45 protein-coding genes, 1 tRNA gene and 1 pseudogene (1 of these 47 only partly in view) are annotated in these 57,257 nt (G+C 68.4%); 24 read left to right on the top strand and 23 right to left on the bottom strand.

Annotated elements, in window-relative coordinates; translation table 11 throughout:
* A protein-coding gene (locus AC5JJ2_RS18290) for an APC family permease (protein WP_495859461.1) crosses the window boundary here: on the top strand, positions 1–1,350 show its 3' portion. 633 nt of this gene lie to the left of the window's left edge; the window shows 1,350 of its 1,983 coding nt (coding positions 634–1,983); its start codon lies beyond the left edge, outside the window; its stop codon occupies positions 1,348–1,350.
* Here the strand turns inward: AC5JJ2_RS18290 and AC5JJ2_RS18285 are convergent.
* A complete protein-coding gene (locus AC5JJ2_RS18285) occupies positions 1,334–2,491 on the bottom strand; it encodes a sulfatase-like hydrolase/transferase (RefSeq protein ID WP_495859460.1) in 1,158 nt (385 codons plus the stop codon). The two genes, AC5JJ2_RS18290 and AC5JJ2_RS18285, sit on opposite strands and share 17 nt — an antisense overlap.
* 131 nt (positions 2,492–2,622) lie before the next feature.
* Here AC5JJ2_RS18285 and AC5JJ2_RS18280 point away from each other — a divergent pair, with 131 nt between their 5' ends.
* The gene (locus AC5JJ2_RS18280; RefSeq protein WP_495859459.1) at positions 2,623–4,464 is read left to right on the top strand and encodes an ABC transporter permease; all 1,842 of its coding nucleotides are present in this window, start codon (positions 2,623–2,625) and stop codon (positions 4,462–4,464) included.
* A gap of 2 nt (positions 4,465–4,466) precedes the next feature.
* Entirely contained in the window at positions 4,467–5,603 is a 1,137-nt protein-coding gene (locus AC5JJ2_RS18275) for a C45 family autoproteolytic acyltransferase/hydrolase (RefSeq protein WP_495859458.1), read from the top strand.
* 119 nt (positions 5,604–5,722) lie between these two features.
* On the opposite strand, the gene AC5JJ2_RS18270 is transcribed toward AC5JJ2_RS18275, so the two are convergent.
* From AC5JJ2_RS18270 to AC5JJ2_RS18260, 3 genes are read right to left on the bottom strand one after another with little or no spacing between them, the layout of a single operon-like run.
* Positions 5,723–7,267: an acyl-CoA carboxylase subunit beta gene (locus AC5JJ2_RS18270; RefSeq protein WP_495859457.1), complete on the bottom strand. Its 1,545-nt coding sequence runs from the start codon at positions 7,265–7,267 to the stop codon at positions 5,723–5,725.
* Positions 7,268–7,274: 7 nt separating this feature from the next.
* A complete protein-coding gene (gene purU / locus AC5JJ2_RS18265) occupies positions 7,275–8,129 on the bottom strand; it encodes a formyltetrahydrofolate deformylase (protein WP_495859456.1) in 855 nt (284 codons plus the stop codon).
* Entirely contained in the window at positions 8,126–8,740 is a 615-nt protein-coding gene (locus AC5JJ2_RS18260) for a 5-formyltetrahydrofolate cyclo-ligase (RefSeq protein WP_495859455.1), read from the bottom strand. Before AC5JJ2_RS18260 ends, purU begins: the two co-directional genes overlap by 4 nt.
* A gap of 158 nt (positions 8,741–8,898) precedes the next feature.
* Between AC5JJ2_RS18260 and AC5JJ2_RS18255 the strand changes: the two genes are divergently transcribed.
* From AC5JJ2_RS18255 to AC5JJ2_RS18240, 4 genes are all read left to right on the top strand, one after another.
* Positions 8,899–9,213, top strand: a complete 315-nt coding sequence (locus AC5JJ2_RS18255) for a hypothetical protein (protein ID WP_495859454.1) — start codon at positions 8,899–8,901, stop codon at positions 9,211–9,213.
* 149 nt (positions 9,214–9,362) lie between these two features.
* Positions 9,363–10,376, top strand: a complete 1,014-nt coding sequence (locus AC5JJ2_RS18250) for a hypothetical protein (protein ID WP_495859453.1) — start codon at positions 9,363–9,365, stop codon at positions 10,374–10,376.
* Positions 10,377–10,397: 21 nt separating this feature from the next.
* On the top strand, positions 10,398–11,276 hold the full coding sequence (locus AC5JJ2_RS18245; RefSeq protein ID WP_495859452.1) for a DUF4261 domain-containing protein: 879 nt from the start codon (positions 10,398–10,400) through the stop codon (positions 11,274–11,276).
* The gene (locus tag AC5JJ2_RS18240; protein ID WP_495859451.1) at positions 11,273–12,484 is read left to right on the top strand and encodes a tetratricopeptide repeat protein; all 1,212 of its coding nucleotides are present in this window, start codon (positions 11,273–11,275) and stop codon (positions 12,482–12,484) included. Before AC5JJ2_RS18245 ends, AC5JJ2_RS18240 begins: the two co-directional genes overlap by 4 nt.
* 180 nt (positions 12,485–12,664) lie before the next feature.
* Here AC5JJ2_RS18240 and AC5JJ2_RS18235 read toward each other — a convergent pair whose 3' ends face one another.
* Together AC5JJ2_RS18235 and AC5JJ2_RS18230 are read right to left on the bottom strand one after the other, a co-directional pair.
* The gene (locus AC5JJ2_RS18235) at positions 12,665–16,501 is read right to left on the bottom strand and encodes a PDZ domain-containing protein (protein WP_495859450.1); all 3,837 of its coding nucleotides are present in this window, start codon (positions 16,499–16,501) and stop codon (positions 12,665–12,667) included.
* 196 nt (positions 16,502–16,697) lie between these two features.
* Positions 16,698–17,186, bottom strand: coding sequence for a hypothetical protein (locus AC5JJ2_RS18230; protein ID WP_495859449.1), 489 nt, complete (start codon positions 17,184–17,186; stop codon positions 16,698–16,700).
* 141 nt (positions 17,187–17,327) lie between these two features.
* Here AC5JJ2_RS18230 and AC5JJ2_RS18225 point away from each other — a divergent pair, with 141 nt between their 5' ends.
* From AC5JJ2_RS18225 to AC5JJ2_RS18215, 3 genes are read left to right on the top strand one after another with little or no spacing between them, the layout of a single operon-like run.
* Positions 17,328–17,741, top strand: coding sequence for a hypothetical protein (locus AC5JJ2_RS18225; protein WP_495859448.1), 414 nt, complete (start codon positions 17,328–17,330; stop codon positions 17,739–17,741).
* A gap of 6 nt (positions 17,742–17,747) precedes the next feature.
* Complete coding sequence (locus tag AC5JJ2_RS18220) at positions 17,748–18,236, top strand: NYN domain-containing protein (RefSeq protein ID WP_495859447.1); 489 nt, start codon at positions 17,748–17,750, stop codon at positions 18,234–18,236.
* Complete coding sequence (locus AC5JJ2_RS18215) at positions 18,233–18,955, top strand: hypothetical protein (protein WP_495859446.1); 723 nt, start codon at positions 18,233–18,235, stop codon at positions 18,953–18,955. The genes AC5JJ2_RS18220 and AC5JJ2_RS18215 overlap by 4 nt, the downstream gene beginning before the upstream one ends.
* Positions 18,956–18,974: 19 nt before the next feature.
* Here the strand turns inward: AC5JJ2_RS18215 and AC5JJ2_RS18210 are convergent, their stop codons facing one another.
* Entirely contained in the window at positions 18,975–19,157 is a 183-nt protein-coding gene (locus tag AC5JJ2_RS18210; protein ID WP_495859445.1) for a hypothetical protein, read from the bottom strand.
* A 127-nt stretch (positions 19,158–19,284) separates the two neighbouring features.
* Between AC5JJ2_RS18210 and AC5JJ2_RS18205 the strand changes: the two genes are divergently transcribed.
* Positions 19,285–19,812 carry a general stress protein gene (locus AC5JJ2_RS18205; protein ID WP_495859444.1) on the top strand — a complete coding sequence of 176 codons (528 nt, stop codon included), beginning with the start codon at positions 19,285–19,287 and terminating at the stop codon, positions 19,810–19,812.
* A gap of 3 nt (positions 19,813–19,815) precedes the next feature.
* Here the strand turns inward: AC5JJ2_RS18205 and AC5JJ2_RS18200 are convergent, their stop codons facing one another.
* Positions 19,816–20,661, bottom strand: coding sequence for an RluA family pseudouridine synthase (locus tag AC5JJ2_RS18200; protein ID WP_495859443.1), 846 nt, complete (start codon positions 20,659–20,661; stop codon positions 19,816–19,818).
* Positions 20,654–22,450: an ABC-F family ATP-binding cassette domain-containing protein gene (locus tag AC5JJ2_RS18195; protein ID WP_495859442.1), complete on the bottom strand. Its 1,797-nt coding sequence runs from the start codon at positions 22,448–22,450 to the stop codon at positions 20,654–20,656. Before AC5JJ2_RS18195 ends, AC5JJ2_RS18200 begins: the two co-directional genes overlap by 8 nt.
* A gap of 158 nt (positions 22,451–22,608) precedes the next feature.
* Here AC5JJ2_RS18195 and AC5JJ2_RS18190 point away from each other — a divergent pair, with 158 nt between their 5' ends.
* Positions 22,609–22,851, top strand: a complete 243-nt coding sequence (locus tag AC5JJ2_RS18190) for a hypothetical protein (RefSeq protein WP_495859441.1) — start codon at positions 22,609–22,611, stop codon at positions 22,849–22,851.
* 113 nt (positions 22,852–22,964) lie between these two features.
* Here the strand turns inward: AC5JJ2_RS18190 and AC5JJ2_RS18185 are convergent, their stop codons facing one another.
* The 7 genes and pseudogenes from AC5JJ2_RS18185 to AC5JJ2_RS18155 all read right to left on the bottom strand — a co-directional run bounded on the left by AC5JJ2_RS18185 (position 22,965) and on the right by AC5JJ2_RS18155 (position 32,239).
* Positions 22,965–24,020 carry a serine/threonine-protein kinase gene (locus tag AC5JJ2_RS18185; protein WP_495859664.1) on the bottom strand — a complete coding sequence of 352 codons (1,056 nt, stop codon included), beginning with the start codon at positions 24,018–24,020 and terminating at the stop codon, positions 22,965–22,967.
* Positions 23,997–24,554: pseudogene (locus AC5JJ2_RS18180) on the bottom strand (GAF domain-containing protein); the annotation flags it as partial. The pseudogene AC5JJ2_RS18180 and the gene AC5JJ2_RS18185, both read right to left, overlap by 24 nt.
* Positions 24,555–24,716: 162 nt before the next feature.
* Complete coding sequence (locus tag AC5JJ2_RS18175; protein ID WP_495859440.1) at positions 24,717–25,193, bottom strand: hypothetical protein; 477 nt, start codon at positions 25,191–25,193, stop codon at positions 24,717–24,719.
* 253 nt (positions 25,194–25,446) lie between these two features.
* Positions 25,447–26,829 carry a DUF1501 domain-containing protein gene (locus AC5JJ2_RS18170; protein ID WP_495859439.1) on the bottom strand — a complete coding sequence of 461 codons (1,383 nt, stop codon included), beginning with the start codon at positions 26,827–26,829 and terminating at the stop codon, positions 25,447–25,449.
* Positions 26,830–26,881: 52 nt separating this feature from the next.
* Entirely contained in the window at positions 26,882–28,591 is a 1,710-nt protein-coding gene (locus AC5JJ2_RS18165) for a DUF1559 domain-containing protein (protein ID WP_495859438.1), read from the bottom strand.
* Positions 28,592–28,739: 148 nt separating this feature from the next.
* A complete protein-coding gene (locus AC5JJ2_RS18160) occupies positions 28,740–30,458 on the bottom strand; it encodes a DUF1559 family PulG-like putative transporter (RefSeq protein WP_495859437.1) in 1,719 nt (572 codons plus the stop codon).
* 74 nt (positions 30,459–30,532) lie between these two features.
* Positions 30,533–32,239 carry a DUF1559 family PulG-like putative transporter gene (locus AC5JJ2_RS18155; RefSeq protein WP_495859436.1) on the bottom strand — a complete coding sequence of 569 codons (1,707 nt, stop codon included), beginning with the start codon at positions 32,237–32,239 and terminating at the stop codon, positions 30,533–30,535.
* Between the two features lie 274 nt (positions 32,240–32,513).
* Between AC5JJ2_RS18155 and AC5JJ2_RS18150 the strand changes: the two genes are divergently transcribed.
* Together AC5JJ2_RS18150 and AC5JJ2_RS18145 are read left to right on the top strand one after the other, a co-directional pair.
* The gene (locus AC5JJ2_RS18150; protein ID WP_495859435.1) at positions 32,514–32,936 is read left to right on the top strand and encodes a YciI family protein; all 423 of its coding nucleotides are present in this window, start codon (positions 32,514–32,516) and stop codon (positions 32,934–32,936) included.
* Between the two features lie 83 nt (positions 32,937–33,019).
* Complete coding sequence (locus AC5JJ2_RS18145) at positions 33,020–33,517, top strand: ATP-dependent Clp protease adaptor ClpS (protein WP_495859434.1); 498 nt, start codon at positions 33,020–33,022, stop codon at positions 33,515–33,517.
* Between the two features lie 11 nt (positions 33,518–33,528).
* On the opposite strand, the gene AC5JJ2_RS18140 is transcribed toward AC5JJ2_RS18145, so the two are convergent.
* Positions 33,529–33,615 (bottom strand) — tRNA-Ser (locus tag AC5JJ2_RS18140).
* A gap of 251 nt (positions 33,616–33,866) precedes the next feature.
* On the opposite strand from AC5JJ2_RS18140, the gene rpsO reads away from it, so the two are divergent.
* From rpsO to AC5JJ2_RS18110, 6 genes are all read left to right on the top strand, one after another.
* Positions 33,867–34,136, top strand: coding sequence for a 30S ribosomal protein S15 (gene rpsO / locus AC5JJ2_RS18135; protein ID WP_495859433.1), 270 nt, complete (start codon positions 33,867–33,869; stop codon positions 34,134–34,136).
* Positions 34,137–34,258: 122 nt separating this feature from the next.
* Entirely contained in the window at positions 34,259–36,520 is a 2,262-nt protein-coding gene (gene pnp, locus AC5JJ2_RS18130; protein ID WP_495859432.1) for a polyribonucleotide nucleotidyltransferase, read from the top strand.
* A gap of 225 nt (positions 36,521–36,745) precedes the next feature.
* On the top strand, positions 36,746–37,819 hold the full coding sequence (locus AC5JJ2_RS18125; protein ID WP_495859431.1) for a zinc ribbon domain-containing protein: 1,074 nt from the start codon (positions 36,746–36,748) through the stop codon (positions 37,817–37,819).
* Positions 37,820–37,828: 9 nt separating this feature from the next.
* Positions 37,829–38,713, top strand: a complete 885-nt coding sequence (locus AC5JJ2_RS18120; RefSeq protein ID WP_495859430.1) for a DUF1559 family PulG-like putative transporter — start codon at positions 37,829–37,831, stop codon at positions 38,711–38,713.
* Positions 38,714–38,879: 166 nt separating this feature from the next.
* Complete coding sequence (locus AC5JJ2_RS18115) at positions 38,880–39,470, top strand: peroxiredoxin (protein WP_495859429.1); 591 nt, start codon at positions 38,880–38,882, stop codon at positions 39,468–39,470.
* Positions 39,471–39,699: 229 nt separating this feature from the next.
* On the top strand, positions 39,700–42,906 hold the full coding sequence (locus tag AC5JJ2_RS18110) for a WD40/YVTN/BNR-like repeat-containing protein (RefSeq protein WP_495859428.1): 3,207 nt from the start codon (positions 39,700–39,702) through the stop codon (positions 42,904–42,906).
* Between the two features lie 90 nt (positions 42,907–42,996).
* Here the strand turns inward: AC5JJ2_RS18110 and AC5JJ2_RS18105 are convergent, their stop codons facing one another.
* Positions 42,997–44,664, bottom strand: a complete 1,668-nt coding sequence (locus tag AC5JJ2_RS18105) for a TIGR02996 domain-containing protein (RefSeq protein WP_495859427.1) — start codon at positions 44,662–44,664, stop codon at positions 42,997–42,999.
* Positions 44,664–45,932, bottom strand: a complete 1,269-nt coding sequence (locus AC5JJ2_RS18100) for an efflux RND transporter periplasmic adaptor subunit (protein ID WP_495859426.1) — start codon at positions 45,930–45,932, stop codon at positions 44,664–44,666. The genes AC5JJ2_RS18105 and AC5JJ2_RS18100 overlap by 1 nt, the downstream gene beginning before the upstream one ends.
* Positions 45,933–46,014: 82 nt before the next feature.
* On the opposite strand from AC5JJ2_RS18100, the gene AC5JJ2_RS18095 reads away from it, so the two are divergent.
* Positions 46,015–46,635 (top strand): transposase, encoded by a 621-nt coding sequence (locus tag AC5JJ2_RS18095; RefSeq protein ID WP_495859425.1) that lies wholly within the window; start codon positions 46,015–46,017, stop codon positions 46,633–46,635.
* Positions 46,636–46,658: 23 nt separating this feature from the next.
* Here AC5JJ2_RS18095 and topA read toward each other — a convergent pair whose 3' ends face one another.
* Complete coding sequence (gene topA, locus AC5JJ2_RS18090) at positions 46,659–49,571, bottom strand: type I DNA topoisomerase (protein WP_495859424.1); 2,913 nt, start codon at positions 49,569–49,571, stop codon at positions 46,659–46,661.
* 166 nt (positions 49,572–49,737) lie between these two features.
* Here topA and AC5JJ2_RS18085 point away from each other — a divergent pair, with 166 nt between their 5' ends.
* Positions 49,738–52,461, top strand: a complete 2,724-nt coding sequence (locus AC5JJ2_RS18085; RefSeq protein WP_495859423.1) for a hypothetical protein — start codon at positions 49,738–49,740, stop codon at positions 52,459–52,461.
* Between the two features lie 94 nt (positions 52,462–52,555).
* Here the strand turns inward: AC5JJ2_RS18085 and AC5JJ2_RS18080 are convergent, their stop codons facing one another.
* Entirely contained in the window at positions 52,556–53,113 is a 558-nt protein-coding gene (locus AC5JJ2_RS18080) for a sugar O-acetyltransferase (protein ID WP_495859422.1), read from the bottom strand.
* A gap of 210 nt (positions 53,114–53,323) precedes the next feature.
* Between AC5JJ2_RS18080 and AC5JJ2_RS18075 the strand changes: the two genes are divergently transcribed.
* A complete protein-coding gene (locus AC5JJ2_RS18075; RefSeq protein WP_495859421.1) occupies positions 53,324–54,172 on the top strand; it encodes a DUF429 domain-containing protein in 849 nt (282 codons plus the stop codon).
* 106 nt (positions 54,173–54,278) lie between these two features.
* Here the strand turns inward: AC5JJ2_RS18075 and AC5JJ2_RS18070 are convergent, their stop codons facing one another.
* Positions 54,279–54,896: a sulfite oxidase-like oxidoreductase gene (locus AC5JJ2_RS18070; RefSeq protein ID WP_495859420.1), complete on the bottom strand. Its 618-nt coding sequence runs from the start codon at positions 54,894–54,896 to the stop codon at positions 54,279–54,281.
* 202 nt (positions 54,897–55,098) lie between these two features.
* Here AC5JJ2_RS18070 and AC5JJ2_RS18065 point away from each other — a divergent pair, with 202 nt between their 5' ends.
* A complete protein-coding gene (locus AC5JJ2_RS18065) occupies positions 55,099–55,827 on the top strand; it encodes a lipoate--protein ligase family protein (RefSeq protein WP_495859419.1) in 729 nt (242 codons plus the stop codon).
* A 3-nt stretch (positions 55,828–55,830) separates the two neighbouring features.
* On the opposite strand, the gene AC5JJ2_RS18060 is transcribed toward AC5JJ2_RS18065, so the two are convergent.
* A complete protein-coding gene (locus AC5JJ2_RS18060) occupies positions 55,831–57,087 on the bottom strand; it encodes a hypothetical protein (RefSeq protein ID WP_495859418.1) in 1,257 nt (418 codons plus the stop codon).
* Positions 57,088–57,257: the final 170 nt, after the last annotated feature.

Raw genomic sequence — 57,257 nt, 5'->3', positions numbered from 1 at the left:
CTGCTCCTGTTCCCGAAGTTGGCCCTCGGCCTGTCCGGGTTCGAGACCGGCGTGGCGGTCATGGCGAACGTCCGCGGCCGCCCCGACGACGACAAGAAGCACCCGCTCGGCCGGATCGCGAACACGAAGAAGCTGCTGCTCACCGCGGCCGCGATCATGTCCGTGATGCTGCTCGCGTCGTCGGTCGTGGTCAGCACGCTCATCCCGCCGGACCAGATCACGCCGGTGTCCGCGGCCGGCGAACTGCCGACGGACGCGAAGGGGAACCCGATCCACCACGTCGAGGACTGGCCGAAGAAGCCGGCCGCCGGCCGGGCGCTGGCGTACATCGCGCACGGCGAGGTGCCGAACGCGAAAGAAATCTGCCCGTTCTTCGGCCCGGCGTTCGGCACCGTCTACGACATCAGCACCATCGTGATCCTCTGGTTCGCCGGGGCGAGCGCGATGGTCGGGCTGCTGAACCTCGTGCCGCAGTACCTGCCGAAGTACGGCATGGCCCCGGACTGGGCGCGGGCCGTCCGGCCGCTCGTGCTGTTGTTCACGGCCATCAACCTGATCGTGACGCTGTTGTTCAAGGCGAACGTGGACGCCCAGGGCGGGGCCTACGCGACCGGCGTGTTGATGCTCATGACGAGCGCGTGCGTGGCGGCCGTCATCGACGTGTACCGCCACCGCGACGGGCCGTGGTACCGGCGGCTGTCGTGGCCGTTCGCCGTCATCACGGCCGTGTTCGTTTACACGACCGTCGCGAACGAGGTCGAGAAGGGCTTCCGCGGGCTGAAGATCGCGACGTTCTTCATCGTGACGATCGTCGTCACGTCGCTCGTTTCGCGGATCGCCCGCAGCCGGGAACTGCGGTTCACCCGGTTCGAAATGGCGGACATGCAATCCCGCCTGCTCTGGGACACGATCCGTGAGTTGGAGCTGACCGTCCTCGTGCCGCACCGCCCCGGCCGCCGGAGTCTGGCGGAGAAGGAGGCGTCGATCCGCCGCGAGCACCGCATCCCGCGGGACCTGATGATCGTGTTCATCGAGGTGGAGCTGAGCGACGCGAGCGACTTCGCCCCCGAGCCGGTGATGAAGATTCAGCAGGAAGAGGGCCGGTACGTCATCGACATCACCGGGGCGGCGTCGATCTCGCACACGCTGGCGGCCGTGACGTTGGAAATGGCGAAGGTCGGCCGGCCGCCGGAAATCCACTTCGGATGGACGGACGAAAGCCCGGTGAGCGGGATGCTCGGGTTCCTGCTGTTCGGCGAGGGGAACGTGCCGTGGATGGTGCGGGACCTGATCCGCCGGGCCGAGCCGGACCCGAAGAAGCACCCGCGGATCATCATCGCGGGGCAGTGAGCCGCCGCTCGAACTCGGCGACGATGTCCGGCTCGCGGGCGGCGAGGTCGTTGACCTCCCAGTGGTCGTCCGGCTTCACGTACAACTTCGCCGCCCGCGGGTCGTCGGCGTCGTCCGGGTGCTGGGCCGTGGGAATCAGGCACGCCCAGGCGTCCGTGCGGATCGCCGCCTCGGCCGCGCCATCGAGGGTGAGCGCCGTGACGGCCTGTTCCCGGTGAGTTTCCAGCTTCGACACGTCCCGCCCGTCGATCGCGTCGGGGGTCGGTAGCCCGAACAGGGACAGCACCGTCGGCATCAGGTCGGCGGGTTGCGTGAACCCGCCCACCCGATGCCCGGCGTTCGCCCCGCCCGGCAGTCGCAGGATCAGCGGCAGGTGGACCAACTCCTCGTGCAGCCACGGCCGGTGCGGGCCGACGACGCCGTGCTCGCCGAGCGGAAACCCGCCGTCGGACGTGACGATGATCGCCGCGTCGAGCGGCCGGAGCAGGTCGAACACCTTCCCCAGGTCCGCGTCCAGGCCGGTGACGACGGCCGCGAAGCTGTGCCGCAGCAGTTCCCAAGACGCGAAATCCTCCGCGTCGAACCACCCGACTTCCGGGGTCGCCCACGGCGTCACCGGCTCGTCGGCCGGTTCTTCCTCATCCCGCAGGTCGTCCAGGTAAGCGTCGAATACCCCCGGCGGCACGACCCACGGCGGCAGCAGCGTGTCGATCTCGATTTGAAGGAACCAGTCGTCGCGTCCGGCCAACTCCGTGAGGATCGTCGGCAACCGCTCGACCAATTCAAGGGTTTGCTCTCCGGGCAACGGGCGGGCGTCGAACACTTTGCCCCACGCGGCGTAGTAGTCCGGATGGGCGTCGTTCGACTCGCGGTTCGCCCGGACGACGGCGGTTAAAATCCCGGACTCGCGGAGCTGTTGCAAGAGGTCCGGGGCGGCCATCGCGTGGGTTCGGAACGCGTCCCGGCCGGTCCGCCATGCGGTTCGGGCGGCGGCCGCGGCCGGGCAATCCGAGTAGTGCCGGTCGAAGACGACGCCCTCGGCCGCGAGCCGGTCGAGGTCCGGCGTGACGACCCACTCGTTGCCGTAGCACCCGAGCGAGCCGGCGGAACACCCGCGCAAGACGAGAACGACTATCTTCATGGGGTATGGGGTATGGGGTTTGGGGTCTGGCAGAACAGACCCCCACCCCACGATTTGGTTCACGAACGGCCGGCAGACCTTCCCCACCAGACCCCATACCCTATACCTCATACCCCTTTGGAGGTGATTGCGTGCTCGGGCCGATCTTCATGCGGGAGCTGGTGACCGTCCCCCGGCGGAAGGGTCACTTCCCGTCCCGGGCCGCCCTCCTCGGCCTCCTCGCGATCCTCGGCGTCACCCTCTGGCAGGCGACCATCGGGTTCACGAAGACCGCCACCCTCGGCGAGACGGCCCGCTTCGGCCTGCTGCTGTTCCAGATCGTCGTCTACGTCGAACTGCTGCTGCTCCTGTTCTTCGCCGCGCTGTCGGCCGCGAGCACGGTGTCGCAGGAAAAGGACCGCCGCACGTTCATCCTGCTCTTGCTCACCGACATGCGGGACTACGAGATCGTGCTGGGGAAGCTGCTCGGCAGCCTGCTCCCGCTCACGGCGATGCTGCTCACGTCCGTCCCCGTCCTCGCGATGCTACTGCTCCTCGGCGGGATCGACCCGTCGCAGGTGATCCAGGCGGCGCTCGTCCTCGCGACGGCGGCGTATGCCGCCGGGTCGCTCGGCGGCCTCGTCGCGCTTTGGCGGGAGCGGACGTACCAGGCCCTCGCGCTGTCCGTGCTCTGCCTCGTGCTGTACATCTGCTTCGCGCTCGCCATCGGGCAGGTCGGGCCGCTCATTTCCCCGGACGTGAACTGGCTCGTCGTGCAGGCGTGGTTCGACCCGTTCATCGTGATGCAATCCGTCCTCGAACCCCCGGCCGCGGGGTGGAACTTCCTTCCGCCGGCCTACGGGTTCTCGCTCGTCATGACCGGCTTCTTCGTCGTGCTGAACCTGATCGGCGTCTGGAAGCTGCGGAAGTGGAACCCGTCCGGCGAGCCGATCATGCAGCGGGAAGGCCCCGGCGTGGACCCGGAGGCGGACCTGTCGCCGGACGAGCTGAAGCAGTTCCGGGCGAAGGCCCACGCCGCCCCCGGCACGGTCCGGCAGGTCGGCGAGAACCCGATCCTATGGCGCGAAACGAAGACGCTCGCCTACGGCCGCCGGCCACTGCTGGTGAAACTCGCGTTCGGCATCGTGTTGGCGCTCATCGCCTACTTCGCCTACGGCGAGCTGACGCAGCCCGGCGGCCGGTCGGCCTACGCCGCCGCCTACGGCCTCGTGCCGGTCACGGTGCTGAGCATGTTGCTGATCGCCGCTCAGGCGGTCACGTCGATCACGTCCGAGCGGGACGGCGGGGCGCTCGACATCCTGCTCGTGACGGACATCTCGCCCTACGAGTTCGTGTTCGGCAAGTTGTTCGGCGTGGTGAAGAACACGTGGCAGTTCATCGTCCCGCCGGTGCTGATGGCGTTCTACTACGCCTTCGAGGGGGTGTTGACGAAGACGCCGACCACGCTCGGCATCGCGGAGCGGTTCGTCTACAACCTCGCGCCGATGGTCGCGACGGTCGGGGCGATCCTGGTGCTGTTCGCGTTCGCCATCGTGCTAGGCCTGCACGTCGCGCTGCGGTTGACGAACAGCCGGCTGGCCATCGTGAACACGCTCGGCACGGTCTTCTTCCTCTGCGTCGGCACGCTAATCTGCATCTACACGATCGTCATCAACGGCGGCAGTTTCGCGAACCAGTGGCTGAGCTTCATCGCGTTCCTCGTCCTCGGCATCGGCGGCCTCGTCTGGGTGCTGAGCGCCGACCGGCCCTCGACGGCCTTGACAATCGGCAGCGTGGCGTGTCCACTGGCGATGTTCTACTGCGTGACGAACATCCTGATCGCGAAGCCCGGCACGGACGAGTCGGCCGACCCGCTCGTGCCGTTCCTGACGCTCGCCGGGGCGTTCTGCTGGACGATCGCGGCGATGCTCGTGCCGCTGCTCAGCGAGTTCGACGTGGCCCTCGGCCGCACCACGACCGCGAACGAGGAATGAACATGACGCGACTGCTCTCCTTGCTCGTCACGCTCTTGGTCGCCGGCTGGGCCGGGGCACAGGCCCCGACGACGTTCCCGGACGTGAAGCACGGCCACGGCGAGATGCGGCACGTCGCCGGCATCCCGGTGCTGACCGTCCGCGGCACGCCGCAGCAAATAGGCGAGCAGTACGGCGTCCTCGCCGTCAAGAACTCGCCGGACCTCGGCGGGTTGCTCGAAGCGTTCCTCAAGGACACGAAGAAGGAAGACGCCTTCGACGGCATCAAGCTGCTGTCCCGGACGCTGAAGAAGAACTTCCCGAAGGACCACCTCGCCGAGATGGACGCGGCCGCAAAGTTCGGCGACCGCGAGACGGACCTGCTGTACTTCGCGAACACCGTCTACGACCTGTCGAGCGGCATGGGGTGCGCCACCGTCGTCGTCGAGAACGGCCGCAGCGCGACCGGCGGCCCGGTGTTCGGCCGCAACTTCGACTGGATGCCGTCGAAGGGAATCGATCAGCACACGTTTCTCGCGGTTTATCACCCGACCGGTAAGAAGGCGTTCGCGGCCGTGATGATCGCGCCGATCACCGGCTGCATCTCCGGCATGAACGAGGACGGGCTGGCGCTGACGATCAACGAGATTCACCTCGACCAGTCGAAGGACAAGCCGAAGTTCAACTGGAAGGGGACGCCGACGCTGTCGCTGTTCCGCCGCGTGCTGGAGGAGTGCGCGACCGTCAGCGAGGCGGAGGCGCTGTTGAAGAAGACCGAGCGCACGACGACCTCCTGCATGACGGTTTGCGATCCGGCGGGCGGGGTGGTGTTCGAGATCACGCCGAAGGCGGTCGTGACCCGCAAGGCGGTCAACGACGTGTGCTGCTGCACGAACCACTTCTTCTCGGACGACCTCGGCATCGGGCAGAAGTGCAAGCGGCTAGCGAAGCTGCTCCCCCTTCAAAGCCAGGACAAGAAGCTCGGCGTGGCCGACGTGTTCGCGGCCCTCGACGGCGTGAACCAGGGGAAGTACACGCTGCAAGCGATGGTGTTCGAGCCGAAGGCCCGGACGCTGCACCTGAAGCTCGGCGACACGAAAGCGTCCGCGACGAAGAGTGAGACCGTCACGTTCGAGTTGGGGAAAATGTTCAAGAATTAAGCAATGGCCCGCAGATGACGCGGACTTCGACGCAGATAAAGAGGATCAAAACCAAAACATGATTTCTTGATTTATCCTCTTCATCTGCGCTCTTATCGGCGTCATCTGCGGGCCATTCTTCAGACCTGGAACACGCCCGTCTTGAACTCGCGGCCGTCGTCGTGCCGCGTCGCGACGGCCAGCGCTTCGAGTAGCGCCGACCGCGTCGATTCCGGCGGGACGATCGCGTCCACCCACAGCCGGGCGGCGGCGTAACGGATGTCCGTCTGCTGCTCGTAGGCCGCCTTCACCTGGTCGCGGAGGGCGGCCAGTTCCGCCGCGTCCGGCTCCTTCCCGGCCCGCTTGAGCGCCTGCACCTGCACGTCGAGGAGCGTGTTCGCCGCCTGATCGCCGCCCATGACGGCGTACCGCGCCGACGGCCACGCGAAGATGAACCGCGGGTCGAACGCCTTGCCGCACAGGGCGTAGTTCCCGGCCCCGAACGACCCGCCGGTGATGAGCGTGACCTTCGGCACGACGCTGTTGCTGATCGCGTTCACCAGCTTCGCCCCGGCCTTGATGATCCCGCCCTGCTCGGAGTCGCGGCCGACCATGAACCCGTTGACGTTCTGCACGAACAGGATCGGCACGCGGACCTGGTTGCAGTCCATGACGAACCGCGCGGCCTTCTCGGCGGAATCGGCGTAGATGACGCCGCCGAACTGGAGGCCGCCGGTGGCGGTCTTGACCCGCCGCTTCTGGTTCGCGACGACGCCGACCGGCCGCCCGCCGAGCCGCCCGTACCCGCAGACGAGGGTTTCGCCGTACTCGGCCTTGTACTCGTCGAACGGGGCGTCGTCGAGCAGGAGCTTGAACAGGTCGCGCACGTCGTACTCTTGCTGGTTCTCGAAGGGCGAAAGCCCAGGCACGGCCGTGCCTGGGCTTTCGCCCACAATATCTTCCTGCAACATCGAAATCAGTCGCCGCAACCGCTCCAGACACGCCTCATCATCCTTCTCGCGGAAGTCGATTGTGCCGCTGACCGCGGCGTGCATCTTCGCGCCGCCGAGTTCCTCGTGATCGACCTGCTGGCCGATGGCCGCCTTCACGAGCGCGGGGCCGGCGAGGTACAGCCCGCTCCCCTCGGTCATGAGCAACTTGTCGCAGAGGACCGGCAGGTAGCCGCCGCCGGCGACGCAGTTGCCCATGATGGCCGCGAACTGCGGGATGCCGGCCGCGGAGATGACGGCGTTGTTGCGGAAGATGCGGCCGAAGTCGTCCTCGTCCGGGAACACCTCGTCCTGTAACGGCAGGAACACGCCGGCGGAATCGACGAGGTAGACGAGCGGCAGCCGGTTCTCGGTGGCGATCCGCTGCGCCCGTAGCACCTTCTTGCACGTCAGCGGGAAGAACGCCCCGGCCTTCACGGTCGCGTCGTTGGCGACGACCATGACCCGCCGCCCGCCGACGTGCCCGACCCCGGTGACGACCCCGGCGGACGGCGCGCCGCCCCACTCGGCGTACATCCCGTGCGCGGCCCACAGGCCGAGTTCGAAGAGATCGTCGGTCAGTTTCGCGATGCGCTCGCGGGCGGTGAGGCGGCCCTTCTCGTGCTGCCGCGCGACGGCCTTGTCGCCGCCGCCCTTGCGGATGGTCGCTTCCTCGGCCGCGAGATCGAACGGCATGGGAACCTCAGTCGAACACGACCGTCTTCCGCCCGTACACCAGAATCCGGTGGTCGAGGTGCCACCGCACGGCCCGTGACAGCACGGCCTTCTCCATGTCCCGGCCCTTCTCCAGCAAATCGTCCAGCGTGTCCCGGTGCGAGACGCGGACCACGGCCTGCTCGATGATCGGCCCCTCGTCCAGGTCGTCCGTGACGTAGTGGCTGGTCGCGCCGATCAGCTTCACCCCGCGCTCGAACGCCCGGTGGTACGGCTTCGCCCCGACGAACGCCGGCAGGAACGAGTGGTGGACGTTGATGACCTTGTTCGGAAACGCCGCCACGAACGCCGGCGACAGGACCTGCATGTACCGCGCGAGGATCACGAGGTCGATGTCGTGCTGCTTCAACAGCGCGAGCTGCTTCGCCTCGCCCTCGGCCTTCTTTCCCGACTCAATCGGCAGGACGTGGAACGGGATGCCGTAGAAGTCGGCCCACCGCTTCGCGTCCGGGTGGTTCGCGACGATGAGCGGAATCTCGCACGGCAGTTCGCCGCTCTGGTGGCGGTAGAGCAGGTCCACCAAACAGTGGTCGTACTTGGAGACGAACAGCGCCAGCCGGTGCGGGCGGTCGGAGCGTTCGAGCCGCCACCGCATGTCATGCCGGGCCGCGAGCGGGCCGAACTCCCGCGGGAACTCGGCCAGGTCGAAGTCGAACCCGGTCAGGTCCCACTCGACGCGCATCAGGAAGACGTTCCGCTCCGGGTCCTGGTGCTGGTCGGCGTGCAGGATGTTGGCGTTGTGCTTGTACAGGAATTCGCCGATGGCCGCGACGAGGCCCTTGCGGTCCGGGCAGTCGATGAGCAGGATCGCGGTGTTCTTCATGGCTTGCGGCCGACGCCGGTGAGGAGGCGGGTCTCGGTGAGAACCTGGTCCATGAATACGTCGTGCGGGGCGACCGGGATTTCGTCGAAGATTTGGCAGTCGAACGCGAGGGCGACGAGCGGGGCGTCCGGCCGGACGCGGGCGAGGAGCCGGTCGTAGTACCCCTTGCCCTGGCCCATCCGCCCGCCCTTCGGGTCGAACGCCGTGCCGGGGACCATGACGAGGTCGAGGTCTTCCGGCCGGACCTTCTTGTTCGGCAGTTCCCGCAGTTCGACCTTCGGTTCGAGAATCTTGTACGCGCCCTCGACCAACTCGCTCATGTCTTCGAGCAGGAAGAGTTCGAGTTCGTTCGTCTCGACGATGCAGTACGGGACGACGATCCGCTTCCCGCCGGCGAGCGCCTCGGGGAGCATGTGCCGGGTGCGGACCTCGCTGCCGGCGTCCACGTAGAAGAGGATCGTCTTCGCCGCGGCGTAGGCCGGGAGGTCCATGAACCGCGTCACGATCTGCCGGCTCACCTCGTCCTTGTTCTTCTGCGCGACGCGGTTCTTACGGGCTTGTTCCCGCAGGGCGGCCTTGCGCGTCTGAAAGTCGTCCGGCGGGCTGGTCACGGCGATTTCTCCCTGAGATTTCCAGCGTTATTCTACGCCTCGGCCCGCTACGGACATCGGTGAACCGGCGTATAATTGGTATACTCCTTCGATCCAAAACGAACCCCCGGTGGAGCATGATTCTTGTACCTCAATTCGGCACGCGAACGCTCGGCCTCGTGACCCTGATGCTGCCCGGCTCGGACCGGAAGCGGTCGCTGGCGCTGTACCAGTACCGCGTGACGTACCGCAACCCGCGGCCCGGCGAGACGGGGTGCGCGATGACGTGGGAGGTGAGCGGCGGGCGGCTGCCGTACCAGATCGCGGCCGAGCGGCTGGCCGACGGCAACCTGCGATGGCACTGCACCTGCGCGGACGCCGTGTACCGCGGCGAGGACCGCCCGGACCATGTCTGCAAGCACGTCCACGGCCTGTTGGAGACGATGCCGCCGGTCATCAACCCCGTCCGCAAGGAACTGGCCCAGGCCGCGTGACAGTGGGTCACTCGCTCCGCGAGTGACCGATAACCGTTTCCCGCTCCGCCGGCTTTGCATCTCACGGCAGTCTTTCCCGGTCACTCGCGGAGCGAGTGACCCACTGTTCGGATTGACCCCATCCAACGCGGGGGGTATCACCTCGCGCCATGAAGCACTCCCTTCTCGTCACCCTCCTTCTCACCACCGTCGCGGTCGGGCAGACCTCGGCCCCGAAGGCCGTGCTGCTCGACGACCTGACGATTCTCGAAGGCACGGTCGAGAACTTCGACGGCGTCGTCCGCGTCACTCCCGCCGCCGGCACAGCCAAAATTCTGACCCTGAAGCAGATCGCGTTCGTCGGCGCGTCCCGCGACGCCGTCTACGAGTTCGTCGCCGGGAAGGTGGACACGACGACCGCCGACGGGCTGCGGAAGCTCGCCGGGTGGTGCGAGAAGGTTGGCATGACCGACCGCGCCCTGACCCACGCGAAGGCCGGCGTCGCGCTCGCCCCGACGGACGCGACGTTTCGCGAGATGGTGACGAGATTGGAGAAGGCGACCGTGAAGAAACCCGCCGCCGACGCGAAGGTCAAGCAAGCCGCCGCGACCGAGAAGCCGGTCGTGATCCCGACCGAGGTGGGCATCGCGTTCAACGCGAAGGTGCAGCCGGTGCTGATGAACCAGTGCGCGAGCTGCCACGCGGCGAAGAACTACGACGGCGGCTTCAAGCTGACGCGGATTCCCGAGGGGTACGCGAACCCGGAAGCGACGGCCGCGAACCTTACCGCAACCGCGGCCCAGATCAGCCGCGAAGACCCGGCGAAGAGTCCGCTCTTGCTCTACACGCTGACGGCCCACGGCGGGCAGAAGCGGGCCGCGTTCGCGGACCGCCAGCAACCGGCCGTGCAGAACCTCGAAGCGTGGGTGCGGTTCGTTCAGCCGACGACGGCAGCCACGGCGAAACCGAGCGGCTTCGGGGTGGCTCCATCCACGCCGCCGGCCGAGCCGGAACCCGCGGCGCTGCCCGGCGCGGTCGTCGGGGCGACGGGTCAACCGGTCGCGGCGAAGCCGCTAACCCCCGCGCCGGCCCCGCCCGCCGTCAAGCCGCCGGTCGCGCCGGACGCCGCCGACCCGTTCGACCCGCGGCGGTTCAACGGCCTGCCGAAGAAGGGCGAGAAGTGACCGCCGGCGTATCATGGCGGTATGAGCTTCCTGGACCGCTTCGCCGCCGACACGCCGCCGAACCCGGCCTCGCTTCAGCTGCTCTTCGCCGACCTCACGGAACTCTCCGCCACCGGGCTGACCGCCGCGGTCCGCGACTACCACCCGACGCTGGCCGCCGCGTCCGTGGAGGTGGTTGACGCGAAGTCGCTACCGGCCGACAAGACCGGCATCACCGGGAGCGGCCCACCGCCGCTGTTGCTCGGCCTCGTGACGTGGGGCGACCACGTCGTGAAGTTGGTCGCGTTCGACGCGCCCATGCCACCGAACGCGGTCGAGAGTTGCCTGCGGCCCGCGCTCCTCCCGCCAGACTTCAAAGATCAAGCCCGCCGCCACCGCGCTCACGTCCTGCTCTACTACGCCGGAACGAACACCGACCCGCTCGAACACCTCGTCGCCGTGGCGGGCGTCGCCGGGGCGTTGACGCACTTCGGCGCGATCGTCACGTTGAACGAGGAGGCCCGCGCCGCGGTCGCCAGCTTCGCGCTGACGGCCGACGACGATGATGAGGACATGCTCGCGACGCTCCGCGGGCTGCCGGTCCCGTTCCTGTACGGCGGGTTCGTGAAGATGGAACTGACGGACGTGCCCGGCGTCTGGGTGCGGACGTTCGCGTGCGGCCGGCTCGGGCTGCCGAACCTCGCGTACCACTCGCCGACGCACGCGGACGGCGAGCGGCTGTTCCACCTGTTCAGCGGCGTCCTCGGCTACCTCCGCGAAACGGGACTGACGTTCGAGCCGAACGAGTTGGTCCGCATCGACGAGACGAGTCAGGTCCGCGTCCGCGAGCCGAATCTGATGGAGTGGTGGCTGGAGAGCAACGGGCCGTTGTGGGTGCTCGAACCCGTGGAGACGCCATGAGAGTCCTTATCGCCGCGGCGCTGGTCGCCTCGGTCGCCGGCCGCGCGGCCGCCGGGTTGCACTACGCCGGTGAGACGGTGAACCCGTTGCCGGCGAAGTGGCGGGGCTTCCTCACGGACCACCGCACGCTCCGGTCGCTGGCGGCGGCACAGGCCGCGTCGGTCGTTTACGACACCTACGCGGACGCCCTCAACAAGATCGACACGGCCTCGCGGACGCGGAAACTCACCACCGACGAGACGGCCGACTACGGGGCGCTGTTGGTTCGGTTCGGCAAGGCGGAGCGGGCCGTCGAGGTGCTGCGGCCGGCGGTGCGGGAGAACCCGAAGCACTTCCGGCTCGCCGCCAACCTCGGCACGGCGTGGCAGCTCGCGGGCAACTTGGAGCAGGCCGAACCGGTCTTGGAAGACGCCGTCGCCCTCGCGCCGGAGAAGCTCAAGGCGGCGGAGGCGGCTCACCTGAAGCTCGTCCGCCTTCGGTTGAAGGAACGCAAGACGCCCGCCGACGCGCCGGACGCGCTGTTCGACAAGAACCCCGACGCGGCGGTTGTTCAGCAACTGGCCCTCTGGCTGCCGGCCGACGGCCGGCTGCTCTGGCTGATCGCCGAGGTCGCGTTCGCCAACGGCGACGTTCGTACCGCGGCGAACATTTTGGACGGCTGTGTGACCGAGTTCGGAATGAAGTCCGAATCGCTTCGCAAAAAGCGACAGCAATGGCGGGCGCTGGTGGACGAGTTGGACAAGCGGGAACACGCGACGGTGGACCTCGGCACACTCACGTTCAAGTCGGCCCGACCGTTGGCGCGGACGTTCGACGAGACGAAGCTGCCGCCGGTCAACGCAAACGGGCCGACGGAACTGCCGTGGCCGGCCCTCGCGGAGACGACCATCGGCAAGCGGTTCCCGCCGACGCACCTGAAGTTCGTGGCGACGCTCGACGGCAAGCCGGTGTCGCTCGTCGGGTTCGTCCGCCCGACGACGGCCGACGCGGAGCTGACGGCGTTCCTGTTCACGGAGTTCCCGGTCGGCTGTTGGTTCTGCGAGCTTCCGGAGCCGACGGGGATCGTGAGCGTGGAGCTGGCGGCCGGCAAGGCAACCGACGCGGTGAAGACGCCCGTGAAGATCACCGGCGTGCTGAAGTTGAACCGCGACGACCCGGAGGCGTACCTGTTCTCGATCGTGGACGCGAAGGTGGGGGCGGCGGATTGAGCGACCCGACTTCCGAAGTCCGGCTTCGACTTCGGAAGTCGATCCGCCGCGGAGGCGGTTGCCGCTCTCCGCGAAGGCTCCTGATGCGCTCGATTTCCGAAGTCGAAGCCGGACTTCGGAAGTCAAAAAAACGAAGACCCCGCGGACGACGTCCGCGGGGTCTCGTCGTTCATCTCGACATCAGTTGTCGATGATCGCCGGAACCTTGATCGGCTTCAGCGGGTTCACCGGCGTCTCCGGCACGACCTCCTCGCCGTCGAGCGCCACCACGTCCTTCGGCGCGTTCGGGTCCAACTCGACCGTGATCGGCTGCGACACCTCCTCGCCGTCCACCGCCATCACCACCCGGTACGTGCCCGGCTTCACCGCCCCGGTCTGCCCGGCCAGCGTCCAGTTGATCCGGTGGAATCCGGCCTCCTTCTTCACCTGGGCGAAGTTGGCGACCGTCTTCCCGGCCACGTCCAGCACCTTCACGCTGACCTGCTTCGCGGGCGTCGTGAGGAGGTACTCGATCTTGCCGCTCGGCGTCGCGTTCTGGCCGACGAACTTCTTGTCCGAGCTGCTGTACGGCGACTCGCCGCCGGCCGACATCCGCCACCGCGTCGCGACGGCCGGGGCGAACAGCGTGGTCTTCGCCTTCAGCACCTTGTCGTTCATCTGCCGCAGGCTGGCGATGTCCAGCACCCAGACGCTCCGGCCGTGCGTCGCCACCACGATCTCGCTCGCCGTCGTCGGCTGCGCGAACTCGTGGACGGCCACCGTCGGCAGGTTGTCGCCGAGCTTGTTCCACGTCGTCCCGCGGTCGATCGACACCCACGCCCCGAACTCCGTCCCGCAATACAGGATGTCGGGCTTCGTGATGTCCTCCCGCAGGCAGCGGGTGCTGCCGAACTCGGGCAGGTTGCCGACGATCGGCTTCCACGTCGCCCCGAAGTCCTCCGTCACGTACAGGTACGGCTTGTCGTCGTCCGACCGGTGGGCGTCGAAGCAGGCGTAGCACCGGCCCTGCACGTCGCGGGACGCCTCCAGCGTCGCCACCCACCGGTGGCCCGGCAGCCCGGCCTTGATGACGTTCGCCGTCACGTTCGTCCACGTCGCGCCGCCGTCGCGGGTGACCCAGACGTACCCGTCGTCCGTGCCGGCCCACACCACGTCCGGCGTCATCGGCGACTCGGACAGCGCCGTGCCGCTGCCGGCCTTGGTGCGGGTGATTTCTTCCTTCGTCAGTTGCTTCAGCTCGACGCCCTTCTTCACCGACCGCCAGACGTGCTCGCCGGCCGAGTAGAAGATGCTCGGGTTGTGGCTGCTCAGGATGAACGGCGTGTTCCAGTTGAACCGGTGCGGCGGGTCGTTCTGCCGGGTCGGCGGGCGGATGAACCCGCGCTCGCCGGTGCGGAAGTTCCGCCGGGCGATCGCCCCGCCCTGGCTCTCGGTGTACACCAGGTCCGGGTCCGTGGGATCGACGCGGCAGACGAACCCGTCGCCGCCGTTGACGTAGTTCCAGTCCTCGTTCACCGGGCCGTAGGTGCGGAGCGTCTGGCTCGGCCCGCCCCAGCTGCCGTTGTCCTGGAGGCCGCCGTAGATGCGGTACGGGCGGCGGTTGTCCACCGCGACGTGGTAGAACTGGCCGAGGGCGAAGTGGTTCAGGTGCTCCCAGTTCGCGCCGGCGTCGTAGCTCATGTAAAACCCGCCGTCGCACCCGACGATGACGTGCTTGCCGTTCTTCGGGTTCAGCCACAGGGCGTGGCCGTCGGCGTGGACGCCGCGGCTGGGGCCTTGCACGAACCGCTTGCCGCCGTCCGTACTCTTCCAGAGCACCGGCACGTCGCCGATCACGTACAGCGTCTTGTCGTCCGTCGGGTCCACGCGGACGACGCTGAAGTACATCGGCCGCGGGTTCAGGCTGTTCACCCGCTTCCAGGTGTCGCCGAAGTCGGTCGAGGCGTACACGCCGCCGGTCTGGTAGCCGTCCTTGCCCTGGGTGTCCTGGGCGTTCGGCTGCTGGCCGCCGAGGCCGAGCAGGTACGGCTTGTTCGGGTTCGCCCCGCGGCCGCCTCCCCCACCGCCGCCGAACCCGGCGATCTGCATCTCCACAATGGCGAGTTCGGCCGCGATGGTCTTCTCGCCCTGCTTGACCTTCACCTTGACCTTGTCCCCGACCTTGCGGGGGCTGTCCTCCTGCGGGCCGGTGCGGAGCGCGGCCTGGAAGTCGCGGCGGCTCGCCACCGGCTTGCCGTCGATCTCCTCGATGACGTCGCCGACCTTGATCCCGGCCTTCTCCGCCTCGCCGCCGGGCACGACGGTCCCGACCTTGAGCGCCTCGCGGTTCGCGAAGTCCGGGGCGAAGCCGGGCATCAGCACGGTGATCCGCGCCCCCTGGGCCGGGTCCGCGACCGTCGGGGACGCGAGCGTCACCTCCACGTCCTTCTTCTCCGTGCCGCGGAGGATGGTGAGCTTCACCTTGTCGCCGACCTTCCGCTCGCCGAGCGCGGTGATGTACTCCTCGGCGGACTTCACCGCCTTGCCGTCCACGGCGACGATCTCGTCGCCGTCCTTGACGCCGGCCTTGTCCGCCGGGCCGTCCTTCGTGACGCTGGCGATCTTCGCCCCGCCGCCGGCGGCGAACCGGAACCCGGCGACGGGCCGGGCCGGCGTGGTCGGTTGGGCCTGCCGCCCGCCACCGCCGCCACCGCCACCTTGCCGACGGCTACCGGTGTCGAGCGGCCGGTCGGCGAGCGTGACCTCGATCTCGATTTCCTTGTCGTCCCGCTTCACGGTCAGCTTCAGCTTCTCGCCGGCCTTCTTCGTCGGGATGATCTGCGTCAGCGCGTCGTAGGTCGCGACCGGCTTGCCGTCGGCCTTGACGACGATGTCGTTCGCCTTCAGCCCGGCCTTCGCGGCCGGCGAGTCGGGCGTGATCTCCTGGAGCTTCGCCCCGCCGTTGTCCGGCGCGGTCTCGCCGACGATGCCCATGTACACCTGCTTCGGGGCGTCGCCGGTCCCGACCTTCTCCGTGTCGATGATCGCGTACACCAGCCCCTTCGTCTTGCGGGAGAAGTCGAACCCGATCCGGCCGGTCTTAACGGTCGGCAGGCCGTTGGCCGCCTTCTCGCCGTTGAGCTTCTTCCACGTCTTGCCGCCGTCGGTCGTCTTCCAGATGCCGCCGCCCGCGCCGTGCGTCACGACCGGGCCGTACATGTCCGGGACGGGGGCCTCGCCGAAGAACCCGTCGAACCCGTCCCGCTTCCGCTCCCAGCCGGCCGCGAGGATCGTGTTCGGGTCGTTCGGATCCATCACCATGTCGATGATGCCGGTGTTCTCGTCGATCTTCAGGCTCTGCGTCCACGTCTTGCCGCCGTCCTCCGTTTTGAAGACGCCGCGGTCGCCGCCGGGGCCGTACAGCCGGCCGAGCGTGCCGACGTACACCGTGTCCGGGGCCTTCGGGTGGATGAGAATCTTGCCGGTCGAGAACGACTTCTTCAGCCCCATGTTCGTCCACTTGGTCCCGCCGTCGGTGCTCTTATAGACGCCGTCGCCGTAGCTGACGGAGTTCCGCGGGTTCGCCTCGCCGGTCCCGACCCACACGAGGTCCGGGTTCGACTGGCACACGGCCACGTCGCCGATCGAGACCGTCGCCTGATCGTCGAACTGGTGCTTGAACGTGATCCCGTTGTTCGTCGTTTTGAGCAACCCGCCGGACGCGGTGGCCACGTAGAAGGTGGTCGGGTCGGCGTCGTAGACCGCCAGCGACGTGATCCGGCCGCCCATGTTTGCCGGGCCGACGTTCCGCCACGTCATCGCCTTCGTCGCCGACTCCGGGATCAGGCCGGTCTTCGTCGCCAGGGACGGGGCCGGCTTCTTCTTCGCCTCCTCCAGCTTCTTCTTCAGGTCGGCGATCTGCTTCTCGATGTCCTCGATGTCGGCGGTCTGGTCCGACCGGCCGGGGGCGGCGATCACCAGGACGAACAGGGCGGCGAGCAGGGCCGGGGGCCATCGCCGGACGATTTGGCGGATCACGGGTGTGCCTCGATAATTCGGGAAAAATGGGTGGGCGCGAGTCCGAACGTGGGCAATCTGGAGAAGGGTTGCCCGTAGGCACGATTGTAGGCAGGTCGCGGAATCGTTACCAGTCTCCTGATGAATATGAAAAGTGGATGAGCGGCCGGCCGTGTCGGATGTGCCGGTTGTGATTTCGACCCGTCAGCGCGCGGCGCTATTGGACGTGAGTTTGGCGGGAGTCGGGCCGGTCGAGATCGTCGGGGTCGTCGTCGAAGTCCTTTCGCCGGCGACGGGGCCGGGTCGCGCGCTCCTCGCGGACGAGGGCGACGATGCCGAACCCGATGAGCAGCACGGACACGCCGCAGAAGCCGACGGCGACCCAGTTGACGTGCCCGGACAGTCGCGAGTGGCCGTTCTGGCCGTTCGTGTAACGGATGTCGATCGTGCCGCCGGGGGCCGGGACCGGCGTGTGCCGGGAGACGGTCGATTGCTCCTTCCGCTTGTTCCCCTGTCGGTCGGTGAACTGATACTCGACGGTCAGCCGCGTGCTCCGGCGGCGGCGGGTCTCGAACGACTGCACGACCGTCGCCTGGCCGTCGTGCCCGGCGACCAGGAGCGCGGCCTCGGAGTACGTCATGCAGCCGGTGATGAGGAACATCACGACGCCGACGAGCAGCCACTTGGCGCGAAAGGGTTCGTTCATGGCCCGAGCGTACCGCCCCGCGCCGCGGCGGGCAAGGCGTTCCTTCTTCGGGTGCCGCTTCTTCGTGCGTCCGCGGCCGAACATCGCTATAGTGGGGCTACCGTCGGCGGCGCGCCGACCACCCGTTCCGGAGGCCGTCCGATGCCCAAGTTCGTGCCGCTCGTCCTCGCCCTGGCCTTCGCCGGCGGCGCGGTCGCCCAGGAGAAGCCGGCCGAGAAGAAGTCGCCGCTGCTCGGCGAGTGGTCGGTCGATCGCGAGGCCACGACCGGCGGCGAGTTCGCCACGAAGCTGAAGGAGAACGTCACCCGCGTGACGATCGACGCGGAGTCGATCACGGCCGGGCGGGCGGCCCCGTACAAGCTCGACGAGGCGAAGAAGCAGATCGACCTGACCATCGACGGCGGGCCGAAGGCGGAACAGGGGACGTACAGCGGCGTCTACGACCTGACCGGCGACACGTTGAAGATTCACCTCGCCACGCCCGGCCAGCCGCGGCCGACCGGGTTCGACGCGAAGCCGACGACCGTGCTGATCGTCCTGAAGAAGGGGAAGTAGGTTGCCGTGCGGTTCCTCGTGGACGGGTATAACCTGATGCACGCGGCCGGGTATCTGACGGCCCGGCCGACCGGCCGCCTCGACCCGGCGCGACGGCGGTTCCTCGACTGGCTCGCGGGCGTCGCCGCCGCGCGGGCCGTCTCGATGCGCGTCGTTTTCGACGGGCAGAAGTCGCCGCGGCCGTCGCCGGAAACCGACCACCGCGGTGTCCGCGTCCGCTTCGCGTTCGGCCAAGCCGCTGATGATGAAATTGAAACGCTCCTCACCGGGCCATCGCGGGACGTGGTGGTCGTCTCGAACGATTCCCGGCTGCACGAGTCGGCGCGTCGGGCCGGGGCTGCCGCGTGGCCGTGCGACAAGTTCTTGGACTGGGTGGTCCGCGAGCCGTCGCCGTCCCCGCCCGCCGTGGACGAGCCGCCGGAGAAGCCGGTGAACGCGGCCGAGGACGCGGCGCTGCTCGAAGTCTTCCAGGCGGCCCGAGGCCGACGCCGATGACGGAGCACGAGTGGCTCGCGTGCCGGACGCCGAAGGCGATGCTCCGGGCGCTCGGCAAGTCGCCGGGCGGCCGGAAGATGCAACATTTCATCTGCGGCGTCGGCCGACTCATCTGGAATCACTTCCCGAACGAGGACTTCGAGCAAGTGCTCGCTCTTCAAGAGCAAGCAATCGACGTGGAGGCGAACGAACAGGACGTGACGAAGGGGTTTGATTTCGTGCGGAAGCAGCACCGCCGGCGGTGGGAGAGGATGGATGTCCCGCAAGAGATCGAGCAGGTGATGATGCACGTCCTGGAGGCGGCGACGGTGTACGACCCGCGGAACGGCGTGCGGGCGGTGCTCGAATGGGGCGAACTGGCGGTCGCGGCCGCGGCCGCGCGCGGGGATAAGACGGCGACCCGCGAGGAGTTTCAGGAACAAGTGTGCGACCTGCTCCGCGACCTGTTCCCGCCGCGGACCCGCGAGTACCGGCAGCTGCCCGCGTTCGCCGGCGGCGGCGTGCTATTTCCATCCGGCGAGACTTTCCACGTCCCGGAAACGGCCCGGCTCATCGCGGCCGGCATCCACGCGGACCAGGCGTTCGACCGGCTGCCGATCCTGGCCGACGCGCTGGAGGACGCGAACTGCGGCGACCGACCGTTGCTCGACCACCTGCGACACCCGAAGGCCCACCGCCGGGGCTGCTGGGCGCTCGACGCGGTGCTGGGGCGGGGGTGACCGGGCCGGGGCCGGGCGCTTACTTCGCCTTCTTCCGGCCGCTGCCGCTCTTCTTGCCGCCGCCGTCCTGTTTGTTGACCGTCGCCCACGCGCGGGCCTGGGCCGTCTTCTTGCTCACGCCCTTCTCGACGTACCCCTCCTCGATGTGCTCCGCCTGCCGCTTCTGCTTGTCCGTGTACTTCGCCTTGCTGCCGCGTGCCATGACGGGCTCCCGTTCGGAATGGGACGTACCTCGTTCTTCGGGCAAGTTCGATACCGGCGTGGGGCATGAATGCTGCACCACAATTCGTTCGGGCACGATTCCCACCTCTTCTCCCGAGGATCGAGCGATGAGCACCGCGACGAACACCACCCTCGTTCACGTTTTCACCAGCCGGTCGGCGGCCGAACGGGCCGTGGACGGGCTGCGGAACGTCGGCATCCCGGACGACCGGATCGGCCTCGTCGGCAAGGACCACGGCGGGCAGACGGTGAACCACGACGGCAGCGGCACGAATGTGGCCGACAAGCGGATCTCCGAGGGGGCGGCCATCGGGGCCGTGACCGGCGCGGTCGGCGGGGCGGTCGTCAGCTTCGGGCTGCTGACCGGCGTGATCCCGGTCATCGGCCCGGTACTGGCGCTCGGGGCGCTGGGCACGGTGTTGCTCAACACGGCGGGGACGGCTGCCGCCGTCGGCATCGCCGGGGCGCTGCTCGGCTGGGGCATCGCCGAGGACGACGCGAAGTATTACGAGGGCCAGGTCGCGGCCGGGCACTACCTGGTGACCGTCGATGTCGGCGAGTACGAGGACGAGGCCCGGAAGGTGATGACGATGCACGGCGGGTTCGAGCGGCTGCCGGAGGTCGAGAAGGCGTGACCGTCACGAAATGAGTCGTTGGAGGACGGCCGGGAGCGGCGAACCGAGTTCGATCCGCTCCCGCGTCGTTGGATGGGGGAACGCCAGCCGCGCGGCGTGCAGGCCGAGCCGACGTGCCGGATCGGTCTTCGCCCCGTAGTCGGCGTCGCCGACGACCGGGCAGCCGAGGCCGGCGAGGTGGACGCGGATCTGATGCTTCCGGCCCGTCTCGATCACCAATTCCACGAGCGAACGGCCGCCGCGTTGCGACAGCACGTGATACCGGCTCACGGCCCGCTGCCCGCCGTCGCACGGGAACGACTTCGCACGAACGCGCAGGTTCGTGCCTTCGATCAAGTAGTTCTCGACCCGTCCCGATGCGTGTGGCGGCGTCCCTTCGACGACGGCGAGGTACGTCTTCTCGACCTGTTCCCACCCCCTTTGAAGCACGTCGCGGACGGCGGCCGACTTCGCGAACAGCAGCAGCCCGGACGTGCCGCGGTCGAGCCGGTGGACGACGAACGGCCGCGCCGGGAGCTGCGCCGCCAGCCGCGCGAACGCGGTGTCGTCCTTCTCCGAATCGGTCGCGACCGTGAGCAACCCCGACGGCTTGTCGATGGCGACGATCGCGTCGTCGTCGTGAACGATCACCAAGTCGGAAGGGGGCTTCTCGCGTGCGAGCGTGACGCGATCCGTCGGCGTCAAGGCGTGGTCGTGCCGCGTGACCGAAATGCCGTTGACGTGAACACGGCCGGACCGGAGCAGGTCCTTCACCCGCGTGCGGTTCATCGGGGCCAGCGCCGCCAACAGCCACGGCAGGAGCGGCGACGGCTCCCGCACCGGCGGCAGCGGGTGGCCCGCGTCACGCATGGCGCTTCGCCTCCAGTTCCTGCCACCGGGCGTACAGCCCCTCGACGTGCTTCTGCGCGTCCTCCAGCGCCCGGCACGCCTCGTTGAAGACGACGTGCCCGGCCGTCGCCGCCGCTTCCACCGCCGCCTGCTTCCCGGCCAGCGCCTCCTCCGCCGCGAGGACGGCCGCCTCCATCTCGTCGAGTTCCTTCTGCTCCTTGTAGCTCAACTTCTTCACCTTCGGGGCCGCGGCCTTCGCCGGGGCCGCCTTCGGTTCCGGCTTCGCAACTGTCGATTGCTCGTAGGCCGCGAGCCACTGCTGCACGCTCCCGAACGGCGCGGCGCGGCCGTTGCCATCGAGGCCGATCACCTCCGTGCAAAGGCGGTCCATCAGCTCGCGGTCGTGGCTGACGAGCACGATCGCGCCGGGGAAGTCGGCCAGGCTTTCCTCCAGCACTTCCAGCGCGGGGATGTCCAGGTCGTTCGTCGGCTCGTCGAGAAGTAGGAGGTCGGCCGGGCGGAGCATGAGCTGCGCGACCCGCACGCGGGCCTGCTCGCCGCCGGAGAGGGCGCTCAGTTGCACGTCGAGTTGCTCCGCCTCGAACAGGAACCGCCGCGCCCACGACGCGACGTGGATCGGCTCGCCGCGGAAGACGACGGTGTCGTTGTTCGGCGACAGCGCCCGCCGGAGCGTCACGCCGAGGTCGAGCGACGACCGGCCCTGCTCGAACACCTCGACCCGCAGGCTGTCGGCCGGCGTGACCGTGCCGCGGTCCGGCGGGAGTTGCCCGCCGAGCACCTTCAACAGCGTGCTCTTGCCGGACCCGTTCGCGCCGAGCAGGCCGAGCCTCATGCCGGGCGACAGGATCAGATCGACGCCGGAGAACAGTTCGCGGCCGCCGAGCGCCTTCGCCACGCCGGTCGCGGTGAGCAGCTTCCGCGTCTGGCGGCCGGTCCCGGCGAAGTCGATGGCCGCGGCGTTGCTCGCGGCCGTGCGGTAGTTCAACTCGGCCAGTTCCGCCCGCCGCTCGTGGGCCGCCTCGATGCGGGAACTCGCCTTCCGCGTCCGCGCGGCCGCCTTCCGGCCGAGCCACTCCGTCTCGCGGCGGACCTGGTTCGCCACCGCGTCCCGCTGCCGCAGTTGCGTCTCGACGAACTCGGCCCGCTTGTCCGCGAAGTCGTCGTACCCGCCGGGGGCGCGGAAGAAACCCGCCGGGTAGACGCGGTCGATTTCCAGAACCTCCTCCGCCACGGCCCGGAGGAACGCCCGGTCGTGGGTGGCGACGAGGTAGCCGAAGTTCGCCCCGCGGAGGAACTTCTCCAGCCAGACGATGCCGGGCACGTCCAGGTGGTTCGTCGGCTCGTCCATCAGCAGGAAGTCGGGTTCCTTCGCCAACTCGCGGGCGAACGAGAGCCGCTTCCGCCACCCGCCGGAGAGCGTGTCGGCGCGAACGTCGCGGTCCTCGAACCCCACCTGCGTCAGGACGATGGCCGCGCGGGTTTCCCGCTCGTGGTCTTCGAGCGACGAACCTCCCAGCGCGTGGAGGACCACCTCCCGCGCGGTCCGCCCTTCGGGGAATTGGTCGTCCTGCGCGAGATACCCGACCGTCGCCCCGCGGCGGGTGGCGCAGCTGCCGGCGTCCGGGACTTCAAGCCCGGCGAGCAGCTTCAACAGCGTGGACTTGCCCGCCCCGTTCGGGCCGATGAGGCCGACCTTCTCGCCGGCCCGCAGGTCGAACGACAGGTCGGCGAACAGCGGCCGGTGGGAGTAACTCTTTGCCAGCCCTTGCGCCGAAACCAGCACACTCATGCACAACCCGCCGAATCGGAAAAAAGCAAAAACTCATTCTATCCGGCAAGGTCGCGAGAACCCGACCTTCGGCACGCCCCTTGCACCATTTCCGCCATCGGGAGCCGGGCCGACAATCCCGGCGGTTGTCCACCGAGTTCTTCCCAGGAAGAAGCCCCATGACGCAGGTTACGATTTACCGCTGTCCAGAAATTCCGGCCGTCCTGCGGTACACCGACGAACTGGTTGCAACCTTGACGGGGCAGGACGTGGCGGTCGTGGTGGAAGACGGAAACCGTGGCCAGTTTTGCGTGGTTCTGGACGGCGAGCCGATCTTCACGCAGCAGGGCGACATATTGCCCGCGGTGGAGGAGATCGGCGAGGCCGTCAGCGAGGCCGGGATGATCGGGCTGGCGATTTGATCGATTCGAGGCGTCGGTTAAAGCAGCCGACCCCTATGAAAACGCCCATCCTTCGGGGTGGGCGTTTCCCATTTCTGCCGGGTAGAAGTTACGCGGTTGCAGTTTCTTCCCGGTCACCGGAGGCCGGACAGCCAAAACTCCTCGTCGTCGTCCGCCGAGAAGGTTCCCGTCGGCAGCGGGACGAACCGGTCGCCCTCGGACCCGTCGTCCGGGTCGTCCGGGTCGCTGAGGTCTGCGGCCAGGTCCGCCAGCACGGCGGCAAACTCGGCGGCCGTCGGGCGGCGGAGGGGGTCCCACAAGAGCGACTGCCGGAGGACCGACTCCAACTCCGGCGGCACGTCCGTCCGGAAGTGGCGGAACTCGCGGGGGAGCAGCGCCGTCGTCGTCCCGGCGGCGATTTCCAGTTGCTGCTGCCGCGTCCACGGGGAGACGCCGGCGAGCATCTCGTACAGCATCGCCCCGAGGCTGAACACGTCCGACCGGCCGTCGTCCGACCCGCCGGTGACGATCTCCGGGGCGACGAACGCCGGCGTGCCCACGTAAGAGCCGGTGCGGGTGAGCCGGCTCACGGCCGTGCCGTCCGCGTCGCCGAAGAACTTCGCGATGCCGAAGTCCACGACCTTCACCACCTCCCGGCCGGCCGCGTTGTGCAAGAACACGTTGTCCGGCTTCACGTCCCGGTGGAGGATGCCCTTCGCGTGCGCCTCGGCGAGCACCGCGGCCACGACCCCGGCGACGCGGACGGCCCGCCGCACCTTCAGCGGCCCGCGGGCGGCGATGTCCTGGGCTAGCGACCGGCCCTGGAGCAGTTCCATCACCAGGTACGCCACGCCGTCGTCCGAAAGGCCGGAGTCCAGGACGCGGACGACGTTCGGGTGCGCCAGCCGGATCGCGGTCGCCCCTTCCCGGAGGAACCGCTGGAGTTCGCGGCCGGAGTCGTTCCCCGAGGCCGGGCGGAACACCTTCACCGCAACGGGATGGTCGAGGACGAGGTGTTGGCCGCGGAACACGACGCCGAACCCGCCGCTCCCGAGTTGCTCGTCCAGCCGGTACTTGCCGTCGAGGACGGACCCGACGAGCGTTTTCGAGAACGCCGCGAACACCCGGTCGGCCTGGTGCTGGGCGGCTTCCAGGTCCGCGTTCGTCTGCCGCAACCGGACGTTGAGCATTTCGAGGTCCGACGTTCGCGCCCGGACGCGGTCTTCCAGGTCGGCGAGGAGCCGGACGTTTTCGACCGCCACGGCGGTCGCGTCGGCGAGGGCTTGCAGTAGCCGCACCTCCTCGGCCGTCGCGGCGTGCGGCGTCGCCCAGTAGTTGCCGATCGCCCCGATCGGGTCGAGCGTGCGGATCGGGACCATGACCAGGCTCTTCACGAACGTCTCGCGGTAGGCGTCGTGCGGGATGCGGTCGTCCGCGTAGATGTCGGGGATGACGGCCGGTTGCTGGTTGAGCATGGCCCACCCACTGACGCACGCCCCGAGGGGGAACTTCTTCCCCTTCCAGAGCGGGCCGACGGCGTCCTCGTCCACGTAATGGCACTGCTTGCCGTCGCGGAGGACGAACGTGGCCCCGTCGGCCCCGGTGAGCCGCCGGGCGGCCGTGCGGACGACCTCTTGGACGGCCGCCATGTCGCGGGCCATCGAGAGCAGCTGCACGGCTTCGACGAGGAGGTGAACGCCTTGCGGGGCTGTAAACGTGCTCATCCTGTGGTCCAGACGAGGGGGATAGTCTAATGCTCGATTTGATTCAGAAACCATTGGACAAGCGCGTGGCGTCGCTTACTGAATGCTACCTTAAGAATCGAAGAACGGGGTGAAAATGTGCCACCGGACGGGGGAGTTTTCTGACCGCGAACGCGCGAATGTCTACTTTTTCGACAGCAGGAACCACCCGAGCGGCCGGCCGGTCGCGCGGTCCCAGGCGCGGCCGAGCCAGACGCCCGGGGCGACCTCCCGCAGCTCGTCCCGGTAGCGGCCGAAGAGCGGGGTTCCCGGTGGGTATTCCATCACGAACGCGGCCCCACCGTCGGCCCAACTCTCCGCCAGGAACCCGCGGGACGGCAGGGCGGTGAACCCGAGGAAGCGATTCGTGAACGTGCCGTCGCAGTCGAACTCCTTGCCCCGCCACAGCAGGCTCTGCGTGAGGCCGCGGAATCGAGGCAGCTTGGCGTCGTCCACCCACAGGACGCGGCCACGGAGCTTGCCGACCGGATGCGTCGCCGTGCCGAGCGAGAACTGGACGCACAGCTCGTGCGGCGACATGCGGAGGAACGGCTTCGCCGGGTCGGCGGCCCGGACGGGTTGCGCGAGGAGTAGGCCGGCGAGGAGGATCGGGAACCGCATGGCGTGTCTCGGGGTGCGGGGCCATGCTACTTCGGCATTCCACGAGCGGACGGGCGAGCGGAGATGACAGGAGGCAGACGGGGTTCGGGCCGTTGATGCGGCACAACCTGCGTGATCGGCCCGGACGCCCCGACTTCCGAAGTCCGGCTTCGACTTCGGAAGTCGATCCCGCGGGGGCCTTTCCTCTCCGTCCGTGGAGATGTTGGTCCTACTCGACTTCCGAAGTCGAAGCCGGACTTCGGAAGTCACGGCCTCACGCCAGGACGCCCTTGACCAACTCGCCGTGAACGTCGGTCAGCCGCATGTCGCGGCCGCCGAACCGGAACGTCAGCTTCGTGTGGTCGAAGCCCAACAGGTGCAGTATCGTCGCATGCAGGTCGTGGACCTGCACCTTGTCCTCGATCGCGTGGTAGCCGTACTCGTCGGTCGCGCCGTGGGCGATGCCGCCCTTCGTGCCGCCGCCGGCCAGCCAGACGCTGAACCCGAACGGGTTGTGGTCGCGGCCGTCGGCCCCCTGCGCGAACGGCGTGCGGCCGAACTCCCCGCCCCACAGCACAAGCGTCCGGTCGAGCAGGCCCCGCCGCTTCAGGTCCGTCAGCAGCGCCGCGATCGGCTTGTCCACGGCGCGGGCGTTGTCCTCGTGCCCCTTCTTCAAGTTCGAGTGCTGGTCCCACCGGTCGTGGCCGAGGTTCTGGCAGAGCAACTCCACGAACCGCACGCCGCGTTCCACCATCCGGCGGGCGATCAGGCACTGGCTGCCGAACACCTGCGTCTTCGGGTCGTCGAGGCCGTAGAGGGCGTGCGTCTCCTTCGTCTCGTTCGACAGGTCGTACAGGTCCGGCACGGCCGTCTGCATCCGCGCCGCGAGTTCGTAGTTCGCGATGGCCGACTCGACCTGGTCGTTGCCGCCGAGCCGCGCGTTCGCCTCCGCATCCAACTTGCGGATGAGGTCGAGCTTCGCCTTCTGAGAGCCGGCGGGCGTGAGGTCGGCGACCGGGGCCTTCCCGTGCTTGAACAGCGACCCCTGGTAGGACGCGGGGAGGAACCCGCTGCCGAAGCAGTCGATGCCGCCGGGCGGGATCATGCCGCTGCCGAGGACGACGAAGCCGGGCAGCTCCTTCGACTCGCTGCCGAGGCCGTAAGTCGCCCACGCCCCGGCGGACGGCCGCCCCTGCTGGCCGTGGCCGCTGTGGAAGAAGTAGTTCGCCGTCGTGTGCTCGGAGAAGTTCGACACCATCGACCGGATGACGGCGAGGTCGTCGGCGCACGTCGCGACGTGCGGGAACAGGTCGCTGACCCAGAGGCCGGACTTCCCGCGCTGGGCCGTCTTCCACGGGCTGCCGAGGGTGTTGCCGTCGTTGTTGAACTGCGTCCGCTCCTTCTTCATCTTGAACGGCTGGCCGTTCTCCTTCGTGAGCCGCGGCTTCGGGTCGAACGTGTCCATCGCGGACGGGCCGCCGTCCATGAACAGGAAGATGACGCGGTCCGCCTTCGCCGCGAAGTGCGGCTTCTTGGCGTTGGCGCTCGCGTGGTCGGCGAGGAACCCGGCGAGGGCCGTCGCGCCGAACCCGTTGGCGGACCGCGCGAGCCACTCGCGGCGGGAAAGGGGTTGATGCGTCCGTCGGCAGGGGTACATGCAAAGTCTCGAAAGAAAGCCCGCGGACGAACGTCCGCGGGCCGTGGGAGGGTCAGTCGATGTTCGCCACCTCGCCGCCGTCGATCGTAATCATCGCCTTCAGCACCATCTTGTCGATCGTGTCGCGGACGAACCGAACGCTCCCGTCGCCCATCAGCACGTTGAACCCGCCGGCCGAATGCCCGCCGAGTTTCGGCAGGTCCTTCTTCGGATCGTACACGAGGTCCGCCGGCTTGGTCCACTCGACGGCGTCCGCCGCCTCGACGACCATCAGCGAGTTCGACGTGCCGTCGGTGATGTTCGCGAACGTCGTCCGGGCGGCCGGGTCGTCGATGAAGAACGCCCGCGGGGCCGTCCCCTTCGCGCAGGTGAACCCCTGGTAGAACGTCTTCCCGGCTTCCATCGCCTTCGCGTTCGGAACCTTGAACACCTCCGGCATCTGCGCGAGCAACTTCTTGTTGTTGTCGCTGTCCCACGGCTCGTCGAGCTTGAACTGCCGGTACAACGCCTCCTGTTCGATGTAGGGGAGTAGGTGGACCCGCCACGACAGCAACGGCTTGCCGTTCTTGTCGTAAATGTTCGTGGCCATCTTACCGTTCACGTCGTGGTAGTTGTGCATCGCCAGGCCGAGCTGCTTGAGGTTGTTCTGCCCCTTCGCGCGGCCGGCCGCCTCCCGGACCTTCTGCACGGCCGGGAGCATCAGGCCGAGCGCGACCGGGTAAATCCCGGCGAACTGGTTGAACTCCTTCGGCACGGTGACGCTCACCATCAAGTCGTTGCCGTCCCGCTTGATCGGCAGGTTGTCGAGTATCTGGTTCGCCTGGTTGATCGCCCCCAGCCCGGCGAGCGACCCGAAGATGTCCGGCAACTCCTTCAGCGGCCGCGGCCCCTCGTCCTGCTTCGCGTACAGCGTCTGCTCGAACTGTTGCTTCGGCTGCGTCATCAGCACCTTCGCGATCTTCACCGCGTCCTTCAGCGCCTCCTCGGCCTCGGCGACCATCTTCTCCCCGGCGTAGTTCGCGCGGATCGCCAACACCGGCGAGGCGTCCTTCAGGTCCATCGTCATGGTGATGCGGTCGGCCTTCAGCAGCGGGCGGATGTTGTCCGGGACTTGCTCGAACGCCTGCGGCGGGATCGGCAGCGCCCGGACGTTCACGGCCGCGACCACGGCCGTCCCCTTCGCCGCCGCCTCGACGGCCGGCGTGATGCCGCCGCGGAGGACGGGCGGCCGGGCGAGGAACCCCTCGACCATTTGCGCCGGGCCGATCACGAGGTGCTTGTCGTCCGCGAAGTGCAGCCCGACCTCGGTTTCCTTGTCCGCGTACAGCGTCTTGCCGTTCGCCTTCGCGGTGATCGCGTTCGGGATGTACAGCTTCACCAGCTTCGCCCGATCGACCGGCTCGGTGAACCGGATCACGCCCACGACCGTCGGCGGCTCGCGGTCGTCCTTCGGGGGGAGCAGGATGACGGTGGCCCGGTCGATGGTGGCCGGCGACGGGTAGACCTGCTTCTCGAACGCGGTGAGGGCCTTGACGCCGGCACTCTGGACGGTGTCGCGGAGCGTCCGCATCATGTCGTGCTTCCAGATGTCGGCCACGCGGAGGTGGACGAACCCGGCCGCGTCGCCGGGGACGAGCGCGAGGTCGGCCGGCAGGTCGCCGTCGGCGGCCCGGACGGGCTGCGGGGTCGGGGCGAGCAGCACGGCCGCGGCGAGGGCCGCGAGCGGCACGGCCGCGAGGAACTTGCGAACGAGCGAGCGCATGGTCGGACTCCGCGGGGAGAGGTGCGAGTTCAGTTTAGCGAATCGGTCAGAGCCTTATATAGCCGCCGGCTTGCCGGCGGGGTTTGGGGCGTCGCAAAACCCCGCCGGCAAGCCGGCGGCTATATAGTTGGGTTGCCGTGATTCGCGGTCAATCCTCGACGACGTTGACGACGTTCCCGTCGGCCCGCTCGATGAGCCGCCGCATCGTCTCGGCCCGGTCGCGGAGCTTCGCCAGGTTCAGCGTCCGCACGCTCCCGTCGCCGAACAGGGCCGCGAGCCGGTCGTCCGTGTCCTTCGCGAAGTCGGCCGGGAACTCCTTCTTCGGGTCGTACTCGAAGTCGTCCGGCTTCGCCCACGGGACCTGCTCGCCGCCGGCCATCACCATGACCGTGTTCGACAGCCCGTCGGTGACCTGCGCGAACTTCGTGGTTTGCACCCAGTCGAACATCGCCCCGTTGCCGACCAGGGCCTTGTACGTCGTGTGCCCCGGCTTGATGTCGACGCGGGGGTCCGTGTACGTCTTGATGTTCACGTCGCTGAACTTCTTGTTGTGCTCGCTGTCCCACGGCTCGTCCTGCTTGAACTGGCGAAAGACATTCTCCTGCTCGATGTACGGCAAGATCGCGACCCGCCACGACAGGAGCTTCTTCCCCTTCTTGCCGAGCGTCGCGGCGGCCGGGAAATGGCCGTGGGCGCTCTCGTAGTTGTGCAGGGCGAGGCCGATCTGCCTCAAGTTGTTGAGGGCCACGGCGTTCTCGGACGCCTCGCGGACCTTCTGCACGGCCGGCATGAACACCCCGGCCGCGACCGCCCCGCCGGCGACGAACTGCGCCGTCCACGGCGGCAGCGTCACCGACGCGGTCAGGTCTGCCCCCTCGACCTCGACCGGCGGGTTCGCGAGGACGTCGTCCACCACGTTCAGCCCGCCGAGGGCGGCGACCATCATCGCGGCTTCCGGGAACGCGCCGATGGGCCGCAGCGGCTTCGCGTCCTTCCGCGGCTTCAACCGCTCGGCCAGTTCCGCGGAAATCTGTTGCCGGTTCTGATTCAGGAACACGCGGCCGAGGTCGGCCAGCTTGCGGAACGCCTTCTCGCCGGTCTTGGCACTCTCGGCGTTCGGGAACGCCAGCCGGACGTTCACGACCGGGGCCTTCGTCACGTCGATCGACGCGGTCACAGTTTCCACGTCCGCGAGCGGCTTGTACTCGTCCGGGATGTTCGCGAGAACCTCGGCCGGGATCGGTAGCGCCTTCACGTTCAGCCCGGCGACGACCGGCTTGCCGCCCGCGGCCAGCCGGAGGCTCGCGGACAGCGGGCCGGCCTTCTTGTCGTGGGAAAGCACGGCGGTCACGCCGGCCTCGTCGCCGAGGACGAGGGTGCGGTCGTCCGCGATGCCGAGGGCAACCTCGGACCGCTCGGCGATGAGCACGTCCTTGCCGCCGACGGTCTTCGCCTTCGCCTTCTCGGCGTGGGCCTGCTTCACCTGCTCCTTGTCGAACGGCGTCGTGAAGTGCAGGATCAGCGTCGGGTTGAACGGGTCGAACGGCGCGCCACGGCCTTGCTTCGCCTTGCCTGGCGGGAGCAGCACGAACGTGACGCGGTCCGTGGTGGACGGCTTCGGGGCGAAGTGCTGGTCGAGCAGTCCGACGGTCTTCTGCCCGGCTTGCTCGAAGACGCTTCGCCACGGCTTCAGTTCCGGGTGTTGCCACAACTCGGCGGCGCGGACGTGCGCGAACCCGACGGCGTCCGGCGGGACGAGCGCGAGGTCCGCGGGCAGCGGCCGGGTGTCGGCGCTGGCGTCCCGCGACGGAAGGGCGGCGATTATCCCGCCGACGGCGGCGAGTGCGACGAGCAACAGGCGGGTCATGCGAGTCCCTCGGTTCGAGAAATGGGAACCGCCGCCGGGGCGGCCCGGCGGCGTCGGCGCGAGTTCAAACGATCTCAGTCGTCCACGTTGGCGACCTCGCCGCCCGCCTTCGTGATGAGGGCGTGCAGCGACGCGGCCTTCGCCTTCTTGCTCACCGTCCGCACAGAGCCGTCGCCGAACGCGATGTTCGTCACGTCGTTCACCCACAGGAAGAAGTCGTGGGCCTCCTTCTTCGGGTCGTACTCGATGTCGTCCGGCTTCGTCCACGGCACGGCCGTCTTGCCCATCACGACCATGAACGTGTTCGACGTGCCGTCCGCGATGGACTGCAGCTTGTGCCCCTGCACGAGGTCGAACATCGCCCCGTTGCCGCGGAACACCTGCACGTGCGTCGTCTTGTCGGTCGGCTTCGTCACCCCCTCGACGGCGAACACGCGGGGCATCGCCGTCGTGTCGAGCAGCTTCTTGTTGTGGTCGCTGTCCCACGGCTCGTCGAGCTTGAACTGCCGGTACAGCGCGTCCTGCTCGACGAACGGGAGGACGGCGACCCGCCAGGAGAGGAGCGGCTTCCCCTTCTTCCCGATGATCGCGGCCGCGGGCAGGCCGTTGTACACCTCGTGGTAGTTGTGCATCGCCAGGCCGATCTGCTTGAGGTTGTTGACCGTCGAGGCGCGGGCGGCGGCCTGCCCGGTGCGGGTAAAGAAGCCGAAGATCGGCGTCACGTCGAAGTCGGCCTTCGCCTTCAGCGTCGCCGTCGCGGTCGTCTCGTCGCTCGTCAGTTTCGCCGTCCGCACGACCTCCTGGGCGGCCTTCACCGTGTCCACGAGCTTCGCGTTCCCCTCGTCCTTGTTCTTGGTCAACTCGCCGACCGCGGCCGCCAGGAGCGTCTGGAACAGCACCTTCGCCACGCCCATCGACTTCTCGGCCTCCAGCGCCTTCGGCCGGCCGGCGCACTTCACGTGGACGTTGACGACAAGGTCGGCGGCGAGTTCGGCCGTGCCGATGATCGCGTCGGAGTGGATGAGCGGCTTGAACGGCTCGGCCTGCGGCGGCAGGTTCTCCTGGCGGATCTCGTCCGGTAGGTTCGCGAAGTTCAACCCGAGGGCGGCCGTCTTGCCGGCCCGCGCGGCGGCGAGGGCGTCGGCGATCGGCCCGGCCTTGTCCCCGGCGAACGGCTTCGCGAGGTCGTTCCCTTGTGGCCCGAGGATGACGATGCGGTCCGGGTTGTCGAACAGGAACAGCGTCTTCGGCGATTCCTTCTCGTCCTTCTTCGCTTCCTTCTCGCCCTTCGGCGGGGCCGGCCGCACCGGCCCGCGCTCGACGATGGAGTAGACGCCCTCGCGTTCCTTCTTGAACCGGTCGCTCTTGAAGTCCCGCGGAATCTTGTCGAGTTCCGCCAGGGCGTTCAGCCCGCCCGCGACCTGTTTGGCGTTGTACGGCTTCGACAGCGTGAACGCGAGGCAGACCCGCGACTGGTCGCCCGGCCCCTTGAGCTTCGGCATGAACACGGTGAACGACGCGACCGACTCCGGCTGGATGCCGATCGCCGTGGCGAGGTCGTTCAGCTGGCTGAACAGTTCGCTCGGGTTCGCCTTCCGGGCGTCGGCGAGTTGCTTGCTCTTCCAGACCGTCGGCACATCGACGTGGAAGAACAGGGCCGCGTCGGTCGGGACCCAGGTCAGGACTTCCTCGACGGCCTTACCCGGCGGGGCGGCGGGGGCGGGGGCGGCGAGGCCGACGAGGACGGCCGCCGCGACCGCGAGGCGGAGCGGGGAGAACATGACGAAACCCTCGGAGGGACGTGAACGGATTATGCCCGGACCGCGCGGGCGGGGCAATCGGGTCACCCGAAAGACGCCGCGGGCCGGCGGCGATTTCAGAAATGTCCGCCGGGGGCCGTGCCGCCCGGGGGCGGCCGGCGGTCTCACTAGAATTCTCCCGCGGCGGTGTCGATTGCCCGCCGGGCCGTTCGACGTGTTGGTACAAGCCGACCCCTTCCCGGCCGCGTGGGCGGACGGGTTCCGGGCCGGGACAAACTGATCGGAGGGCGAAGCGATGCGCGTCATGGTGCTGGTCAAGGCGAGTGCGGAGTCCGAGGCGGGCGTGATGCCGGGGCAGGACCTGCTGGCGGCGATGGGGGCGTTCAACGAGGAACTGGTCAAGGCCGGCGTGATGCTCGCCGGGGAGGGGCTGCACCCCACGTCGAGGGCCAAGCGGGTCCGGTTCGCCGGGGCCGACCGGACGGTGATCGACGGCCCGTTCGCCGAGACGAAGGAACTGGTCGCCGGGTTCTGGCTGTGGCAGGTGACGTCGATGGACGAGGCGATCGCGTGGCTGAAGAAGGCCCCGTTCGACGGCGGGACGGAGATCGAGGTCCGGCCGGTGTTCGAGCCCGAAGATTTCGGCGAGGCCCTCACGCCCGACCTCCGCGAACAGGAGGACCGACTCCGCGCCGAGGTCGCGGCGCGGAAGGGGTGACGCCGGCGGCGGGGCGGACGGGCCGGCGGCGCGTACACTGGTTGCGTCCGCCGCGGCGCGGGCCGGTCCGGGGGTTGACGCCGATGACGTTCCGCCAACTGTTCGTGGCCGTCGGGTTGCTGCTCGTCGTCGCGGGCATCGCCACCGTCAACTGGCCGCCGGTCGTCTGGGAGCCCGGCGAGTACACGCGGATGGGCCTGGTCGCCGTCGGCCTGCTCGTGTCCGCCGCGACCGCCATCGAAACCGGCAAGGGTCTGAACGTCCCGCCGGTCCTCGGCGAGCGGCCGTACCGCGACGACGAGTGCGGCCTCGTACTCCACAACGACGAGACGCACGGCTACGCGTACGTGATCCAGCTGCTTCGGGACGAGTTCGGGTTCGGCCTGACGGACGCCTTCGTGGTGACGGATCGGATCAGCAAGACCGGCCGGGCCGTCGTCCACGTGGGGTCGTGGGGGGACTGCGAGGAGCGGCGGCGGGCGGTCGAGCTGGCCGGGCCGGACCCGGCACTGCCGGCGTCCACCGGCCCGCTCGTCGCGACGGTCGAGCGGATGGCCGACCTGTGGCCGGCACGGGGCTGACCGCGAGGGAGCGGAGAGTGTGGGATTCGAACCCACGGTAAGGTTTCCCCTACGGAAGTTTTCAAGACTTCTGCCTTAAACCGCTCGGCCAACTCTCCGCACACAGTGTAGCGGAACCCCGACCCCGGTAGAAGCTGCTCGGGGCCGGAAATCGCGGTCGCGACTGGTCAGGCGATGCCACTTCGGATAGGATTCTTGTTTCCGCCACGCCGACTGTGAATTCCCGCCGGCCCCTTGTCGGGTCGGTGTCGGCCGATACACTCGACCGGAGTGTAATTGTCTTAAGTTCAGCTACCGTGAGCAGGAGCGACGCGGCGGAGGTAGAACAGAGAGAAAGAGGACCGGATCGATGGCGATTACGAAGGACCGCAAGACCGAACTCATCAACCAATTCCGGCGCGGGGACTCGGACACCGGGTCGCCCGAGGTGCAGATCGCGATTCTCACGGCTCGCATCAACGAGCTGACCGAGCACATGCGCACGCACTCCAAGGACTTCGCCAGCCGCCGCGGGTTGTTGAAGATGGTCAGTCAGCGGGCGGGCTTGCTAACGTATCTGCGGGAAACCGACCGGGAACGGTATCTGCAAGTCATCGGCAAGCTCGGCCTCCGGAAGTAACTTCCCCCGAGACAACCCTTCGCGTCGCCGTCAGCCGCCGGGAACGTACCTGGGCGGCTGTCTCCGTTTCACCCCGTCGCCGCCCACCGAAGCTCACCATTCCGAACGAAAGGGTCCGAACAGTGCCTGTCACACGCGTCGAAAAGCAAATCGGCCACGCCACGCTCGTCATCGAAACCGGCAAACTCGCCAAGCAGGCCCACGGGGCCGTCACCGTCCAGTACGGGGACACCATGGTCCTCGTCGCCGCCACCCAGGGCGGCGTCATCCCCGGCCGCGACTTCTTCCCGCTCACCGTCGATTACCGCGAGCGGACCTACGCCGCCGGCAAGTTCCCCGGCGGGTTCATCAAGCGGGAAACCCGGCCGAGCACGAAGGAAACGCTCGTCTCCCGGCTCATCGACCGCCCCATCCGCCCGCTGTTCCCGGCCGACTTCCTGAACGAAGTGCAGGTGATGGCTAGCGCCCTCGCGTTCGACCAGGAGAACGACCCGGACATGCTCGCGATGGTCGGCGCGTCCGCGGCCCTGCACGTCTCCCCGATCCCGTTCACCGCGCCGATCGCCGGGGTGCGGGTCGGCCGCGTCGGCGGGCAGTTGATCGTGAACCCGACCGCCACGCAGATGGAGGAGAGCGACCTCGACCTCATCGTCGCCGGGACGAAGGAGGCGATCACGATGATCGAGGGGTTCGCCCGCGAGATGCCGGAACAGGAGATGGGCGACGCGATCATGTTCGCCCACAAGCAGATCGTCGAGATCATCGGGCTGATCGAGGAGCTGCGGACGAAGGCCGGCCTCGCGAAGAAGGAACTACCCCCGCCGCCGGCCGCGAACCCGCTGATCGACGAGCTGCACAAGAAGTACGGGGCCGAGTTCCGCAAGCGGTATCTGACGGAAGGCAAGCTGGCCCGGTACGCGGCGCTCGACGAGTTCAAGGCGCAGATCAAGAAGGAGTACGCCCCGGAGGGCGAGGCCGAGCCGAAGTACAAGCCGGAGCAAGTGTCCGCCGCGGTGTCCGCGTTGCGGGAGAAAATCTTCCGCGAGATCACGCTCAGCGGCACGCGGATCGACGGCCGCCCGGCGAAGCAAATTCGTCCGCTGTGGTGCGAGGTCGGTAGCGTCCCCCGCGTCCACGGGTCGGCCGTGTTCCAGCGGGGCGAGACGCAGGCGCTGGTCATCGCCACCCTCGGCACGATGCAGGACGAGCAGAAGGTGGACGGCCTGCTGCCGGAGTACAGCAAGAAGTTCATGCTCGACTACAACTTCCCGCCGTTCAGCGTCGGCGAGTGCAAGCCGATCCGCGGGCCGGGCCGCCGGGAGATCGGCCACGGGATGCTGGCCGAGCGTAGCCTGAAGGCCGTGATGCCGCCCCCGACGAAGTTCCCGTACACGGTACGGCTCGTGTCCGAGATTCTCGAATCGAACGGCTCGTCGTCGATGGCCTCGGTGTGCGGCGGGACGCTGGCGCTCATGGACGCCGGCGTGCCGATCCGGCAGCCGGTCGCCGGCATCAGCATCGGCCTGGTCATGGAGAAGGACCAGCACGTCCTCATCACCGACATCCAGGGGGACGAGGACCACTACGGCGACATGGACTTCAAGATCGCCGGCACGCAGAACGGCATCACCGGCATCCAGCTCGACATCAAACTCGACGGCATCAACGAGCAGATCGTCCGCGGGGCGCTCGAGCAGGCGAAGGACGCCCGCCGGGAAATCCTCCGCACGCTGCTGAAGACGCTCATCTCGCCGCGGAAGGAGATCAGCATCAACGCGCCGCGGCTGCTCACGGTGAAGATCAACCCGGAGAAGATCGGGTTGCTGATCGGCCCCGGCGGGAAGACGATCCGCGCCATCCAGGAGGAGACGGGCGCGAAGCTCGACGTGGACAACGACGGCACGGTGCAGATCGCGCACAGCGACGCGACCGGGGCCGAGGAAGCGAAGCGGCGGGTGGAAGCCCTCTGCGAGGAAGTGAAGGTCGGCAAGGTGTACGACGGGAAGGTGTCGAGCATCAAGGACTTCGGCGCGTTCATCGAGATCATGCCGGGCCGGGACGGGCTGTGCCACATCAGCGAACTGGCCCACGGGTACGTCGGCCGCGTGGACGACGTGGTGCGGGTCGGCGACAAGGTGCAGGTGAAGGTGATCGCCATCGACGACCAGGACCGGGTGAAGCTGTCGCGAAAGGTACTGCTCCCGCCCCCGCCGCCGCGGGAAGGCGGCGAGGAGGGCGACGACGCCAGCGGCCGCCCGCCGCGGGAAGACCGCGGGGATCGCGGCGACCGGGGCGAGCGCCGGGACCGCGGCGACCGCCGGGAGCGGAGCGACCGCGGCGGGGATCGGGGCGGCGACCGCGGCGGCTTCCGCGACCGGGATTGATCGGCCCCCAGGCCGAGACGCAAACCTGAAAGGGGCGGCAGTTTCTGCCGCCCCTCGTTCGTTCATTCCGCCTTGACCCCGCGCCCGGTTCGCAAACCCGGCCACGATAAGGGTCGGGTGGGTCGCGCCGAAGGAATCGGGAAAAACTCCAACGCCCCCACGCCCCCGCAGTTGAGTATGATGGGACGTGGACCCCCTCCACCCTTCCGACTCGCGAGAACTCCCGTGCCGTTCGTCGCCACCTGTCTGCACTGCCGCGCGTCCAAGTTCCGCGTGCCGTCGAAGAAGCGCGGCACGTTCATGACTTGCCCCAAGTGTTCGCACGACTTCATGCTCGTCCCGACCGGGTCGGACGTGCCGCTCGTCGATTACCGGCCGGTCGAACTCGACGACGACGCGGACGAGTCGGTCGAGCCGCCGGCCCGCGACGAGTCGCCGACCGAGCCGCAGGCGATCGAGACGGCGGAAACGCAACCGGTCGAGCAACCCCCGCTTCCCACCCCGACGACGGAGCCGGTCGTCGTCGCGTCGGCCCCGCCGCCGGCGACGGACTACGCGCTACGGACGGCCCTCGTCGGCCTCGGGTTCTTCGGCGCGAGCATGATCGCCAGTCAGTTCCCCTACGGCCGTTGGGTCGCCGCGCCGCTGGCCGTGATCGGCTTCATCATCGCCGGGCTGAGCCTCCTCGGATTGGAAAAGCTGCGGGCCGTCGGGTGGGCCGGCGTCGGGCTGAACGGGCTGGCGTTCCTGCTCGTCGTCGCGTTCCCGGCGTGGCTCGGCCTGTCCGGCTGGACGCCGGCCTCCGACCCGGAGACGGCCCCGAAGCCGGTGACGGCCGTAGGCCGCGACGGCAGCCTACCGAAGGCCGCGGACTGGGTGGACGCCGGCCAGGCCGTGTGGGAACAAGGCGACACGCGGGTCGCCGTCACGACCGTGTCGGTCGGTTCCCTCGACGCTACCGGGGGTGTCAAGCCGCCGGAGAAGAAGAAGGAACGGGCGCTGCGGATCGGGTTGAAGATCACGAACGTCGGCGTCGCGCGGGCGATCCCCTTCGCCGGGTGGTCCGTGCCGCCGGCCGCGGAGCCGAAGCTCACGACCGCGGGCGGCGTTGCCGTGAAGCCGCTCCCGTCGCCGGCGGAAAAGGCGATGGTCTACCCAGGCAAGTCGGTCGAAACCGTGTTGCTGTTCGTCCCGCCGGAGAAGCCGGACGACCTCCGGCTCGAACTCCCGGCCGAGGCGTTCGGCGGGACCGACCCGGTCCGCGTCACCATTCCCAAGGCCATGATCGGCGGACGCTAGAGAACCACCATGAAGAACCGTCACCCCCTCCCCCGGCGGGCGTTCACGCTGATCGAGCTGTTGGTCGTCATCGCCATCATCTCGACGCTCATCGGCCTACTCCTGCCGGCCGTGCAGAAGGCCCGCGAGGCGGCCGCCCGCATTTCGTGCGCGAACAACCTAAAGCAGCTCGGGCTGGCGATGCACAACTACGAGTCCACCCTCGGCCGGCTGCCGCCGACCCGCACCCGGATCGGCGGGCCGACGTGGGCCGTCCACGTCCTGCCGCAGATGGAACAGGACAACCTGTACCGCCAGTGGAACATGGGCCTGAGCTACTACCAGCAGAACTCCATCGCCCGGACGACGGCCGTGCGGAACTACTTCTGCCCGTCCCGGCGGACGGCGGCGGACAGCCACTTCGGGAGCGTGGCCGGGGACGTGCCGAGCGACCCGACGTGGGCCGGCACGACGCACCTGCCGGGGGCGCTGAGCGACTACGCCGTCGTCGTCGATCCCTACGGCACGGATTCGCCGACGGAGACCGGCCCCGGCAACCGCGGGGCGTTCCAGCTCGGCGTCGGGTTCCGCCTCATGGACTTCCCGGACGGGATGAGCAACACGTTCATGCTGGGAGAAAAGCACGTCCCGGAGGGGAAGGCCGGGTACGGGTGGTGGGACTGCTCGACGTACAACGGCGACTACTACCAGTGCTCCGGCCGGGCGGCGTCGCGGCTGTACGGGATCACGACGAACCCCCGCGACACCGGCTGGAAGTTCGGCAGCCGGCACTCGCAGGTCGTGCTGTTCTGCTTCGCCGACGGCCACGTCCAGAACATGCCGGAGATGACCGACCCGTTCATCCTGGAGCTGCTCAGCATGCGGAGCGACGGCCAGGTGGTCCCGGTCTACTGAGCCTCCCCGACTCCTCACGCGCCGGCCCGACGGTCCCCGTCGGGCCGGTCGGCGTTTCCCCCGGAATCGCCGCCCCGGACTGGTTCCGGTTCGGCGGGATGCCTAATCATTTCAGTACGGCCCGCGGCGGGGGTTCGCGGGCGGCCCGTTCCTTGAGGTAGATTCAATGCCGGTTCACGTTCAGAAGGAAGCGCCCGACTTCACGGCGACGGCCGTGGTCAACGAGGAGTTCAAGAGCGTCAAGCTCTCCGACTATAAGGGCAAGAGCTACGTCGTCCTGTTCTTCTACCCGCTCGACTTCACGTTCGTCTGCCCGACCGAGATCATCGCGTTCAGCGACCGGATCGAGGATTTCAAGAAGCGGGGGTGCGAGGTCGTCGGCGTGTCCGTGGACAGCGAGTTCAGCCACCTGGCGTGGATCAAGATGGCCCGCGCCGAGGGCGGCCTGGGCGAGCTGAAGTACCCGCTCGTCGCGGACCTGACGAAGAAGATCAGCCAGGACTACGGCGTGCTACTCGACGGCGGCGTCGCGCTGCGGGGGCTGTTCCTCATCGACAAGGCGGGGGTCATCCGCCACATCACGATCAACGACCTGCCGCTCGGCCGGAGCGTGGACGAGGCGATCCGGGTGCTGGACGCGCTGCAGTTCTTCGAAAAGAACGGCGAGGTCTGCCCGGCCGATTGGAAGCCGGGCAAGGCGACCATCAAGCCGGGGGTGAAGGAGTCGAAGGAATACTTCCAGAAGGCGGGGAAGTAGGCGAAGGCTGTTTTGTAGGGCGGGTCAAGGCTCTGCGCCGACCCGCCGGGGTTACTGTCACCGACGGCGGGTCGGCGCAGAGCCTTGACCCGCCCTACAAGGGTTCCGGTTGTACCGGCCGCGCGACCCGCGCCGCCGGAACTTCCGGCTCACGTCCGATTACTTCCCCAATTCGCCCGGTCTAAGATAACCGCATCTCTCCGCGATCAACCCCGTCGAGATCATCCCCATGCCGTGCCGAAGCTGGTCCGCGCTCGCGCTCGTCTTCTCGCTCGTCTTTCCCTCATTCGCCGAAGAGCCGAAATCGCCGCCGGAGTTCGCCGCGGTGAAGTACCGGCTGGTCGGCCCCTACGCCGGCGGGCGGGTCAGCCGGGCGTGCGGCGTGCCGGGCGACCCGCTGACGTACTACGCCGCGACCGCGTCCGGCGGCGTGTGGAAGTCCGCCGACGGCGGGCTGAGCTGGAAGCCGATCTTCGACGACCAGCCGACTGCCAGCATCGGCAGCATCGCCGTCGCCGCGAGCGACCCGAACGTCGTGTACGTCGGGACCGGCGAGGCGAACATCCGCGGCAACGTGTCGCCGGGGGCCGGCTTGTTCAAGAGCGACGACGCCGGCAAGACGTGGAAGCACGTCTGGAAGCAGGTCGGGCAGATCGGCGCGGTTACTGTCCACCCAACGAACGCGGACGTGTGTTTCGCCGCCGTCCTCGGCCACGCCTTCGGCCCGAACCCGGAGCGCGGCGTCTACCGCACGAAGAACGGCGGCAAGACGTGGGAGCGGGTGCTGTTCAAGAACGACGAGACCGGCTGCTCGGACGTGGCCATCGACCCGAACAACCCGCGGGTGGTCTTCGCCGGCTTCTGGCAGACGCGGCGGCGGCCGTGGGAGATGACCAGCGGCGGCCCCGGCAGCGACCTGTACGTGTCTCGCGACGGCGGTGACACTTGGGTGTCACTCAAGAACGCGGTGACGAAGGACGGGAAGAAGAACGGCCTGCCGAGCGGCCTCTGGGGCAAGGTCGGGGTCGCCGTCGCGCCGTCGGTCTCCTCGCGGGTGTACGCGCTGGTCGAAGCGGAGAAGGGCGGCCTCTTCCGGTCCGACGACGGCGGCGAGACGTGGAGTCTGAGCAGCGACGACCGCACCCTCCGCCAGCGGGCGTGGTACTACAGCACGCTCACCGTCCACCCCACGAACGCGGACGTGCTGTTCGCCCCGAACGTGCCGCTGCTCAAGAGCATCAACGGCGGCAGCTCCTTCAAGCCGGTCCGCGGGCCGCACCACGGCGACCACCACGACCTGTGGATCGACCCGAAGAACCCGAGCCGGATGATCTGCGCCAACGACGGCGGCGTGGACATCTCGACCGACGGCGGGAAGACGTGGTTCGCCCCGCCGCTGCCGATCACGCAGTTCTACCACGTCCACGCGGACAACGCCGTGCCGTACCGCGTCATGGGGTGCATGCAGGACCTCGGCAGCGCGAGCGGGCCGAGCAACAGCCTGAAGGGCGGCATCGGACTCGGCGACTGGCACTCCGTCGGCGGCGGCGAGGCCGGGCACTGCGTCACCGACCCGAAAGACCCGAACGTCGTGTACGCCGGCGAGTACGGCGGCATCATGACGAGGTACGACCACCGCACGCGGCAGGCCCGCAACATCACCGTCAACCAGTGGAACCCCAGCGGCATCGACCCGGCGAAGCACAAGTACCGGTTCCAGTGGACCGCCCCGATTCTCGTGTCGCAGCACACCGGCGCGGTCTACCACGCCGGGAACTTCCTGTTCCGCACCACGGACAACGGCGCGACGTGGGAGAAGGTGTCGCCGGACCTGACCCGCGACGACAAGCAGAAGCAGCAGTGGAGCGGCGGGCCGATCACCGGCGACAACACCGGGGCGGAAACGTACTGCACGATCTTCGCGCTCGCCGAGTCGCCGAAGGAGAAGGGCCTGATGTGGGCCGGCAGCGACGACGGCCGCGTGCATCTGACTCGCGACGACTGCAAGACCTGGACGGACGTGACGAAGAACGTGCCGGAACTGCCGGACTGGGGGACGGTGACGTGCATCGAGGCGTCGCCGCACGACGCGGGCACGGCGTTCCTCGTCGTGGACAACCACCGCATGGACGACTACCGGCCGCACGTCTGGAAGACGACCGATTTTGGCGCGACGTGGGCGAAGATCGCGGACGGGCTGGACCCCGGCACGCACGCGAAGGCCGTCCGCGAAGACCCGACGAAGAAGGGCCAGCTCTACCTCGGCACGGAGCGCGGTGTCATGCTCTCGACCGACGCCGGCAAGTCGTGGCGGCCGCTGCAACTGAACCTGCCGACCGTGCCTGTCCACGACTTGCAGGTGAAGGGCGACGACCTCGTCGTCGGCACGCACGGCCGCAGCATCTGGATTCTCGACGACCTCGCCGCCGTCCGCGGCTGGTCCGATTCGCTGAAGGAGAAGCCGGTCCACCTGTACGCCGCGACGACTTCGACGAAGTGGGCCGGCGGCGGCGGGAACGTGTCGAGCCACCTCCGCGGCAGCACGGCCCGCGACCCGGAGTCCGGCGCGGCCGTCTGGTTCCACTTCGCAAAGGAGCCGAAGGGCGAGGTCAAGCTCGAAGTGCTGAACGCCGACGGGAAGCTGGTCGCGAAGGCGAGCGGCAAGGCGGACGCGGACGAGAAGGACGACGACGACGAGGACGGGCAGGAGAAGAAGGACCGCAAGCTGCCGGTGAAGGCGGGGCTGAACAAGTTCGTGTGGGACTTCACGCACGACGGGGCGGCGACCATCCCCGGCGCGAAGGTGGACGCCGGCAACCCCGGCATGGGCGTCCCCGTGTCGCCGGGGAAGTTCACGGTGAAGCTGACCGTCGGCGGCGAGACGCAGACGACGACCGTGGAGGTGAAGCCCGACCCGCGGCTCGACGCGAAGCTGTTCACGACGGATCAGGAGACGCTCGCGCTGAAGGTCCGTGACCGGATCGACGCGCTGACGGAGGCGGTGCTGCGGATTCGCGTACTTCAGAAGCAGATCACTCTCCGCAAGGAGTTGCTGAAGGACAACGCGGCCGCCAAGGACCTGTTGAAGGCCGAGGCCGAGTATGCGAAGAGGCTGACGGCCGTGGAGGAGAAGCTGCACAACCCGAAGGCGAAGATCGTGTACGACATCTTCGCCGCCCGCGGCGGGGCGATGCTGTACTCGCAGTTGACGTGGCTGCTCGGCAACGTGACCGACGGCGACGGCCCGCCGACGAAGGCCCAGCGGGAGCTGGCCGACGAGTTGGGGAAGCAGTTGGCGGCGCACCTGTCGGAGTTCGAAGGGCTGACGACGGCCGAGTTCAAGAAGCTGGCCGAGGCGGCGAAGAAGGCCGACGTGCCGGAGTTGTACCTTCCGCCGGCGAAGAAGAAGGCCGACGGGCTGGACGTGCGGAAGTGAGGTTTCATCTATATAGCCGCCGGCTTGCCGGCGGGGTTTAGGGGTCGCAAAACCCCGCCGGCAAGCCGGCGGCTATATAACGTTGGCCACTCAATCCCGCGGCAACCGGACGACGAACGGTAAATCCGTCGCGTAGAACCTCGCCCGCACGGCCTTCGGCAGCTTGTTGTCCTGCAAGTCCAGGTAGCGGAGGCCCGGCAGCGCCCCGGCTTTCAGGAACCCCTCGGCCGCCTTCGTCACGCCGTTGTTCTCCAGGTTCAGCGACCGCAGATTGCCCAGGTGCGGCGACGCGAGCAGCACCTTCACCCCGGCGTCGCCGATCTTGCAGTCGCACAGCCCGAGCCGCGACAGGCTCGCGAACGCCGGGTTCGCGGCCAGCGCTTTCGCGCCGGACGGGCCGACGGGCCAATTCATCAGGTCGAGCGCCCGCAGCCCCGGCAGTTCGACCTTCGCTAAGAACTCGGCCACGTCCGCCTCGGTCGCCCGCCGCTTCAGGTACGACCCCAAGTGCAGCGTCGTCAGGTTCGGGAACCGCGTGCCGAACGCGAGCAGGCCCTTCTTGCCGAAGGCGTTGTCGCCGAGGTACAGCCTGCGGATCGTGACGGCGACGGGATGAGTCGCGAGGGCGAGGACGCCCTTGTCACCGATCTGATGCGAGCTGACGTCGAGGGACAACAGTTGCTCGAACCACGGGCAACGCGAGAGCTGCGCGAACTCGGCGTTCTTCATGCCCCCGCGTGACCCGTCGAGCACCCGGAGGTGCGGGAGCTTGGCCTTCGCGTAGGCACCGAGGGCGTGGGCATCGGGCGCGAGACTGCCGATCAGTCGGCCGAGCGCCGGGAACGCCCGCCCCGTCAACCCGGACCGCGCGAGGTGCTCGCCTTGGGGCAGTTCCAGGGTGTGTAGGTGCGGCAACTTGGCGAGGCCGTCGAGAAGCGGTTTCGACTCCTTGAACGACAGCCAGTTGCTCTCGTAGTGGCGGAGGCGTTGGAACAAGGGACCGGCAACGAGCCGCCGTACGTCGGCGGCCGTCCCGCCGAAGCCCTGGAGGAAGAGTCGCCGGACGCCCGCCAGCGCGTCCGCCTGCGCCAACAACTTGAGCGACCTAGCGGGCACACCCCCGTGCAGTCGGAACTGTCGAAGGTTGCGGGTTGCCGTGCCGCTCGCAAGGGCGTCGAACACCGCCTCGTGGTCGTCACGCGACAGGTAACTAAAGCCCAGCGTCAGCCCGGTAAACTCCTGAAAGGCGGGATGATTCAACAAGTCGCCCAACAGGCCGGAGGGCAGGTTACCCACGCTCAGGGCGCGGAGGGTGGTGGCGGCCACGAGCTTCGGTAGGTGTTTCAGAAAGACGGCGAACTCCTCGGGCGTCGGGATCGGTGGCCCCGGCCGGCCGAGCGGCGTCGTGTGGTCGACCAGGTATGGGAAGCCACGCTCGAACCGGCCGCGGGCGACTTCGGAACCGGTGTAGGCGCTGGCGGTGAAGTGCGTCTGCTCGTCCAGCTCCTTCGGAACGTCGGGGAAGCCGACGTAGCCCGCCTGCAAGATTTCGCACAGCTCGGTCTGCCGCTCGGTCAGGTCGATCCACTCCTCGTCCGCGGGCGACACCTCGTGCAGCCGGCACTGGATGCGGATGAACTCGGCCCGCACGTCGTCGCCGTGCTCGTCCAGCCAGTCGGCGTACACCAGCCGCGGCACGTCCGAGTGCGCGTCCGCGATCACGGCCGCCTCCAGCGCGGGGTTCGACTGGAACGGCATTACTTCGCGTCCAGGAGTTTGAGCTGGTCGTCCGGCACGCGGACCGGTACGCCGTCGTCGAGCGCCTCCGCCCCACGCTGCACCACCCACTGGCCCGGCGACAGCCCGGCCTTCACCTCGACCCAGCCCGGCGACCGCGCCCCCGGCTCGATCCGGCGGGACTTCGCCACCCACTCGGCCTGGCCGTCCTTGCCCGGCCGCTTCTCGACGACGAACACGAGGAACCCGCGTTCCGTCGCCCGGACCGACTCTTCGGGAACCACGACGGCGTCCGGCGTGCTCTCGTAGGGGAACCGGATGCGGGCGGTGAAGCCGGGCTTGAGCGCCGCGAAGTGCGGGTCGGTCCCGTCGATGCGGGCCTTGCACTCGAACATGTGCGTCGTCGGGTCGGCGACCGTGCTCATGTAGAAGATTTGCCCGCGGAACGTCCGCCGCGGCAGCGACGGCACGCTGAACTCCGGGTCGTACCCGCTCGGCACTTGGTTCGCCTCGACGAGCAGCCGCGACGCGACGCCGCCCCACCCGCCGTCGGCCCCGGCGAGCGCGGCGGCGATGCTTCTCGCCGCGACGACCTTCGGCCGCTGCTCCATCCGGTCGCGGATGAGCGGGGCGACCGACTCCGGCACGAACCCGACGACGCGGATCTCGCTCAGGTCGGCGATCGTGCCGATGACGGTCTCCTCCTTCACGTAGCTGCCGGGGGTGATCTTCTTCTGGTTCATCTGCCCGCGGTACGGGGCCGGCACGGACGACCGGTTGAGGTTGTGCTTCGCGAGCTTGAGGTTCGACTTCGCGACGAAGAACTGGGCCTCGGCTTGTTTCATCATCTCGTCCGTCTGCCGCCGCTCGGCCTCGGAGAACCCGCCGCCCTTCGACCGGTCGGACACGTCCTTGGCGCGGTCGTAGTTCGCCTTCGCCGCGGCCTCGGACGACACGGCCGCGTCGTAGGCGGTCGTGTACTTCTCCTGGTCGATCTTCACCAGCGGCGTCTTGCTCGCCGGGGCGACCACGTCGCCTTCCTCGAACAGGACCGCGTCCACGACGCCGGACACGCCGGCGGCGATCTCCGTCGTCTGCTTCGCCTCCAGCGCGCCGACCTGCTCGACGGTGGCGACGATGATCTTCTGCTGCGTGCGGGTCAGCTCGACCGGGCGGCGGAGGTTGACCTTCGACACCGGCGTCTGGTTGCCGACGGTCGCTGTGGGCAGCCCCTTCTTGCCGCACCCGAGGGCGACGGCGAACAGCAGCGCGAGCGCGATCGGACGCATGGGGGCACTCCGGGATAAACACTTGAACAGGCCGGGCGGGCGGGTATGCTTGGGGTCGGAGTTGATCTTACAGGAGAACGCGATGCAGGGGAAACGTCCGGTGCTGGCGTACCACCTGATCGTGAGCGCGTACGGGTTCTGGCTGCCGAACGACCCGCGGGGGTCGTGGTCGGAGGTCGTGCGGAACCCGGACCTGCACGAGTTCGGACCCGCGACCAAGGTGACGACGCACCGGTCGGTCGCCCGCGTGCCGCACGACCGCAAGCGGCGGCTGGCGGCGAAGAAGAAGTTGAAGTACCCGCCCGTGTTGTTCAACGGCGTGCAGGCCCGCGCGATCATGCGGGGCGTCGGCGTGTACGTCGAGAAGTCGAACGCGACGATGTGGGCCGCGTCCGTGATGCCGGACCACTTCCACCTCGTGGTGGCGCGGCATACTTACGACATCGAGTACGTGGCGAACTTGCTGAAGGGGGACGCGACGAAGCAGCTCGTCGGCGAGTGCGTCCACCCGTTCTTGAAGCACCAGGAAGAAGACGGGACCGTTCCGTGTTGCTTCGGGCGGAAGTGGTGGGTGGTGTACCTGTTCGACGAGGAGGCGATCCTACGGACGATCCGGTACGTCGAGAACAACCCGATCGGCGCCGGGTTCAAACCGCAGGCGTGGCCGTTCGTCGTGCCGTACCCGACGCGACGACCCGTTTAGCGTGCGACCCGACGGGTCGCACGCTAAACGGGCGCGGCTTCGGTTTCCGCTTTTTGAATCTGCTCCTCGAGCGCCGGCGACACCTTCTTCGTCCCCTTGCACTTCGGGTACTTCAAGCACCCCAGGAAGTACCGGCCGCCGAACCGCGACTTCTGCAACCGCATCGGCCCCTCGCACTCGGGGCACGTGTCCGCGATCTCGACCTTCGGCATCTCCTTCTTCGGCGGCGGGGCCGGAATCTGGTCCTTGAGCTGTTCCTTCAACTCGGCCGTCAGCGCCTTCGCGTTGCGGCACTTCGGGTAGGCCGTACACGCCAGGAACGGGCCGCGGGGGCCGCGCTTGATCGTCATCGGGGACTGACACTTGTCGCACTTGATGCCGGTGTCCACCGGCTTCGCCGGCGTGCCGTCCGGCCCCACGTCCACGATGTTCTTGCACTTCGGGTAGGCCGTGCAGCCGAAGAACGGCCCGCGGCTGCCCTCCCGCTTCACCATCGGCGAGCCGCACTTCTCGCACTTGTACTCCGTCTCGATCGCCGACAGCACCGGCACGCCGTCCGGGCCGAAGTTCATCGTCGTCTTGCACTCCGGGTAGCCGGAGCAGCCGAGGAACGGGCCGGTCTTGCCGACCCGCTTCAGCATGAACTTGCCGCACTTCGGGCACGGGATGTCCGTCACCTCCGGCTCGACGACGCCGACGATGTACCGGCACGGGTTCGTCTCGTCCGCGTAGCCGCTGCACCCGACGAACGGCTTCTTCGTCTTGCGGCTGATGAGTTCCAACAGCGGCCGGCCGCACTTCGGGCACTTCTCGCCCGTCTCGATCCCGCCGCGGCGCTGCGGCATCTCGCCCTTCGCCGTTTCGAGTTCCTTCGCGAAGCTGCCCCAGAACTCGTTCAGCACGTCCTCGTACTGGAACTTGCGGGTTTCGATGTCATCGAGTTCTTCCTCGAAGTGGCTCGTGAACTTGTAGTCCATGATCTTCGGGAAGTGCGCTTTCAGCAGTTCCGTGACGACCTTGCCGAGGCCGGTCGCGAAGAACCGGCGGTCCTTCACGGTCACGTACCCGCGGTCCTGGATCGTCTGGATGATGCTCGCGTACGTGCTCGGCCGGCCGATGCCCTCCTCTTCCAACTCTCGCACCAGGGACCCGTCGTTGAACCGCGGCGGCGGCTGCGTGAAGTGCTGCGTGCCGAACAGGTCGAGCTTCGTTAGCGGTTGCTTTTCCGCGAGCGGCGGCAGCTCCGTGTCCTCCCGCTTGCCCGGCGGAAGCACCTTCAAGAAGCCGTCGAACTTCAGGATGCGCCCCGTGGTGCGGAACAGCCCCGGCCCGGCCGCGATGTCCACCTTCGTTACGGCGAAGATCGCCGAAGTCATCTGGCTGGCGACGAACCGGTTGTAGATGAGCGTGTACAGCCGCAACTGGTCGCCGGCGAGGCCGAGCGACTGCGCCCGCTGCGGGGTCATGCCCACGTCCGTCGGCCGGACGCACTCGTGCGCCTCTTGGGCCGACTTGCCGGTCTTGTAGAAGTTCGGCTTCTCGGGCAGATACCGGGGGCCGAACTTCTCCTGGATGTGCCCCCGGACGGCGTTGAGCGCGTCGCCGGAGATGCGGGTGCTGTCCGTCCGCATGTACGTGATGAGCGCGGTCGGCCCGAGGCCGGACAGCTCCACCCCTTCGTAGAGGCGCTGGGCCGTGTCCATCGTCCGCTTCGCGGTAAATCGCAGCCGCTGGTTCGCGTCCTGCTGCATCGTGCTGGTCGTGAACGGGGCCTTCGGCTTCTGCTGCTGGTCCTTCTGCTCGACCTTCGTGACGACGAACGGCTTGCCGGCCAGTTCCTTCAGCACGGCGTCGATGTCCGCCTCGGACTTCAGCGCGGCGTCGGCGTCGTTCCACTTCGCGAGTTCCGCCAGGAACGCCCCGACCGGCGGCGCGGGGATGCCGGACTTCTCTTCCTCTTCCTCATGGTGTTCCGCCTCCGCACCCTCCGCCGGCTTCGCGTCCGGGGCCGGTTCCGGCTTCTCGACCTTCTTCTTCGCGAAAATCTTGCTCTTGGCCGGGTTCGCCTTCCACGTCACGCCGCTGCCGTCCGGCGTCAGCAGCGCCGTCAGCTTCCAGTACTCCTCGCTCTTGAACGCCTCAATCTCCAGTTCCCGCTCGACGATCAGCCGCACGGCCACGGACTGCACGCGGCCGGCGCTCAGGCCGTACTGCACCTTCTCGCCCAGCAGGTTCGAGAGCGGGAACCCGACGACCCGGTCCATCGCCCGCCGCGCTTCCTGCGCCTTCACGCGATCCATGTTGATCGCTTCCGGGTGGGCCAGCGCGTTCTGGATGGCCGACTTCGTGATCTCCTGGAACGTGATCCGGTACGTCGTCGCCGGGTCGAGTTGCAACTCGTCGGCGATGTGCCACGCGATCGCCTCCCCCTCGCGGTCGGGGTCGCTCGCCAGCAGGACGCGGTTCGCCTTCGACGCGGCCGCCTGCAACTCGTCGAGGATTTCGCGCTGCGTGCGGCGGCCGCGGCGGACCTTGTTCTTGCTGCCCGCGTCCACGACGTACCGCAGCTTCCAGCCGTCCGAGATGTTGATGCCCTGCACTTCCTCGTCCTTCACGCCCTTCTTGTTGGTGGCGAGGTCGCGGACGTGGCCGTAGCTGGCGAGCACCTTGTAGTTGCTGCCGAGGTACTTGTTGATCGTCTTCGCCTTCGCCGGCGACTCGACGATGACGAGGTCGTACTTCCGCCCGCCGCCGGTCGCGGGGGGCGTGCCGTTCGCGGCGGCCGCCTTCGTGCGGGTCCGCCGCGCGGCCGCCGGCTCCACGCCCGTCGGCACTTGCGCACTCTCGACCGCGGCCTTCTTCGTCGGCTTCTTGACGGGGGCCTTCTTGGCGGTCGGCTTCTTCTCGGCCGCGGGCTTCTTGCGGGGGGTAGGCACCGGCGTCACTCCGTATCTTGCTGTTGTTACGACCCGCGCATTTCGTACAATCGTAGGTCCAGGGCAAAGGAAAAACTCCCTCACCTGTAGTACAGCGATATACACGCCGTCAAGCCGGTAGCCAACAACACGGCCCGGCCCCGCGGTCGTAACTTGAGGCACGGCAATGGCCTACAATCCCTTCGATTTCTTCCGCCGGAACCAAAAGACGGCGTTCGCGGCCCTGACGATCTTCGTGATGTTCACCTTCGTCCTGTCGTTCGGGCAGGGCGACTTCTTCCAGTGGATCCCCGGCTGGCTCGGCAGCTTCAAGAACCGCGGCAAGGAAGTCCTGGCCGTGGTGGACGGCCGCAAGGTGTACGACGCCGACCTCGCCCAGATCGAGGACAACCGCACGCTCGCGAACCAGTTCATGGTCGAGATGCACGGCCGCATCTCGCAGCAGCTCGACGAGTACCTCCGGGAGAACGTCAAGACCGCCGGCAAGGCCGCGCAGGACGCGCTGCAAGACTTCCTCCGCGTGCGGCCCAACTACCTCGACATGCGGCTCATCCAGCTCTACCAGCAAAACAACATTCCGCTGTCGCAGAACACGATCCAGGAGATGCAGCAGACCAACCGGCAGCGGGTGCAGATGCAGATCCGCGGGCTGATGGGCGCGCCGACCGCGAGTTCGGCCGACCAGGACCTGGCGAAGGCGGCGACCGACCTGATGCGGCTGGACGAACTCGGCGACCTCATCACGCGGGTCGGGTACTTCTACGAGGTCGGCGGCAGCCGCGGCCGCGCCGCCACGAACGAGGACCGGCTGGAGTTCGACCTGTGGCTCCGCAAGGCGGACAAGCTCGGCATCGGCATCCGGCCGGACGACGCCCCGGCGATGGTGAAGGAGGAGTTCGGCAACCAGCTCACGGCCGAGTTGTGGAACGCCGTCGAGAAGGGGTTCGGCGCGAAGACGAACTTCAGCCGGGCCAAGCTGCTGGCCGCCCTGGCCGACGAGTTCAAGGTCCGCACCGCGTTCCGGATCGTGATGGGCCAGGGGCCGCCGGCGGCCCCGGCGTACGACGTGTTCAAGTTCTACAAGGAGCAGACGGACGCCGCGACGTACGCGCTCATGAGTGTGCCGGCGGAAAACTTCCTGGACAAGGTGACGGCGCAGCCGACCGAGGCCGAGCTGCGGGAGCTGTTCGACAAGTACAAGAACGTCGAGCCGGACCCGATGAAGGAGACCCCCGGCTTCCGGGAGCCGCGGAAGTTGAAGCTCGGGTGGCTGGAGGTGACCGGGACCGAGCCGTACTTCAAGAAGCTCGGCGAGGACGCGTTCAAGCTGAACGAGGCCGGCGTCCGGCTGGCGGCGTTGAACTTCGGGGCGATGTCGCCGTTCACGGCCCCGGTCGCGCTGACGTTCCCGGACCCGCAGTTGCAGGCCGCCTACGCCGGGTATCGGGACCGGTTCGAGTTCCAGCTCACCAACCAGTGGGAGTCGCCGAGCGACCCGCGGATGCTGGACAACAGCATCGTCCGGCCGCAGGTCGTGGCGGCCGGGCTGGCCACGCTCGTCGGGTCGCACCTGACGAACGGCACCCCGGCGTCCGTGTTCGTGATGATGAAGGAACGGGCGATGCAGTTCGAGCGGAACGACCGCGCCCGCGTGCTGGCGATCCTCCTATCGCCGGGGACGGCGGCCGGGTCGAACGCCCTCGGCGACGTGCTGGCCGCCGGGGCGGCGATGCCGAAGCCGCTGCCGCTGCCGGTCGTCCGGGACGAGTTGCTCGCCGACGTGAAGAAGAACGTGACGCGGACGCAGGCCGAGAAGGACCTGGCGGCGTTCACGACCGAACTTACCCGGCTCGGGGCGAAGAAGGACAAGTCGGACGCGCGTAGCTACGTGGACAAGTACGTGGCCGAGCGGGGCCTGAAGGCCGGCGGCTCGACCGCGTTCCACGACCAGTACTCGATGGGCGACGACCCAGGCCTCGCCGTGCTGGCCGAGAAGAAGGAGCGGGGCCACGGGCTGAGCGACGTGCCGATCCCGTTCGGCCCGCGGTTCTTCCAGGGCGCGTCCCGCGACGGTCGCAACGCGCTGAGCTTCTACGACCCGCAGCCGTACCCGGACGCGAACGCGATGACCGGCGCGCCGGTGTCGCTGCGGGACGGCGAGCCGACGTACCTGGTGTGGCGGACGGACGTTGAGGAGGCGAAGACGCCCCGCGAGTTCAAGGACGCGCGGGCGAAGGTCGAGGCCGCGTGGCGGCGGGCGAAGGCCCGCGAGTTGGCCAAGCAGGCGGCCGAGGCGCTGAAGGCGCGGATCGACGAGCGGGTCAAGGCCGAGGGCGCGGAGAACCAGATGACGAAGCTCAGCATGATCGCGCGGGACGCCCACGCCAAGTTCGAGCAGGAGAAGTACGGCAACGACCCCGCGGCGATGGGGCGGTCCCGGTATTTCATCATCGACAAGGTCGCCCCGATCCGGCTGGAGCGGCCGTCCCCGTTCGACGTGCAGGCCCGCAGCGAGCAGGCCGTGCCGTTCGGGTTGCAGCACCTCTTGAAGAAGGATTTGCTGTACCCGACCGAGAAGATGATGACGGACCTGCTGGAGGCGAAGGACAAGCCGCTCGGCACGACGCTGCTGGAGGCGAACCGGCCGAACGACATCTACTACGTGACGATGCTGCTGGACCGCGACCGGTCGGACCTGGAGATCTTCCGGGCGAAGAACATCCTGGACGGGATGGCCCCGTCCCAGATGTCGAACGCGATCCGCGGCGAGAACCAGCGGGAGGCGTTCCGCAAGCAGCGGGAAACGGTGCTGGCGCTGTTGAAGGCCGAGTTCAAGGTCACGAACGAGAGTGAGAAGCTGAAGGAGAAGGCCGGCGGGTCCGGCGAGTGACGTTCCCGGCGAGCCGAACGCCGTAAGGCGTCGGGTGAGTGTACTACACTCACCCGACGCCTTACGGCGTTCGGCTCGCCGGGCGTTTCAGCCCCTACTCCGCGATCGTCTTCACGACCCGGCACGGGTTCCCGACGGCGACGACGCCGTCGGGGATGTCCTTCGTCACGACGCTGCCCGCGCCGATGACCGTCCGCGACCCGATCGTCACGCCGGGGCAGATGATCGTGCCGCCGCCGACCCACACGTCCGACCCGATGACCACCGGCTTGCCGAACTCCTGCGTCCGCCGCAGGGCCGCGTTCAGCGGGTGCGTGGCCGCGTAGATTTGCACCGCCGGGCCGAAGAACGCGAAGTCGCCGATCGTCACCTCGCACACGTCCAGGATGACGCAGTTGAAGTTGAAGTAGACCCGCTCGCCGAGCCGGACGTTCGACCCGTAGTCGCAAAAGAACGGGGGTTGCAGCCAGACGGTGTCGCCGCCGCGGGCGAACAGCTGCGTCGTGATCTCCCGGCGGCGGTCCTGCTCCCGCTCGCGGGTGGCGTTGAAGTCCCAGCACAGGTCGCGGGCACGTTCGCGGGCCTGCACCAACTCCGGGTCGAGCGCGTCGTACAGTTCCCCGGCGATCATCTTCTCGCGTTCGGTCCGCATCGGCTCCTCCCCTTCTACGAAACGATGGCCGGTTTTGTGGAACCCTGAGCGGAAGCGACGGGGTGTGGGTCAGTGTCCCTCACCCCGTCGCTTCCGCTCAGGGTTCCACAAGACAGTCGCGATTGTGACCGCCACGCTACGGCCATGACGGTCGGAAGCGTTCAACCGACCTCCCCAACCACCCCTCCCACGAGTACGCTCAACTCTCCCATGCAACTGCCATACTTCGAGCGGTTCTACGGCGTCGATTTCAGCGGCGCGAGGAAGGCCGGCGACAACATCTGGGTCGCCGAACTCATCCCCGCGCGCCACCGGTTCAAATTGACCGACCTCCGATCGATAGCCGCGTACTGTGGCACGGCCGACCGCGAGCCGGCGCTGCGGTACCTCGTCGAACTCGTGCGATCCTCGGACGCCGCCCTGTGGGGGTTCGACTTCCCGTTCGGGCTGCCGGTCGAGTTGTTCCCCCGCGGGACGCCGTGGGCCGACCAGTTCGCGTTCCTCGCCGCGTGGGAGGAGGACGCCTACGGGTGCGGCCTCGAGTGCGTCCGCCGCGCCACGAAGCTCGTCCGCCGCAAGCACATTCTGCGGGCGTCGGACGCGGAGGCCCGCACGCCGTTCGACACGTTCCACTACCGCATCATCTTCCAGACGTTCTTCGGGATGCGGGATGTCGTGAACCCCCTCCGCCGCTCGCCGGGGACGGCCGTGCTGCCGTTCCAGTACCGGAAGCTGTCGCGGGCGCGGCGGGTCGTCGTCGAGTGCTGCCCCGGCTCCGTGCTGAAGCGGGTGCGGGTGCCGCACCAGAACTACAAGCAGCCGGCCGGCGGGCCGCTCACGCCGCTCCGCCGACGGACGCGGCACGCCATCCTCGACTGGCTACGGGGCGGGGTAGACATCGCGCCGGCGTTCCAACGGATCATGATGCGGAACCCCGGCGGGGACGCGCTGGACGCGGTGATCGCGGCCGTCGGCGCGGCGCGGGCGGTGGCCGCCGCCGACCACCGGGCCATCGCCCGCCACCCCCGCTACCGGCACGAGGGCCACTTGTACGTGTGACCCCTGGGACCGCGGGCGTCCCGCCCGCCACGGCCCCCGCCGCGCAAGACAGGTTCCAGAAGCCGGGAAGGTGGGCGGGCGGGACGCCCGCGGTCCCAGGGAAGAATCACCCCTCCGGCCGGAACCGCTCCTCGGCCCACGGGTCGCCGCGCATGTGGTAGCCGCCGTTCTCCCACCGCTCCCAGAAGCCGGGGCGATCCTCGGTCATGAACTCCACGCCCCGCACCCACTTCGCGCTCTTCCAGGCGTACAGCTTCGGCACGACCAGCCGGACCGGGTAGCCGTGGTCCGGCGTCAGGTCCTGGGCGTCGTGCTTCAACGCGAACAGGCAGTCGTCGCCGAAGAAGTCGGCGATCGGCAGGTTCGTCGAGAACCCGTACTCGCAGTGGACCATCACGAACTTGGCTTCCGGCGACACGGTGACGTGCTTGAGCAGCTCCCGCGTGGCGACGCCCTCCCACAGGTTGTCGAGCTTGCTCCATCGCGTGACGCAGTGCATGTCCGCGTGGACTCGCACCCGCGGCAGCTTCGCGAACTCGTCCCAGGTGAACCGCGCCAGCGGCGACACGAGCGGGGCCGGGAAGATTGTGAAGTCCCAGGCCGCCGGGTCGAACGGCGGGACCTCGCCGGCGTGGAGGATCGGCCACTTGACCGTCCGCACCTGCCGCGGCGGGATGCGCTCCTCCCGCGTGGTGTCGGCCGAGGCTATCACGTCGTCGGTCATCGTCCTGACTCCGAGGAAAGGCAGGTCCGTCGGTTCTATTCTAACGGAGGGACATAGTAGTAGGCACACTCCGTGTGCCGTCCGCGGAATCGAGTCTTCGAGATTCCGCGAAACCTGCCCGCCCGCAAAAGCTTCCGCGAATTCTCGAAGACACGAATTCGCGAAGACGGCACACGGAGTGTGCCTACTACTCTGGTGAACCATGCCGACCGTCCGCCAGTTGCCGCCGCTCACCGCCCCCGGCCCGGAGCAGATGGCCCGCGACGAGGCGATGCTTCACGCCGCGGCCGACGGCGGCGTCGCGTCGTTCCGATTCTACCACTGGTCGGAGGCGACGCTCAGCCTTGGGTACTTCCAGTCGAAAATGGCCGTGGACCGCGACCTGCCGTGGGTGCGGCGGGCGTCCGGCGGGGCGGCCATCCTGCACCACACCCCGCACGAGGTCACGTACTCGCTGGCGCTACCGGCCGCGGCCGCGACGATCCCGGCCGGCGACTCGTGGATTTGCCGCGTGCATCACGTCCTCCGCGACTGGCTGAAGACGCAGGGCGTGAACGCACACGCCGTCGTCTGCGGCGAGGAGAAGAAGCTCGACGACTTCCTTTGCTTCCTTCACCACACGCCCGGCGACCTGTTGGTGAACGGGGCGAAGGTCGTCGGCAGCGCGCAGCGGAAGCTCCGCGGCGCATTGTTGCAGCACGGCACGATCCTGCTCTCGCAGAGCCGCCACGGGCCGGAATTGCCGGGCGTCGCGGAGCTGTCCGGGCGGGTCGTGCCGGTCGTCGATTTGATGCCCGGCTTCCGCGACGGGTTACGGGACGCGTTCGGGTGGCAGTTTCAGGCCGGCGACTGGACGGCGGACGAGGTGGCGCTCGCGAAGCGGATCGAGGCGGAGAAGTACCGGTCGCCCGAGTGGAACGACCGGCGGTAGGGGTCAGCGGGCCTTCGCCAGGACGACCATCGCCGGCTTCCCGCCGGGGCCGAGCGTGCAGAGCTGGTCGAACCCGAACGCCTGGACCACCTTCACCAGCGCCTCCGCCTCCGGGCGGGAGCCGGCCGGGAACAGCAGTTGGTTGTTCGCGGTCGCCACGTACCACTTCTGGTTCGCTTCTTGCACCCGCAGCCCGTTCGGGTCGAACCGCGGGCCGAGCGTGTGCAGCGGCAGGTTCCGCGGGGCCTGGCCGTTCGACAGGTAGAACGTGACGCCGGCCGTGCCGAACTTGCAGAACTCCGTAAGCCGGGCGTCGCGGACGACCCGCACGGCGTCGCGGGCGGTGTAGTCGTCCATCCCGAACCGCGCGAGCACCTCCCGGCCGCTGGCGAGGACGATCTCGCCGCCCTCCGTCCGGGCCTCGACCTTCCGCGGGTCGATCTTCGTCATCTCGCCGGCGTACTCGGCCTTCGCCGGGTCCACGAACTTCCGCTCCCCGAGCGGCCCGACCGCCGGGAGCGGGATGCCGGTACGGGTCATCGCGTCGGCTTGCATCTTGAACGTCACGTTGGCCGGGAGGCTCACCGGCGGCGGGGCGGGCTTCGGGTCGCCGGGGCGGTTGAACGCGGACGCCCGCGCGACGGCCAGGGCCAGTTCCTCGTCCTGCCGGGTGAAGAATGTCATCACGGCGTCCTTCCGGCCGACCGTGCCGATGCGGTTGAACCCGTACTTCCGCGCGACGGCGAGCGCCTGCTCCGCGTCCTGCCGGTGGAGGCCGAAGTTGAGGAACAGGTTGCCGGCGTCCCGCAGGCACCACATGCCGCGGACCCGCTCGACCTTCAGCGTCTTCGGGTCCATCGCGACGAACGTGCGGGCGAACCCGGCCACCTGCGGGGCGACGAGGTTCTGGTCCTTGTCCGGCGTCAGCCCGTACTCGACGACGACGCGGTCGGTGCCGATCCGCCCCCACCGTTGCGGGTAGAGTTCGCGGATCGTGCGGGCCACGTCGTTGGCGTCGTCGGCGGCGTCGCCGAACGTGCGGAAGAGTTTGTCGTTCGCCCAGAGTTGCCACGCACCGGTGACCCGCTTCACGGACAACGTCTTCGGGTCGATCTCCTCCAGGTTCTCCGGCCGCGGCAGGTTCACCACCTCCGCGGCCTTCGCCAGCGCCGTCGGCGGCAGCGGCAGCGGCGGGGCCTGGGCCGTGGCCGGCGCGAAGCTGGCGAAGAACGCGAAGGCGGCGAAGCGGCGGTTCAGCATCGGTCGGTCTCCGGGGCATCGAGAATGATCGGCAACGACGGGAACGGAATGAAGGGCGATTCGCGGGGAGCCGTTCTTATATAGCCGCCGGAGATCACCGCGTGCGATTGGTACCCCCCCAGCAGTTGCCCCACAAGCGCGCCGCCGAACCGCCCTCCACGCCGGTCCTC

It is taken from the genome of Limnoglobus sp. (genome assembly GCF_059499385.1).
The sequence above is the reverse complement of the archived record's forward strand: the minus strand, read 5'-3'. Positions and strand labels throughout refer to the sequence as shown.

Bases quoted from the DNA above. Each gene is read 5' to 3' on its own strand.
- AC5JJ2_RS18285 (WP_495859460.1), bottom strand. From the start codon at position 2,491: ATGAAGATAGTCGTTCTCGTCTTGCGCGGGTGTTCCGCCGGCTCGCTC.
- AC5JJ2_RS18275 (WP_495859458.1), top strand. From the start codon at position 4,467: ATGACGCGACTGCTCTCCTTGCTCGTCACGCTCTTGGTCGCCGGCTGG.
- AC5JJ2_RS18270 (WP_495859457.1), bottom strand. From the start codon at position 7,267: ATGCCGTTCGATCTCGCGGCCGAGGAAGCGACCATCCGCAAGGGCGGC.
- purU (WP_495859456.1), bottom strand. From the start codon at position 8,129: ATGAAGAACACCGCGATCCTGCTCATCGACTGCCCGGACCGCAAGGGC.
- AC5JJ2_RS18250 (WP_495859453.1), top strand. From the start codon at position 9,363: ATGAAGCACTCCCTTCTCGTCACCCTCCTTCTCACCACCGTCGCGGTC.
- AC5JJ2_RS18245 (WP_495859452.1), top strand. From the start codon at position 10,398: ATGAGCTTCCTGGACCGCTTCGCCGCCGACACGCCGCCGAACCCGGCC.
- AC5JJ2_RS18240 (WP_495859451.1), top strand. From the start codon at position 11,273: ATGAGAGTCCTTATCGCCGCGGCGCTGGTCGCCTCGGTCGCCGGCCGC.
- AC5JJ2_RS18230 (WP_495859449.1), bottom strand. From the start codon at position 17,186: ATGAACGAACCCTTTCGCGCCAAGTGGCTGCTCGTCGGCGTCGTGATG.
- AC5JJ2_RS18225 (WP_495859448.1), top strand. From the start codon at position 17,328: ATGCCCAAGTTCGTGCCGCTCGTCCTCGCCCTGGCCTTCGCCGGCGGC.
- AC5JJ2_RS18215 (WP_495859446.1), top strand. From the start codon at position 18,233: ATGACGGAGCACGAGTGGCTCGCGTGCCGGACGCCGAAGGCGATGCTC.
- AC5JJ2_RS18210 (WP_495859445.1), bottom strand. From the start codon at position 19,157: ATGGCACGCGGCAGCAAGGCGAAGTACACGGACAAGCAGAAGCGGCAG.
- AC5JJ2_RS18205 (WP_495859444.1), top strand. From the start codon at position 19,285: ATGAGCACCGCGACGAACACCACCCTCGTTCACGTTTTCACCAGCCGG.
- AC5JJ2_RS18200 (WP_495859443.1), bottom strand. From the start codon at position 20,661: ATGCGTGACGCGGGCCACCCGCTGCCGCCGGTGCGGGAGCCGTCGCCG.
- AC5JJ2_RS18195 (WP_495859442.1), bottom strand. From the start codon at position 22,450: ATGAGTGTGCTGGTTTCGGCGCAAGGGCTGGCAAAGAGTTACTCCCAC.
- AC5JJ2_RS18190 (WP_495859441.1), top strand. From the start codon at position 22,609: ATGACGCAGGTTACGATTTACCGCTGTCCAGAAATTCCGGCCGTCCTG.
- AC5JJ2_RS18185 (WP_495859664.1), bottom strand. From the start codon at position 24,020: ATGCTCAACGTCCGGTTGCGGCAGACGAACGCGGACCTGGAAGCCGCC.
- AC5JJ2_RS18175 (WP_495859440.1), bottom strand. From the start codon at position 25,193: ATGCGGTTCCCGATCCTCCTCGCCGGCCTACTCCTCGCGCAACCCGTC.
- AC5JJ2_RS18170 (WP_495859439.1), bottom strand. From the start codon at position 26,829: ATGTACCCCTGCCGACGGACGCATCAACCCCTTTCCCGCCGCGAGTGG.
- AC5JJ2_RS18165 (WP_495859438.1), bottom strand. From the start codon at position 28,591: ATGCGCTCGCTCGTTCGCAAGTTCCTCGCGGCCGTGCCGCTCGCGGCC.
- AC5JJ2_RS18160 (WP_495859437.1), bottom strand. From the start codon at position 30,458: ATGACCCGCCTGTTGCTCGTCGCACTCGCCGCCGTCGGCGGGATAATC.
- AC5JJ2_RS18155 (WP_495859436.1), bottom strand. From the start codon at position 32,239: ATGTTCTCCCCGCTCCGCCTCGCGGTCGCGGCGGCCGTCCTCGTCGGC.
- AC5JJ2_RS18150 (WP_495859435.1), top strand. From the start codon at position 32,514: ATGCGCGTCATGGTGCTGGTCAAGGCGAGTGCGGAGTCCGAGGCGGGC.
- AC5JJ2_RS18145 (WP_495859434.1), top strand. From the start codon at position 33,020: ATGACGTTCCGCCAACTGTTCGTGGCCGTCGGGTTGCTGCTCGTCGTC.
- rpsO (WP_495859433.1), top strand. From the start codon at position 33,867: ATGGCGATTACGAAGGACCGCAAGACCGAACTCATCAACCAATTCCGG.
- AC5JJ2_RS18120 (WP_495859430.1), top strand. From the start codon at position 37,829: ATGAAGAACCGTCACCCCCTCCCCCGGCGGGCGTTCACGCTGATCGAG.
- AC5JJ2_RS18115 (WP_495859429.1), top strand. From the start codon at position 38,880: ATGCCGGTTCACGTTCAGAAGGAAGCGCCCGACTTCACGGCGACGGCC.
- AC5JJ2_RS18110 (WP_495859428.1), top strand. From the start codon at position 39,700: ATGCCGTGCCGAAGCTGGTCCGCGCTCGCGCTCGTCTTCTCGCTCGTC.
- AC5JJ2_RS18105 (WP_495859427.1), bottom strand. From the start codon at position 44,664: ATGCCGTTCCAGTCGAACCCCGCGCTGGAGGCGGCCGTGATCGCGGAC.
- AC5JJ2_RS18100 (WP_495859426.1), bottom strand. From the start codon at position 45,932: ATGCGTCCGATCGCGCTCGCGCTGCTGTTCGCCGTCGCCCTCGGGTGC.
- AC5JJ2_RS18095 (WP_495859425.1), top strand. From the start codon at position 46,015: ATGCAGGGGAAACGTCCGGTGCTGGCGTACCACCTGATCGTGAGCGCG.
- AC5JJ2_RS18085 (WP_495859423.1), top strand. From the start codon at position 49,738: ATGGCCTACAATCCCTTCGATTTCTTCCGCCGGAACCAAAAGACGGCG.
- AC5JJ2_RS18080 (WP_495859422.1), bottom strand. From the start codon at position 53,113: ATGCGGACCGAACGCGAGAAGATGATCGCCGGGGAACTGTACGACGCG.
- AC5JJ2_RS18075 (WP_495859421.1), top strand. From the start codon at position 53,324: ATGCAACTGCCATACTTCGAGCGGTTCTACGGCGTCGATTTCAGCGGC.
- AC5JJ2_RS18070 (WP_495859420.1), bottom strand. From the start codon at position 54,896: ATGACCGACGACGTGATAGCCTCGGCCGACACCACGCGGGAGGAGCGC.
- AC5JJ2_RS18065 (WP_495859419.1), top strand. From the start codon at position 55,099: ATGCCGACCGTCCGCCAGTTGCCGCCGCTCACCGCCCCCGGCCCGGAG.
- AC5JJ2_RS18060 (WP_495859418.1), bottom strand. From the start codon at position 57,087: ATGCTGAACCGCCGCTTCGCCGCCTTCGCGTTCTTCGCCAGCTTCGCG.